The sequence below is a fragment of the Roseomonas sp. TF40 genome, assembly GCF_057219975.1.
On the sequence record NZ_JBXVVR010000001.1, the window covers coordinates 112,970 to 170,640 of the forward strand.

Below are 57,671 nucleotides of genomic sequence, written 5' to 3' on the forward strand. Positions count from 1 at the left end.
TGCGGTCCGCGACCACCACCGGCGGCAGGTCCGGGGCCAGTTCGAGCCGCCAGCCGACCCCCTTGCGCAGCGCCGCAGCGGCCAGCGGCGCCAGCGGCTCCTCGATCATCCGGCGGGTCGGGACGGGCAGGGGCTCGATGTCGATGCGGCCCGATTCCAGCCGCGAGATGTCCAGGATGTCGCTGATCACGGCCAGCAGCAGCCGCCCGCTCTCCAGGATCACCTGCACGGCCTCCCGGTCCGTGGGGGAGAGTCGGGAGTCGGAGAGAACCTGCGCCATGCCCAGGATGCCGTTCAGCGGCGTGCGGACCTCGTGGCTGATATTGGCCAGGAACTCGCTCTTCGCGCGGGTGGCGACCTCGGCCTGGTCCTTGGCGTCGCGCAGCTGCACCTCGCGCGCCTGCGCCTCGGCCAGCAGGCGCCGCTGTGCGGCCTCGCTGGCCTCGAGCGCCAGCAGGCGCGCGCGCATCGCCTCGGCCATGTCGAGGAAGGTGGCGGTCAGCCGCGCCACGTCATCGGTGCCGCGCGGGGTGAGGCGGGCGTCGTAATGCCCGGCGCGAATGGCCCCCGCCGCCTGCTCCAGCCGGCGCAGCGGGCGGAACAGCCAGCGCGAGCCCATCTCCACCGCCGGCACCAGCAGCGCGAGGCAGAGCAGCGCCGCCGCCATGCCGCGCAGCAGCAGCGCCTCATGCGCCGCGTCGATCGGCGTGCGCGACAGGCCGAAGAGCAGCGTGCCCAGCGGCTGGCCGGCGATCTCGATGGGCACGCTGTAGAGCTGCCGATAGCTGCCATCGGACATGCGCAGGATGCCGCTGTGCGGGTCGGGCAGCGGGTCGCCGCCGATGCGCCACCCCTCGGCCGCCACCGCCTGGCCGCGCATGTCGAGCAGCACCATGTGGGTGAAGGCCTCATCCGCCACCGCCTCGACGAAGACGGCGCGGATGGTGGCGAAGTCGCGCTCGGCGAGCGGGGCGGTGAGTGCTGCCTGCAGGATGGGCTTGGTTGCCTCGGCGCGGGATTCGAGCTGCGCGTCCAGCGCCTGCAGCAGCATCCGGTCCTGCACCAGGGTCAGGGCCAGGGCCAGGGTCACCATGGCGGCGGCGGCCAGGCCGAACAGCTTCAGACGGAAGGAGAGGCGACCCAACATGCGATGGTCGGGTTCCCGTCCTTCAGGCGTTGGACAGGAGGCGCCGTGTCTCCGCCACCACGGGGTCGAGCTCCGCCAGGTCCTCGGGCGTGACGCGGCGGATGGTCTGGAAGCCGGTGCCGGCGAAGAAGCGCTGGCCTTCCTCGGTCCGCGGCATGATGGCGAGGCAATTGCCGATCCGGCGAGACTCCGCCTCACCGATATGGTTGCCCAGCAGCACCAGGAAGCCGGGCACGCGGGTGAATTCCTGCCAGACCACCAGCGCGTCGCGCACATCGGCGCGGATGGCGTTGAACTCACCCCGGCTCATCACCGCAAGCGGCGTGTCCGGCCCGGTGAGCAGCTGCGCCAGGCTGTCCTCGTTGCGCGCATGCACGGCGGTCACGTCGCGCCCGATCTCGAGCCCCTGGGCGCGCAGCCAATGGGTGAAGGTCAGCGCGACGAGGGATTGCGGGTTGGTCATCGCCACGGCGCGCCCGCGCAGCATCGCGATGTCGTTCACGGGGCGGCCGCGATGGCAGACCAGAAGGCCCGGGATGCGCGGCTCGTAGATCGCCACTGGCCTCAGCCCGCCATCGATCTGCGCCACGCGGCCGAGATTTGCTGCGGTCACCACCAGGCCGAAAGCGCCGGCCATGGTGCGTTCATGGAAGGCCTGCAGGCTGGGCGCGGTGACGATCTCCACCGGCCGGGACAATTCGCGTTCGAGGAAGGTGCGGAAGGGCTGGTACTGCGCCAGCAGGACGCGGGCGCTGACATTGGGCATGACGCCGAATTGCAGCGCGCCAGCCTCCTGGCCGCGGGCGCCGCCGTCGAGGAAGGGCAGGGCGGCCGCGCCCAGCACGCTGCGCCGCGCGATGGCGGAGGGCGCGCGCGGACCCGCCTGGGTGCCACGGCGGGCACCCGCCAGGGGTGCGCCCTGCGGCGCGGGGGGACGGGGATGCATCGACTCGGCCTTACCGCTTCCCGGAGTTCATCGAAGGGTCAAAGCCCTTTATGCCACAAATGCGCGAGCGATGCAGCCTTCGATTGGAATATCGCGCGCCCCCCCGGCCGGGCGCCCCCGCCGGCCTTGATGCGGGGGGGGCGAGGGGCGATGTGTTACCCATCATGGCCAAGATCGACCGCACGCTGCTGCCCTCCCTGCCCCTGGCTTTCCGCCGGCTTGCCGGTGTCTGGGTGCTCGGCCTGACCTTCTGGCTGGCCGCGGCGATCGCGCTGTTCCGGTGATGAGCCGCCCCGAGGATCTGCGCCGGCGGCATGTCGAGCCGCTGCGCCAGGTGGTGGAGGAGCGATTCAGTCGCTTCCGTGCCGGCACGCGCGGCCTGCTGCTGCCGCTCTTCGCCTGGCCGCTCGGCCTCGACCTGATCGTGGAGGTGGTGCAGGGCGACAGCCGCGGCGTGGCGGCGGCCGCGCTCGGCATCGGCCTGCCCCTGCTGGCCGTGCGCAAGCTCCGGCGCGGGCGGATCGGCGATACGGCGCGCGCGGCGATCCTGATGGCGGTGGCCACCGGCCTCGTCGCCGGGCTCGGCGCCAAGCTGCCGCCCCTGATCGCCGTCATGCTCGCCTTCGGGGCGTGGTTCGGCACGCGCCTGCTCTATGACGGCGCGGTGCAGGAGGTCGCCCCCCCCGCCGAGCCTGCCCCGCCGTCCCCGCCCGGCCCGCTGGCCGAGGCCGAGGCGCGGCTCGCGCGGCTGCGGGCGCTGGACGATGCGCGCCTTGCCCCCGTGCTCGGCAGCATGGCCGCGGTGCTGGAGGACCTGGCCGCCCGGCCCGAGCGCCTGCCGCTGGCCCGGCGCTTCCTGACCGTGCACCTCGACGGGCTGGAGCGCATCGCCGATCGCCTCCAGGCCGGCGCCGAGCCGCCCGCGGGGCTCGACCCGCTGCTGCGGGACCTCCAGGGCGCGGCGGAGGGGCTGATCGCCCGGCTCCGCGCCGAGGAGAGTGCCGCCCTCGACATCCAGGTGAAGGTGCTGGCCGACCGCCTGCGCCAGGAAGGCTATGCATGAGCACGACCCAACCGACCGTTCCGGAACCCGCGGTGATCGCCGAACTTGCCCGGCAGATCGACCTCAAGGATCCGGGCTCGATCCTGCGCTTCGGCCAGCAGACCCAGACCCAGGCCCAGGCCGCCGCCGACGCGATGCTGGAAGGCGCGCGCAACCAGGAGACGGGGGAGGCGGGGCGCACGCTTTCCTCGCTGCTCTCCACCCTGCGCGGCTTCGACGTGACCAAGCTGGACGAGAAGCCCGGCCTCTTCGCGCGGCTGTTCACCAAGGCGGGGGCCGAGGTCACCGGCATCATCCAGAAGTATGAGACGGTGAAGGACCAGATCGAGGCGATCGGCGACCGGCTCGACACGCACCGCACCCGCCTGCTCGAGGATGTCGAGCGGCTGGAACGGCTCTACCAGGCCACGCTCGACTGGTTCCACGCGCTCGGCGAGCACATCGCCGCCGGGGAGAGCGTGCTGGCGCGCACCGATGCCGAGGCGATCCCGGCGCTGGAGGCGGCGCTGCGCGACAATCCGGGCGACGACCTCGGCCCGCAGCGGCTGCGCGACCTGCGCGGCGCGCGCGACGAGCTGGAGCGGCGTGTGCACGATCTGCGCCTGACGCGGCAGGTGGCGATGCAGGCACTGCCCTCGATCCGCCTGATCCAGGAGAACGACAAGGCGCTGGCGAGCAAGATCCACTCGGTGCTGGCCAACACCGTGCCGCTGTGGCGCCAGCAGCTGGCGCAGGCACTCGCCATCCATCGGATGCGCGAGGCCGGCGCGGCGGTGAAGGAGGCCACCGACCTCACCAACAAGCTGCTCACCGCCAATGCCGAGACGCTGCGCCGCGGCAATGCCGAGGCCCGCGCCGAGCTGGAACGCGGGGTCTTCGACCTGGACGCCGTGCAGAAGGCAAATGCCGCGCTGGTCGCCACCATCGAGGACAGCCTTCGCATCGCAGATGAGGCACGCGGCCAGCGGGCGCGGGCCACCGAGGAACTCGCGAAGCTCGAGGCCGATGTGCGCCGCGCGCTGAGCCAGGCCAAGGCCTCTCCGACCAGGACGTGACTGCCAGTACCAAGGGAGAAACAACAATGCTGAACCGCCGTAGCCTGTTGGGAGCCAGCGCCGGCCTGCTCGCCGCACCCGCCCTGGCGCAGCCCGCCTGGCCGGGCGGGGCCATCCGCATCGTGGCCCCCTTCCCGCCGGGCGGCTCCACCGATGCGCTGGCGCGTCTGCTGCAGCCGCAACTCACCCAGATCCTGGGCGTGCCGGTGATCGTGGAGAACCGGGCCGGGGCCTCGGGCGCGCTCGGGACGGCGGCCGTCGCGCGTGCCCCGGCGGATGGCAATACCTGGGTGCTGGTCTTCGACACCCATGCGGTGAATCCGGCGCTGATCGCCAATATGGGCTTCGACACGGAGCGCGACCTCACGCCGCTGCTGCTCTTCGGCACGGCGCCGATGATGCTGACGAAGCACCGGACCCGCCCCTGGGCGGATTTCGCGGCGATGGCGGCGGCGGCCAAGGCGCGGCCCGATACGCTCACCTACGGCACGATCGGCAATGGCTCGCTCGCGCATCTCACCATGGCCCTGCTGAGCAAGGCGGCCGGGCTGCAGCTGGTGCATGTGCCCTATCGGGGCGGTGGGCCGCTGGCGGTCGCGGCCGTGGCCGGCGAGGTGGACATGCCCATCGCGACCCGCCCGGCCATCGGGGCGCATATCGACAGCGGGGCGCTGGTGCCGCTCGCCCAGACCGGGGCCACGCGCTCGCCCTCCGTGCCGGATGTGCCGACGCTGGCGGAGGTCGGCGTGCCGGGGATCGATGCGCGCGCCTTCTGGGGCTTCCTCGGCCCCGCCAACCTGCCCGCCGCGGTGAAGACGCGCATGGAGGCCGCGCTGCGCCAGGCCCTGGCCGTGCCGGAGACCAATGCCCGCGTGCGGGCCTTGGGCATCGATCTCGACCCGCAGGGCGAGGCCGCCTTCGCGAGCTTCCTCTCGGCCCAGATCGCCACCTGGGGCCGCGTGGTGCGGGAGAACAACATCCGACCCGATTGAGGGAAGCTGGCGCCGCGCGGCGGGGCGGGGTAGTGAGCGCGCCCCGCACCCGGCGCGCGGTGCGGCTTTGATTCGGGGATCAGCTTCAGCGCATGACGATCGCGATCGAGATGGGCCGCGCGCCGGGCGGCGAGCCGGCCTGCCTCGACCTCGAGGAACTGCTCTCCACCCGCCTGCTGGTGCAGGGCAATTCGGGCTCGGGCAAGTCGCATCTGCTGCGCCGGCTGCTGGAACAATCGGCGCCCTGGGTGCAGCAGGTGGTGATCGACCCCGAGGGCGATTTCGTCACCCTGGCCGAGCGCCACGGCCATCTCGTGATCGACGTGGCCGAGCACACCGAGGCGATGCTCGCGCGCATCGCCGACCGGGTGCGGCGCCACCGCGTCTCGGTGGTGCTGAACCTCGATTCCGTGGAGCTTGAGGCGCAGCTGCGCTGTGCCGCGGCCTTCCTCGCCGGCCTCTTCGACGCCGACCGCGAGGCCTGGAGCCCGGTGATGGTGGTGGTGGACGAGGCCCAGCTCTTCGCCCCCGCCATGGCGGGCGAGGCCTCGGACGAAGCGCGCCGCGCCGCGCTCAACGCCATGACCAACCTGATGTGCCGCGGGCGCAAGCGCGGCCTTGCCGGCGTCATCGCGACCCAGCGCCTGGCCAAGCTGGCGAAGAACGTGGCGGCCGAGGCCTCGAACTTCATGATGGGCCGCACCTTCCTCGACATCGACATGGCGCGCGCGGCCGACCTGCTTGGCATGGAGCGCCGCCAGGCGGAGATGTTCCGCGACCTCGCGCGCGGGCATTTCGTGGCCCTCGGCCCGGCCCTGTCGCGCCGGCCGCTGCCCATCCGCATCGGCGCGGTGGAGACCGCGACGCGCAGCGCTGGCCCCTTGCTGGTGCCCCCGCCGAGCGCCGCCGAGGTGGAGACGGCGCGCGAATTGGTGCTCGCCACGCCCGAGGCCGCGCCCGCGCCGCCGCCCCGCCGAGCGCCGCGCCCGCCCGCCCCGGACATCCTGGCCCAGCTTGCCCAGTATCGCCCGGCCGCGCCCGACGAAGCCCCGGCCGCGCCGCCGAGCGCGGAGGCCCTGGCCGAGCGCGAGCGCAAGCTCGACCTGCTGCTGCGCCAGGTGGTGGAGGATCCGGACTCGGCGCTCCGCCCGGCGAGCCTGCTCTACCAGGATTTCCTGGTGCGGCTGCGCATCCATGAGGTGCCCGACCCGCCTTCCATCGGCGTCTTCCGCCGGATGCTGGCGACCGCGCGCGCCGGCATCTCGGCCGAGGCGGCGGAGGGTGAGGATTGGGCGGCCGCCGTGGCCCGCGCCGAGGCGCTGCCCGAGGACGCGCAGGGGGTCTATCTGCTGCTGGCGCGCCACGCCCTGGAACGCCTGCCCTGTCCGTCGGACGCGGCGATCGCGCGCGCCTATGGCACGCATTCCCCTGGCCGCGCGCGCCGCCTGCTGGCGTGGATGGAGGAACGCAACGCCATCGTCTGCCGCAGCGAGCGCGGCGGACGGCGCGTGGTGGCGATGGTCGGGCTGGGCTGGGAAACGGGGCCGGGCGAGCCGGAAGCGCTGGCCTGAAGGCCGGCGCTTCTCAGCGGTATTGCGCGACGATGTAGTTCGACCAGCCGATGGACGACCACAGCCCCATCTGGCGGCAGGTCAGGTCATCGCTGTCGCGGCCCCGAGCAATCATCTCCTCCGCCAACTGGCCGAGCCATGTCTCGGCGCTCTCCTGCACATGGAAGCCGTGTTGCGTCAGCAGTGCGGAGACCTCGTCGCGAGAGGGAGTTTCGAGATGCGTGTTGTCGTCGAAGAAGTTGAAGGTCTGAATGGTGTACTGGCACTCCGCCGCCAGATCGGCTGCGCGCGGCAGCGTCTTGGTCATGGGGTTGGGCCACTCGAAATACAGCCGCGCCCCCGGGTTCGCCGCGGCGGCGATGGCGGCGATGAGGCGAGCAGGGTCTGCCACATGCTCGATAAGGTGGGAGGCCATGAACCCATCGAATTTGGTGCCGCCGAACGTCGGCAAGCCTTCATCCAGGTTCGCCACCTGCCAGTCCTTGTAGAGATGGGCGTGGTCGCCGCGCTGCAGATCCACGCCATACATCTCGATATCCAGACGCCGCGGGGGCTGCCATTCACGCCAGATGGCAAGCCCGCCGCTGCCTGCGCCGATGTCGAGCAGCCGCGCCTGCCATCCCAGGGTCTTTACGAAGCGATGCCGCGGATACGCGGTCCAGAACGCGACCTGCGCGGCCTCATTCGAGCAATCGAGCCGCGCCGGCACCGCCAGAAGGCGGCGCAGCTCACGGGAGATGGCCTTGCCAGTCAGGTCGAGCGTCTCATCGGCGAAATCCAGGCGCGGGGCAATTGCCGGGACATGCGTCGGTGTCGCTGCCGTCTGCTTCGCCTCGCGTCCTGATGAAACCAGGAGGCGCTTGAGTTTCTGCGTGATGTTCATGGCGCTCTCCTTGCGAGCAGTCGACATTCGGTGAGCTTGGGGCCGCGGGGCATCACAGACCGCCGCGGGCGCGGGCGAAGACGTCGTTCAACGCGTGCTGCATCGCCGCGACCGAGAAATGCGCCGCGACATAGCCGGTCTGCGCCCGAGCGCGCGCCATCCAGGTCGCGTCATCGCGCAGCAGGTGCAACGTGGCCTCGGCCAGGGCTTCGGCCGTATCGGCGATGTCGCAGACCTGCTCCAGGCCCGGCAGGCCCTGCGCGCCCACCGAGGTCGTCACCACCGGCACGCCGGCGTGCATGGCCTCCACCACCTTCAGCTTCACGCCCGCTCCGACCCGCAATGCACACACTGCCACGCGCGCCCCGGCATAGAGGCGCGCGAGTTCTTCATCGGAAAGGAAGCCTGTCACCTCCACTGCGTCGCCGGCCAGTGCCAGGACTTCGGGCGGCGGGTTGGAGCCGGCGAGCACGAGCCGCGTGCCCGGCCGGTCGCGTCGCAGCAGCGGCAGGATCTCCCGCGCCAGCCAGAGCGCGGCATCGACATTGGGCAGGTGGCGGTAGCCGCCCACGAAGATCACGCGGGGCTCGCCGGAGGGCGGTGCCACGGGCACGCTGGGCGGGGGCAGGGCATAGGCGGCAATGGCCTCTGCCCGCACGCTTGGCTCCAGTGCGCGGACCTGGGCGGTCTCCTCGGCGGAGGGATAGAGCACCACGTCGGACATGCGCCAGACCCGGCGTTCGAGCGCCTGCATCTGCTCGATCGCATCCTGGCTGACCACGCCACCCAGGGTCGCATGCTCAAGCTGCATCCGCGCGAAATGCAGGTCATGACCGTAGAAGACGATGGGGGCGAGGCTGTGCCGGCGCAGCGCGCCGATCAGGTCCGCCGCCACGCCAGGACGCGCGACCAGCACCTCATCCAGCTCGGCACCGTTGGCGGCGAGCCAGGTCTCCGCATCCTTGACCCAGGGCTGGTAGAGCACCTCGATCCCCCGGGCCTGAAGCGCCTCCAGGTAGCCCGGCGTCGGATAGAGGTTCGCCGGCAGGAACTTCACCACCCGCCCGGTGGCGAGCAGAGCCTCCATGAAGGCGAGCATGGTGCGCGAACCTGCATCGCGATCTGGCTCGGGGATGTTGTTGTCGATGACGAGCGTCACCTTGCGGCCCATCGCGCGGTCACGCGCGCGCAGCACACGCTGGCCGGGCGGCAGCCCGTCACGCTCCAGCGTTGCGCGCCAGCGCTCGAGCAGCTTGCGCCCGTTGGTCACCTGATGCGCCTTGATGCCCGCCTTCGTGTCGGTGCCGTGCGAGGCGCCCTCATGGTGGATGATCATCGCCCGGGGCTGGTAGAGTACCTTCCACCCCGCGGCGCGCAGGCGGAAAGCAAGGTCGCTGTCCTCGCAATAGGCGGGCAGGTAGTGCTCGTCGAAGCCGCCCATCTCCTCCCAGCGCGTGCGGGGCAGCATGATGGCGGCGCCCGAGATGTAGTCGGCCTCTCGCACGTAGTTGTATTCGGGTTTGCGCGGGTCGTCGCGGCGGCCGTAATTCCAGCCGGTCCCGTCGCGCCAGATGATGCCGCCGGCCTCCTGCTGCACGCCATCAGGGTAGAGCAGGCGCGCGCCGACCATGCCGGCATCGGGGCGTGATTCGAGGAGTGCGAGCAGCGCATCGATGGCGCCGGGCATCACCTCGGTATCGTCATTCAGGAAGAACAGGAACTCGCCGCGCGCCTCGGTCGCGGCCGCATTACAGGAGCGCAGGAAGCCAAGGTTCTGTTCGCGCAGGATCAGGCGCAGGCCCTGCACCGCAGCCAGGCCTGGCACGCGCGGATCGCCCGAGGCGTCATCGACCAGCAGCACCTCGAAGGACGCCGCCGGTGGGGCGGCGGCCAGAGAGGCGAGGCAGCGCAGCACATGCTCCACCTGGCCGTAGCTCGGAATGATGACGGAGACGCGCGGCGCCTGCGCTGTCGTCGGCAGCATGATCGCGCCGGGCTCGGGCAGGGTGGCGAGCGGCGGGGGCAGCTTCAGCGTACCGCGCAGATCCCGCGTCTCGGCATCGAGGCGCGCCATCATGCGCCTAAAGGCGCTGCGTTCGCGCAGCCGGGCCGGCAGTTGCAGCGTCACGGTCCAGTAGAGGACGCGCACGAGGCGCTCGCCAGCCCAGGCCAGGGCAGGGAAGCGCCGGCCAATTACACGGAAGGGACCGGTAAGTCGCCAGAGCGTGCTGGTGCGGATCTTCTCGATGTGGGCACCAAGATCGGCGGCGAGCCGACGGGATTCGGCCAGTTCCGCCATCACCTCGCCATGGCGCTGGCGCAACCGCGCCAGCTTCGCGCTGGCATTGAAGAGATCATCGATCGAGATCTGCTGCGCATAGACGCTGCCCGTGATGGCGGGCAAAGGCGCGGCGCTGGCCATGGCGATGAGGTAGGGCGCCTGGGTCAGGCCGGGCCCGGCCTCGATCACCTGCTCGACACGCCGGTCATAGCTGCGCCAGCCCTCGGTCGCGCCCTCGAGCGGGGCCATCACCGAGCCGACGATGCAACGTTGGGCGAGGATGCGGTGATGGACGAAATAGCGGCCGAGCAAAGTGGCGAATTCCGCCGGCGTCAGTTCCAGCACGTGATGCGGGTTGATGGGCTGGCCTGGCGCCGAATACACGAGCCGATCCGGGGTGGAGACCAGCAGCATCCCGCCCGGCCGCAGCACGCGCCGCACCTCGCGCAGAAAGGCCTCCTGGTCGTGCAGATGCTCCAGCGTCTCGAAACTGACCACGACATCCACGCAGGAATTGCCAAGGGGCAGGGCCGTGGCATCGCCGGCGGCGAAGCGGAGGTTCTCGGTGCGATAGGCGCGGGCGGCATGCGCCACTGTGGCCGGGTCGATCTCCACCCCCACCACCGAGCGCGCCACACCGGCCAGCAGAGCCGCGCCATAACCTTCGCCCGAGGCCACATCCAGCACGTCGAGCCCCGCGCAATAGTCGCGTGCCAGGCAGTAGCGATGGAAGTGTTCGAAGGCGACCTGGCCTTCCATCTCGGTGGTCATTCGCTCACCGGTGAAGGCCAGAGGCACCTCGGCGCGCGGCACGGGGAAGGGGCCGTCCGGGCGCGGTCCGCTTTCCGTCATGCCGGCCGCGCCCCGATCGCTCGCTGAAGTCATCCCGATGCCTTGTCCCGCACAACCGGGGGTGTCCCTAACGGAAACGCCCCCCCTGCACAACGCCGGCCCTTATGGACCTTCCAGCGCCAGCAGGGCGAAGCTCGCGAGCCAGTGGCCGCCCATGTAGTGGTCGTCCAGATGCGGCAGTGCGGCGGCGATATGTGCCTCGGCCGTCGCGGCGAGCAGGGGCGAACGCGGGTCCCCCACCGGCAGCCTGCTGGCCAGTTGGCGCCAGCACCAGGCGCGCGAGAGGTTCAGCCCATCCAGGTGCACGATCCGCCCATCGGTGCGGTCCGCCACCTCCGCCGGGGTGAAGAGGCTGGCGGGCAGGCGCGCCTCCAGGCGCGGCAGATAGGCCGAGAGCCAGGGCAGGAACTCGTCATGCGGCAACAGCCGCGCGAGGCAGACCGCTGTGCAGAGCGTGGGGGACAGGAAATCCTCCCCCGATGGCTCCCAGGCCTGGGCATCTGTGTCCGCGGCATGCCAGCGCCGCGCGGTCCCGGCGAAGAGATCGAGAAGGCCCTTGTCGTGGCGCGCCGCCCAATCCGCAGCGAGCGTCAGGGCGAAGGCGCTGTTGCTGTGCATGCCCGGTCGCAGCGGATAGGTGGCGCGCGGCAGCCAGACATGGAAGCGCGCCGCGAAATCGCCTGCCAGCGGTGCCAGGGCGGCGGCCCAGCGCGGTTCATCCAGCGCCTCCAAGGCGGTCTGCAGGGCCAGCAGCCAGGCCCAGCCATAGGGGCGCTCGAAGCCGCCGGTCCCGGGGCGGGCAAGGTAGGCGCGCTCCCCGGCCACCGCTTCCGGGGTGAAGGCGGCGTCGAAGCGCGCGCGGATGGCGGCCGCCCGATCGGGCAGATGCGGCAGCAGCCGCGCCAGCAGCCAATGCGTGTGCACCGAGGAATGCCAGTCGAAGCTGCCGAAGAAGACAGGGTGCAGATCGCGCGGGCGGCGCAGATCGTCAGGGCCGGTCAGCAGGTGGTCGAGCTTGGTCGGCCACTCCTGCGTCACATGGCCAAGGGCAATGCCGGCCAGGCGCTCGGCGAGGCTGGGTGTGAGGCGCATGCGGGGCTCCGGACCGGTCCGGCAGCCAGCACAGCACTGGCCCGGCCCCTCGACAACTGTCGGGGAATCATGGATTTTGCCGCCATGGAGGCCCCGGTCGCGGCTGGCCGCCCCCCCGATCCAGGAGACCTGCATGAGCGCCGACAAATCCGGTGATCGCGCTGCCATCGTCGCAGCCAAGCGCGCTGAAGCGCGGGCCGCCCGCCAGCAGGCCGCGGCGGCCGCGCGTCCCGCCCGGGCGACCCCTGCGCCCAAGGTCGAGACCCCGAAGGCCGTGACGCCGAAGCTGCCCGCGCCGGCCAAGACCGCGCCCGCCGGCCCTTCGGCCGCTGCGCCCGACAAGGCCGCCCGCGCCGAAGCCGTGGCTGCCCGGAGGGCACTGGCCGCGCAGCGTGCCGAGGCCCTCGCCGCGCGGAACGCCGCCATTGCCCAGCGCAAGGCGGAAGTCGAAGCCCGCCGGGCGCAGCGCGAGGCCGCCCGGGCCGCGCGGGAACAGCGCGCCGCGGCCCTGGCCGAGCGCCGCCGCGCGCGGGAGGCGCGCGCGGCCGCCAAGGCGGCGAAGGGCTGAGGCTCAGCCGCGCCGCGGGCCGCGCCCTGGCGGATAGGGCCAGCGCGGCTCGTTGAACTCCTGGATCTCCAGCCAGTAGCCCTCGGGATCCTTGAAGAAGGCCGAATAGACGGTGCGCCCGCCGAGCATGTTCGGCGGGCCGTCGAACTCGACGCCGCGCGCCTTGAAGTGTTCGTAGGCGGCCTCGACGTCTTCGACCAGGAAGGTGAACATCATCCCCTTGGTCCCGCGCGGGCGGCCTGCCTTGTTGCAGACGCCAAGGAAGCCCGTGGGGCTCACCTGGAACACCCGGCACACGCCCTGGTCCAGCACCTGCGGCAATTCGAGCACGTCGCGATAGAAGGCGGCCAGTCGCTCGAGGTCGTCGGTGTAGAGCCAGACAACATTTTGTTCGATGAAGATCTTTTTCCCGGCCCCGGCTTCGGCAGTCATGTTGCTCTCCGCTTTGCGCTGCGCATGGAAGGGATGTGTCGTTGCCATGCGAAGCGAGCATGCATGATGCGCGCACCGGCGTGAACCGCGCGCGTCGGCCGCTTGGCGCGCGTGGCCGAGATGCCTTTATGGAGGACAAAGCAGGAGCCTCCGCATGTCGCTTCCCCTTCGCCAGGCGCTGACGCCGCAGCCCGATGCCCCGCCGCGCATCGCCGAGGGCTTCTGGGGCGCGGTCGGCCACACGCCGCTGATCCGCCTCCGGCGCGCCTCCGAGGCCACGGGTTGCGAGATCCTGGGCAAGGCGGAGTTCATGAATCCCGGCGGCAGCGTGAAGGACCGCGCGGCGCTGGGCATTCTCCAGGATGCGGTGGCGCGCGGGCTGCTCACGCCCGGCCAGCCCGGCACCATCGTCGAGGGCACGGCGGGCAATACCGGCATCGGCATCGCCCTGGCCGCCAATGCGAGGGGCTGGCGCAGCGTGATCGTGATGCCCGAGACGCAGAGCCGCGAGAAGATCGACTACCTGCGCATGATCGGCGCCGATCTGCGCCTGGTGCCGGCCAAGCCATTCGCCGATCCGGGCAACTACGTGCATGTCTCGCGCCGCCTCGCGGAGGAGATGGGCGCGGTCTGGGCCAACCAGTTCGACAATCAGGCCAATGCGGCCGCGCATGAAGCCACGACCGGGCCCGAGATCTGGGCGCAGACGGGGGGCGCGATCGATGCCTTCACCTGCGCCTGCGGCACGGGCGGCACCCTGGCGGGCGTCGCCCGCGCGCTCAAGGCGCGCAAGCCCGGCCTGCGCATCGTGCTCGCCGATCCGCTCGGCAGCGGGCTCCACAGCTGGATCAAGACCGGCGAGGTGAAGGGCGAGGGCAATTCCATCACCGAGGGCATCGGCCAGGCCGCCCGCGCGCCGGGCAACCTCGCCGCCGCGCGCGGCTTCATCGACGATGCGGTGCGCATCCCCGATGCGCTGGCGCTCGAGCAGGTCTTCGACCTGCAGATGCACGAAGGCATCTCGGTGGGCGGCAGTGCGGGGCTCAACGTGGCCGCCGCCATTGCCGTGGCGCGCGACCTCGGCCCCGGCCATACGGTGGTGACGATCCTGTGCGACGGCGCGGCGCGCTACCAGTCGAAGCTGTTCAACACGGCCTTCCTGCGCGAGCGCGGCCTGCCCACGCCGCCCTGGCTGGATTGAGCGCCATGGAGATCCTGGAACTCGCCCGCACCATCCGCGCGCGCGACCCGGCGCGGCCAAGCTGGGCGGAGGCGATCTTCTGCTATGCCGGGCTGCATGCCGTGCTGTGGCACCGGCTTTCCCATGCGCTGTGGCGCGCGGGGCTCGGCACGCTCGCGCGCTGTTCCTCGCATCTCGCGCGCTGGCTGACGGGGATCGAGATCCATCCCGGCGCGCGCATCGGCCGGCGGCTGTTCATCGACCACGGCATGGGCGTGGTGATCGGCGAGACGGCGGAGATCGGCGACGACGTGCTGATCTATCACGGCGTCACGCTGGGCGGGCTCTCGGGCCAGCCGGGCAAGCGGCACCCGACCATCGAATCCAACGTCACGATTGGTGCCGGCGCACAGGTGCTCGGGCCGATCCGTGTGGGCCGTGGTGCGCGTGTGGGGGCGAATGCGGTGGTGGTGGCGGAGGTCGGCGCGGGCTGCACCGTGGTGGGCATCCCCGCCCGCCCACCGGCCGGCCAGCCCTGCGGCGATCCCTCCATCGGCTACGGCCTGACCCATCCGGGCGAGGACCCGGTCGCTGAGCAATTCGCCCAGCTCCGCGCCGAGCTCTTCGCGCTGCGGGCCGAGGTCGCGACCCTGAAGGCGGCGCAGCGCGAGGGCGTTTGACAGCGGCCCCGTCGCGGGCCAAGCCTTCGCCAGCAGGCGGCGTTCTCACGAACGCAGCCTGCTAGAGTCGTCTAGTCTAGCGCAAGAAATGCGTTCAGCGTCGCGGCAGCGCCGCAACCCAACTGAACGCATATTGCTCTAGCCAGAGGGAACGCCGCATGCGCGAAGAACCGCCCGTCCTCATCACCCGCGAGGGACCGGTGGTGCGCGCCACGCTGAACCGCCCGGCGCGGCGCAACGCCATGAACCAGGCGCTCGTCGATGCGCTGGATGCGCTGATCGCGGACCTTGCCCAGGACAGCAGCGCGCGCGTGCTGGTGCTCACCGGCGCGGGCGGGCATTTCTGCGCCGGGCTCGACCTCACGGAAGTGGGCGCGGTGGAGACGCCCGAGGAGAAGCTGCGCAACCAGCAGGCGCGCAACGCGCGCACCGGGGCGCGCTTCACGGCCATCAGCCAGTTGCCGCAGGTGGTGATCGCCGCGGTGCAGGGCTCGGCCTTCGCCGGCGGGCTCGGCTTCGTCACCTGCGCCGACATCGCGCTCGCTTCCGCCGATGCGCGCTTCTGCGCGCCCGAGGTGCGCCGCGGGCTGGTCCCCGCGCAGATCCTGCCCTGGCTGGTGCGCCGCATGGGCCGCAGCGAGGCCACGCGGCTCGTGCTGCAGGGCCAGGTGATGGACGCGACTGAGGCCGCGCGCGTCGGCCTGGTGCACCAGACCCTGGCCGATGCCGCGGCGCTCGAGGCCGCGCTGGCCGCCACCATCGCCGACATCCTGCAGGGCGCGCCCGGCGCCCTGGCCGAGACCAAGGCGCTGCTCGCCGCCCTCGGCCCCGTCGCCACGGCCGAGTATGCGGCCGCGGGCGCGCAGAGCTTCGCCCGCCGCGCGGCCAGCGCCGAGGCGGCCGAGGGCATCGCCAGCTTCAAGGCCCGCCGCCCGCCATCCTGGGCGCCCTGAGGGAGGATCGACCATGAACGCCTGCATCGTGGGCTGGGCGCATACGCCCTTCGGCAAGCTCGATGACGCGCCGGATATCGAGACACTGTTCGGCCGCGTCGCGCGCGCGGCCATCGCCGATGCCGGGATCGAGGCCGGCGAGGTCGATGCCGCCTTCGTCGGCGTCTTCAATGGCGGCTTCACGAAGCAGGATTTCTTTTCCTCCCTGCTGCTGCAGACCGTGCCCGAACTGCGCTTCAAGCCGACCACGCGCTACGAGAATGCCTGCGCCACCGGCACCGCCGCGATCCATGGCGCGCTGGATTTCCTCGCCGCCAAACGCGGCCGCTTCGCCCTGGTGGTCGGTGCGGAGAAGATGACATCGACCCCCGGCCCGCAGATCGGCGATATCCTGCTCAGCGCCTCCTACCGCAAGGATGAGGGCGAGATCCCGGCCGGCTTCGCCGGCGTCTTCGGCCGCATCGCCGAGGCCTATTTCCAGCGCCATGGCGACCAGTCCGACGCGCTGGCCGCCATCGCCGCCAAGAACCACCGCAACGGCGTGCACAACCCCTATGCGCAGATGCGCAAGGATCTCGGCTTCGCCTTCTGCCGCACCGAGAGCGAGAAGAACCCCTATGTCGCCCGGCCGCTCAAGCGCACTGACTGCTCGCTGGTCTCGGATGGCGCGGCGGCGCTGATCCTGACCGATGAGGAGACGGCGCGCAGCATGGCAGCGAATGGCGGGCGGGCGGTGCGCTTCCGCGCCGCGGTACAGGCCACCGACGTGATGCCCATCGCCGCGCGCGACATCATCCGCTTCGAGGGCGCGCGCGCCGCCTGGGGCCGGGCGCTGGCGGAATCGGGCCTCGCGCTCAAGGACCTCGACTTCGTCGAGACGCATGACTGCTTCACGGTCGCCGAGCTGATCGAATACGAGGCGATGGGCCTGACGCCGGAAGGGCAGGGCGCCCGCGCCGCGTTGGAAGGCTGGACCGCGAAGGATGGCCGCCTGCCAGTGAATCCCTCGGGCGGGTTGAAGTCGAAGGGCCACCCGATCGGCGCCACGGGTGTGTCCATGCATGTGCTGACGGCCATGCAACTCACCGGCAGCGCGGGTGAGATGCAACTGCCCAAGGCCGATCGCGCCGGCGTCTTCAACATGGGTGGCGCGGCGGTGGCGAATTACTGCTCGGTGCTGGAGCGATTGGGCTGAGCGGCGCCGCGCCGCGCAATCGGCATTAAGGGATCGGAGCTGCTCAGGTCAGGCAGGGGCCGCCGCCGCCTGCCCCGGCATCGAGGGTGGGGCCAGCCTGGTAAGATGGCTGCCCTTGGTCGCGGCATTCCAATAGCGCGCGGTCTGCTTGTAGGGCAGCGGTATGTGGCACTGGACGTGGCGTGCCGCCTCGTGGAAGGGGAGTATGGTCACGCCCTGCGCGCCCTGGCCGGGGCTGGCTTCGCGGCAGGCACGCGCCACCGCGCGTGTCAGAAGGCCCGGCCCGGTCTTGGCCCAGATGCTCTCATTGTCCCGCCTCATGATCGCCTGGCGCGCCTCTACCGCGGCATAGGCAAGGACCGGATGTGCGGGCGCCGCCAGGATCAGGTTGTTGGCAATCGCGCCCATGGGTTCCTGGAACACCACGAGCCCGCGATGCCTGGCGAGCAGGGCGTCCAGCGGGCTGATCAGGCGATCGTCGCTGTCGGCGTAGATGCCGCCCTTCGCCGCGAGGAAGCAGAGCCGAAAAAAGTCGCTCTCCTCGGCGGCGTGGCGGGTCATCAGCAGGGCGGCGGCCCATTCGGCCCCGAACTCCGCGCGCAGGAACTCTGCGGCCGTCCGGCGGTTGAACATCACGTAGGCCGCATCCGGCACGGCGCGCCAGCTCTGCATGATCGCCTGGAGCGACGCCGGGGGCTCGCCCAGGCTCCAGTACTGCAGCACGACCCGCGGGATCGGCCGCGCCGCGGGGGAATCCGCCAGGGAGGGAGATGCCCGCCTTGCCAGGAACTGGTCGATCGTCTGGATGCTCGGGCCGACGAAACGCATCGCGTCGGCGGAAACATCATCGGCCTTGTCGCCAAGGCGGGACTCGGTCTGGGCCACTTCCAGGTCGGTCATGAGCAAGCCGTGCAGCGAGGATCGGAAATGCATGCTGCGCCGGGCGTTGCCGAAGGTGGCTGCTGTCGCCAGAAGGGCGCGTGCCTGATCCGCCCGGCCGAAGCGCACCAACAGATTCTGGTGCCGCCCCGCCATCAATTTCCGTAACCTGTGATCCTGCGACGCTTCGATGAACGCGAGCGCCCTGGCGGCCTCGCCGATGGAAATCAGGGCGTTGATGGCGGCAACACGATCCTCGACGACGCCGGTGTCGGGGTTGGCGAGGTAGCGCTCCGCCTCAAGTCGGGCGGCCTCGCTGCGTCCGGCCGCGGCCAGCCAGTCCATGTGACGGCGCCTGAGCAGGGGCTCCGCCGGCCAGAAGCGGCGCGCGAAGCCGAGATAGCGAAGCGCGAGGTCGCGCTGCCCCAGTTGCAGCAGCAGATGGCCGATCTCGACGATCTCCTGGGGCGTTCGCGGCTTGCCGCGTTGGCGTCCGCGCAGGGCGCAGGCCGGTCCCTCGGTGAGGGCCGCGTATTCAAGGTCGAAGACCGGCAGGACGGCGCTGGCGAGGCGACGCCGCAGAAGGGGTGCGAAATGCAGCCCTTGATCCGACGGGAGCGCCAGGGACCAGCGCAGGATCTGCTTGGCGAGCGCGAGACTCAGCACAGGCTTGTCGAGAATTGCCGTCAGCAACCGGTCGCAGGTTTCGCGCCGACCGAGCAGCTCGGCGAGGTCATAGAGTTTCCAGAGACTCGACGACTTCAGATGCGTGGCCTGCGCCGCGCAGGCCTCGACCCATGATGCCGCTTCCGGACGCCACCCGGTGATGTCAAGGCGGGGCAGGAGGCTGGCAAGCCCGGCGGCCAGCCGGCCGTCGCCGGTTCGGTTCAATCGTGCATGAAGCTCGCATGCCGCCTGCCGCAGGGCAGCGGCGTCGCCGTGCTCCATCAACACCTCGATCCGCGCAAGCCAAGCCTCGGCATCGTCAGGTGCCGCCGCGAGAAGCCGGTCGAGCAGGGCGTCGCCTGCCGCCTCCTGCCCCGCGAGGCGCAGGGCCCTTGCGAGTTCGACGCTGACGTCGCGATCCTCCGGCGCGGCCTCCTGGAGCGGCGCGAGCAGGGCCACGGCCTCACCCGGGCGACCAAGTTCCAGGAGGTAGCCGGCCTGCCGAACCGCCAGGCTGCGCTCGGCGGGGCAGAGCCTGCGCGCGGTGTCGCAAGCCTCAAGCGCTTCGGCCTGCTGCCCGGCGCTCCACAGGGTCTTGATCAGCGCGGTGTGGGCTTCGCGATAGCTCGGCTTGGCCGCGATGGCCGCGGCGTAGGCAACGAGCGCTCCGGCGCTGTCTTCAAGCGCAGCGAGGGTATGACCCAGTTCCAGCGCGGCCCCTGCATCCTTCGGGTGATCGCGATGCAGGGGGGCCAGGAGAGCAAGAGCCTGTGCGGCAAGCCCGTGCCGACGGAGCAGAACAGCAGCCTCGCGCAGCAGGCGGCGATCGGCCGGTGCTCCGCACCAAACAGGCGCCAACATGGGCGCCAGCGCGTCCAGCGCCTCGGCCTTGCGCCCTGCCCGCAACAGATCAACCGCATCCGCCAGGATAACGTTTGGCGAGGGGCAGGACGTTCCTGCTACCGCGGCTCCCGGCAGTACGGACACGGTCGGCTGGCCGCCTCAGGCAGCCCTGAGGCGCTGCAGCAGGGCGTTGGCCTCGGCCACGATCTCGGCGTCATAGGCCGGCAGGCCGAGCTGCGTGCGCAGCGCCGCGGGCAGCATGCGCTGGGTCGAGATGCGCGGGCGCTTCATTTCGGGAATGATGCGTTCGGCGCCGTAGAGGTCCAGGTATTCCTGGTGGTTGTCGAAAAGGCTGCGGCGGACATAATCCACGAAGGTTTCAGCCGGGGCCCCGTTGGCGAGGATTTCCTCATGCGCTTCGGTCTCGACGTGATACCAGGTGTAGCGCTCAGGGATCTCTGCAGCCGGGACGAAGCGGATGGTGGTGCCGTTCACGAGCGCACCTGCGTTCACCGCGAGGTCGCCAAGGATCAGCGCATGATCGGCCGTGAGGACCAGGTCGGCATGCGGCAACCCGCCGCCAAGCGCGCCTTGGGCGACGCGCACGGCGCGGTCGCGCGGGCTGGCGAAGGCCTTGCGGATGCTCTTGCGGCCGATCCACTTGACCGGTACGGCGCGGCCATCGGCGGTGAACACCAGATCACCGATGCGCAGCGCCTCGACCGTGGTGGCGCCGTCCGGGGTGGAGATCAGGGTGCCGGCGGCGAAACAGGCCGGGTCGCTGCCGAATGACATCGTTTCAGGATAACTCAAAATGGTCCGCAACTCCAGGCCAGCACCGTCCGGAAGCGTGGCGCTGTCGAAGAGAGCCAGCAGCGCGGTGTTGTCGGTTGGCACCGCTTGTGTCCCGAAGATGTAGGCCGTCTGGCCGATGAGCGTCGCCGTGCCGAGGTAGTAGGCTTCGCCACCGGAAAAGATGTACGATCCGTTTATCGTGTCGGGCGAGAAGCCGAACACGGTCACTCGATCGCCGACGGAAACGGTGCCGTCATCGACGCGGGCTCGAATGAAGCCACTGTTGTTGTCCTCGGCGTAACCGGTCGTGTCGGAGCTTGCGGAGGAGCCGAAACTGAAAACCGTCGCCATCACCGGAATCCCTGGACAAAGCAGAAGCAGAAACTAGCGCGGAATACAGGCGCGCTCTACTGACTTCTGATTAACGCACTCCATTAGTTTCGCATCCGGCGGGACATGCCCGAAACCCGTTGCGGGTCGAGGACGCCGGTCTGGGTCGGGCCTGTCACGCCGCGGCGCCGGCTTCCCAGGCCCCCCCGTCAAGCGAAGCAATTCTTGCCCACGCGCAGGCACGATCTGTCTGCCGGCCCAATTGCATGCTCTTCGAATTTCACATCGCCGGCAGGTGACCAGCACCGCGCGGCGCGGACGCCGCCGCGCGCGCCGCGTTGCGGTCGAAGCGCCACAGTCGAAGCGAATGCCAAACGGCCAGCGCCTCCATATCGTCGGGAGGCGCTGGCAGCAGGAGAATCAGGTTGGTCGCCTCAGGCCGCCTTGAGGCGCTGCAACAGGGCGTTGGCCTCGGCCACGATCCCGGCGTCATGGGCCGGCAGGCCGAGCTGCGCGCGCAGCGCCGCGGGCAGCATGCGCTGGGTCGAGATGCGCGGGCGCTTCATTTCGGGAATGATGCGCTCGGCGCCGTAGAGGTCGAGGTATTCCTGGTGGTTGTCGAAGGCGCTGCGGCCGACATAGTCCACGAAGGTTTCGGCGGGCGCACCATGGGCGAGGATCTCCTCATGGCCTTCCGTTTCGATGTGATACCAGGTGAAGACGGGCGGCATCTGCGCGAGAGGCACGAAGCGGATCGTGGTGCCGTTCACCATCGCACCCGCATTCACCACCATGCCGTGCCAGATCATGCCATGCGCGGCGGTGACGTAGAGGTCGCTGTGCGGCAGGCCATTGCCGAGCGCCCCGGCCGAGATGCAGACCGGTTCCATCTTTGGGGAAGCGAAGATGTTGTTGCGGATCTGCTGGCGGCCGATCCACTTCACCGGCACGGTGCGGCCGTCGGCGGTGAGGATGAGGTCGCCGATGGTGAGCGTTTCGATGGCGCGCTCGCCCTCGGGCGTCGCGATCAAGCTGCCTTCGAGGTAGCAGACGAGGAAGGGGGCCGTGTTCAGCACGTCCGGCAGAATAGCGGGAGGAAGGTGGGTGTGCGGATCTGGTACATTCACGAAGACAACGTTGTAGGTCTCCCCTGGGTAGAGGAAATTGACTTCATACCGCATCACAACGTGTTCGACACCTGCTTGGGTGAAGGTGCCGATGAAGGTTCCAGTCGCCGGTGGGGCGCTAAGCGTATCTCCGAACTGGAAGGAAGTCCCGCTCGGGGCTGTAAGGTTAGAAACGGTGCCCGAGAATGCACCACCGTCACGAAAGTCAGCGACCGAGAAAAAGTCCCCCTTATGATTATAGGTTGCCATGTAGTTGTAATCATAGGTCGCCATCAACAGCCTCCAGCTTGTCCCTGCATCGTTTCTTGTTCAAGGCCGCATGGCTTGGAGCAAACACGCCTCGATGCCGCTTGGGTATCGGATCGACAATCGCAAATCAAGTTCTTGTGACTGGACCTTTGCGGCTGCGCTCAGGGAAGCGGGAGAACGGCATGCGGTGCCGGGCGGGCTCGTGCCTCACGGCGCCTGGGTCGTGCTCAGGCAGCCCTGAGGCGTTGCAGCACGGCAGTGGCCTCCGCCACGATCTCGGCGTCATAGGCCGGCAGGCCGAGCTGCGTGCGCAGCGCCGCAGGCAGCATGCGCTGGGTCGAGATGCGCGGGCGCTTCATTTCGGGAATGATGCGTTCGGCGCCGTAGAGGTCCAGGTATTCCTGGTGGTTGTCGAAAAGGCTGCGGCGGACATAATCCACGAAGGTTTCAGCCGGGGCCCCGTTGGCGAGGATTTCCTCATGCGCTTCGGTCTCGACGTGATACCAGGTGTAGCGCTCAGGGATCTCTGCAGCCGGGACGAAGCGGATGGTGGTGCCGTTCACGAGCGCACCTGCGTTCACCGCGAGGTCGCCAAGGATCAGCGCATGATCGGCCGTGAGGACCAGGTCGGCATGCGGCAACCCGCCGCCAAGCGCGCCTTGGGCGACGCGCACGGCGCGGTCGCGCGGGCTGGCGAAGGCCTTGCGGATGCTCTTGCGGCCGATCCACTTGACCGGTACGGCGCGGCCATCGGCGGTGAACACCAGATCACCGATGCGCAGCGCCTCGACCGTGGTGGCGCCGTCCGGGGTGGAGATCAGGGTGCCGGCGGCGAAACAGGCCGGGTCGCTGCCGAATGACATCGTTTCAGGATAACTCAAAATGGTCCGCAACTCCAGGCCAGCACCGTCCGGAAGCGTGGCGCTGTCGAAGAGAGCCAGCAGCGCGGTGTTGTCGGTTGGCACCGCTTGTGTCCCGAAGATGTAGGCCGTCTGGCCGATGAGCGTCGCCGTGCCGAGGTAGTAGGCTTCGCCACCGGAAAAGATGTACGATCCGTTTATCGTGTCGGGCGAGAAGCCGAACACGGTCACTCGATCGCCGACGGAAACGGTGCCGTCATCGACGCGGGCTCGAATGAAGCCACTGTTGTTGTCCTCGGCGTAACCGGTCGTGTCGGAGCTTGCGGAGGAGCCGAAACTGAAAACCGTCGCCATCACCGGAATCCCTGGACAAAGCAGAAGCAGAAACTAGCGCGGAATACAGGCGCGCTCTACTGACTTCTGATTAACGCACTCCATTAGTTTCGCATCCGGCGGGACATGCCCGAAACCCGTTGCGGGTCGAGGACGCCGGTCTGGGTCGGGCCTGTCACGCCGCGGCGCCGGCTTCCCAGGCCCCCCCGTCAAGCGAAGCAATTCTTGCCCACGCGCAGGCACGATCTGTCTGCCGGCCCAATTGCATGCTCTTCGAATTTCACATCGCCGGCAGGTGACCAGCACCGCGCGGCGCGGACGCCGCCGCGCGCGCCGCGTTGCGGTCGAAGCGCCACAGTCGAAGCGAATGCCAAACGGCCAGCGCCTCCATATCGTCGGGAGGCGCTGGCAGCAGGAGAATCAGGTTGGTCGCCTCAGGCCGCCTTGAGGCGCTGCAACAGGGCGTTGGCCTCGGCCACGATCCCGGCGTCATGGGCCGGCAGGCCGAGCTGCGCGCGCAGCGCCGCGGGCAGCATGCGCTGGGTCGAGATGCGCGGGCGCTTCATTTCGGGAATGATGCGCTCGGCGCCGTAGAGGTCGAGGTATTCCTGGTGGTTGTCGAAGGCGCTGCGGCCGACATAGTCCACGAAGGTTTCGGCGGGCGCACCATGGGCGAGGATCTCCTCATGGCCTTCCGTTTCGATGTGATACCAGGTGAAGACGGGCGGCATCTGCGCGAGAGGCACGAAGCGGATCGTGGTGCCGTTCACCATCGCACCCGCATTCACCACCATGCCGTGCCAGATCATGCCATGCGCGGCGGTGACGTAGAGGTCGCTGTGCGGCAGGCCATTGCCGAGCGCCCCGGCCGAGATGCAGACCGGTTCCATCTTTGGGGAAGCGAAGATGTTGTTGCGGATCTGCTGGCGGCCGATCCACTTCACCGGCACGGTGCGGCCGTCGGCGGTGAGGATCAGGTCGCCGATGGTGAGCGTTTCGATGGCGCGCTCGCCCTCGGGCGTCGCGATCAAGCTGCCTTCGAGGTAGCAGACCGTGAAGGGGGCGGTATTCATCGTGGGCATGACAGACGGCGGGGTGTAGGTGGCAGGATCGGGCACGGTGGCATATATATTGATGTATTGTTGGCCCGTATCGACATCAAAATCGCCATAGGTGGCTGGAAATTGTCCCTCCGGAAAGGTCACGGAACCCGCGATGTTCGTCAGTGTACCGAAATTTCCATTGACAATGACGCTCTGGAACTGTGACCAGGTAGAATCTGATGCATCCAGATTTGTAAGAGTGCCGTCGAATGGCCCCCAGCTGAAGAGGCCGCCGCTGGGATAGTAGACCATTACATGGTTGAAGGCGTAGTCGGACATCATGATTCTCCAGTCGTTACATTAAAAATTTTTTGTTCACCGCGGCGTGCCGCTTGGCCTGCCCGACCACTTAACGTGGCGGATAGCTGTTTCCCACGCGTAACTCAAGCGATCGTGATTTGATTTTTGAGAATCTGCGAAACCGAGAAGCGGGGCGGCGTGCGTTGCGAGGTAGGGTCGCCAACGACGCCCATGAGCGAGCTCGGGGTCGGGCTCAGCCCTCGGTAAGTAGCAGCTGGGCCCGCACGGCCGCCGCGCGCGCCGCGTTGCGGTCGAAACGCCAGAGCCGCAGCGCATGCCAGGCGGCCAGCGCCTCCACCGCGGCGGGCAGGACCTCGATGCGCCGCCCGCCCTGGCCGTGCTGGGCGATCAGCCCCGCCCCCTCGATCACCTCCAGCGCGCGCCGCAATTGGGTGCGCGGCAGGTCGAGCCGCGCGGCGGATTCGGCATGGGGGAAGGCGACCTCGCCGGGCGTGTAGCCATCCGGCAGCGCGTGGATCAGCGCCACCAGGGTGAGGTAGCCGCCCTCGATATCCGTCACATCCGCCAAGGCCGGCAGGTGCACCCGCATCGCCGGCTGCCCCGCAAGATGCGCGCCGCGCTCGCGCTCGATCGCCCAGTAGTACTCAGGGTCTCGCTCCAGCAGGCGCAGATAGGGGCGGCCAGGCTGGACCATCTCCAGCGCCTCCAGATGCAGGCGCACGCGGGCGCGATACTCGGCTTCCAGCAGCGGGCCGGGCACCAGGCGGCGGAAGCGCCGATCCGGCCCCGGCGGGGCGTCCATCAGCCGCCCGCTCCGGCGCAGCAGCGCCACCGTGGCCTCCACGCGACCGTGAGACATGACGCCAAAATTGAGACAAGCCCGCAACAGGTTGGCGAGGGTCAGTCCCGAGGCCGGGTCCTCCGGCCGCCATCCGGCATGGAGCGAGAGCGCGAACTGGCTCACCAGGGTGCGGCCCTCATCGGCCACGGTCTTGTTGGCCATGTAGTCGCCCTGCAGCGCCAGGAAGCGCGCGCCGATATGGCGAAAGGCGTCGGGGAAGGCCGGATGGGTGCGAATCCGGGCGATGGCAGCGGCACGCGCCGCCGAGTCCGCGGTTGCATCCTGCGCCGTCATGCCGCCTGGCGACCTCCCTGGCCCGGCGCGCGGTGTCGCCGGCCTTGGGAAGGATAGGGGCAGCCGCCCGGAAGGGCCATGGGGGCTGACCCTCCCGATTTTGGCCGCAGATTCCGCATGGCATTTGCCCAAGGAATAGGTATGGATTACCACTGATTTAAAATTTGGACGCCCTATCCGACCCGCCGGGGAAATTCCGTTGCGGGCAGGCCTTGTGGCGGCCCCGTGGACACCAGGGAGCGCAGCCATGGCCAACATCACCGGTGATAGCGGTTCGAACAGCATCCCCGGCACCGCTTTGGCAGACGTTATTCGCGGCCTCGGCGGCGATGACACGATCGACGGCCTTGGGGGGTCTGACAGCATCGTGGGCGGGCCCGGCGCGGACAGCATGGCCGGTGGCTCGGGTATCGATACGCTGTCCTACGATTCGGATACGGTTGGCGTCTCGGTCAACCTCGCGACCGGCGCGACCTCCGGCGGTGATGCGGAGGGCGATATCCTGGCCGGCGGCTTCGAGGATATGGACGGCGGCTTCGGCAACGACACGCTCACGGGCAGTTCCGTGACCAACTTCATCTACGGTGGCGAAGGCAACGACCTGCTGGATGGCCACTCGAACAACGACCTCCTCGCGGGGGAGGGCGGTGACGACACCCTGATCGGCGGCGTCGGCACCGACCTTCTGCAGGGTGGGGTGGGCACGGGTGACATCCTGGATTACGGCACCTCCTCCGGCGCGGTGACCGTCGATCTCACGGCGCAGACGGTCCGCGGCGGACATGCGGAAAATGACACGGTGAGCGGCATCGAGGGCGCGTTCGGCAGTGCCCTGGATGACAGCCTGATCGGCTCCGCCGTCGCGAACGAACTCTCCGGCGGTGGCGGGAGTGACACGCTTCTGGGCCAAGGCAGCGCCGATACGCTGGAGGGCGGGGCCGGCGATGACTCGATCGACGGCGGTGAGGGAACCGATGAGGTCGTCTTCAGCGGCGACCGGGTGGATTACGCCATCAGCGTCATCGCGGGCGGTTTCCGGATCGTGGATCTGCGCGCATTGAGCCCCGATGGCACGGATAGCGTGCTGGGCGTGGAGAGCTTCGCCTTCGCCGATGTCACCCAGACGGCCGAGGGCCTTTTCGCCCCCCCGACCACGCCGACCAGCGGCGCCGACAGCCTGACCGGCACGCCCGACGCCGACATGCTCGACGGCCTGGCCGGCGACGACACGATCCGCGGCCTCGCAGGCAATGACACGCTCCTGGGCGGGACGCAGAACGATCTCATCGAGGGCGGCGCAGGGGCGGACAGCCTTTCGGGCGGGGCGGGCGACAACACGCTCTCCTACGAGTCCGACACGGCGGGCGTCGTGGTCGATCTGGGTGCCGACACCGCCGCGGGCGGCGATGCCGAGGGCGATGTCCTCGCCAACGACTTCCGCCACGTCATCGGGGGGGCGGGCGACGATCTGCTGATCGCCGGTGACGCCGGCCATGAGATGTCCGGCGGCGCGGGCGCCGACACGCTGCGCAGCGGGGCCGGGGATGACGGGCTGTTGGGCGGCGACGGGATCGACCTCGCGCTCTTCAGCGGCGCGCGCAGCGACTACAATGTGCAGTTCATCGCCGGCCTGACCTTCGTGATCGACCAGCGCAGCGGGGCGAATGACGGTGGCGACGCGCTCGATGGCATCGAGTTCCTGAGCTTCGCCGGCGATGTGATGAGCCGCGCCGCCGCGCTCTCCACCTCGCGCGATGGCAATGACAGCCTGGTCGGCACGGCGAATCCCGACTTGCTGGAAGGCCTGGCCGGCGACGACACGCTGCGCGGCGGCGATGGCGATGACACCCTGGCCGGTGGCGTCGGCAACGACCTGATCGAGGGCGGCATCGGCGCCGACAGCCTCGTCGGCGGTGCCGGCAATGACACGCTCGACTATTCCAACACCGGCAATTCCGTCCATCTCGATCTCGGCCTCGGCATCATGTCGGGCGGCTTCGAGCCCGCCGACATCATCGACACCAGCTTCGAAGCCGTGTTCGGCAGCGTCAGTGCGGACAGCCTGGTCGGCGGCGCGGGCAATGAGACGCTCGATGGCGGCTTCGGGGCGGATACGCTGCGCGGTGGCGCGGGCGATGACGTGCTCCTTGGTGGTGACAACGACGACCTCCTGGAGGGCGGTGCGGGCGCCGACCGGCTCGATGGCGGGGGGAACACGGACACCGCCGACTACAGCGAATCGGCGACCGCCGTGCAGGTGGACCTCGGTACCGGACTCGGCACGGGCGGCGATGCCGAGGGCGACACGCTCATCGGCATCGAGTGGGTACTGGGCAGCGCGCATGCCGATACGCTGACCGGCGGTGCCGATAACGCCACGGTGCTGGGCGGCGATGGCGATGACGTGCTCACCACCAGCGGGGAGCAGACATCGCTGAGCGGCGGCGCGGGCAATGACCTGGTCGAAGCCGGCGCGGGATTTGACGTCCTCACGGGCGATGCCGGCGCGGACACGCTGCGCGGCGGCGAAGGCTCGGACCAGCTTGTTGGCGGTGCCGGCGCCGACCTGATCGATGGTGGCGAAGGTCTTGACGTGGCCGGATACGCCGACAGCACCGAGGCTATCGAGGTCGATCTCGAAGCCGGGCGTGGCTTCGGCGGAGAGGCCGAGGGCGATACGCTGATCGGCATCGAAGTGCTGTCCGGTGGCCTGGGCAGCGATACGCTGCGCGGCGATGGCGCCGACAACATGTTGTTCGGCAGCCTTGGCGACAATCTGCTGATCGGCGGCGGCGGCGCGGACATCCTGGTCAGCGGCGGTTTGGCCGACACGCTCGAAGGCGGCGGCGGCAATGACCTGGTCTATGTCGAGAACGCCGGTGTGGAGGCTGTCTCGGCTGTGGTTCGCTTCAGCGGCAATCGCGCCGATTATGGCATCACCACCATCGTCGGCGCCGGCTCGACAGAATCCTTCCTGCGCGCCTACGTCATCACGGACCTGCGCGAGGGCAGCCCCGATGGCGTGGATACGGTCGCCGGCATCGGCTCGATCGCGTTCGCCGATGGCGTCGTCGCCTTCAGCGAGGTTGGCCTGCTGCTGACCGGCACGCCCGACGCCGACAGCCTGACGGGGCTCGATGGCGGCGACACCATCCGTGGCCTCGCCGCGGCGGATACGATCGATGGCGGCGCGGGCGATGACCTCGTCTCGGGCGGTGCGGGCGCCGACAGCATGACCGGCGGCGAGGGCAGCGATACGCTCGACTATTCCGGTGGCGCCTTCCCCGTGATCATCGATCTTGCGGGCGGCGTGCAGGGCACGGGGCTCGGCGAGAACGACATCATCGATGGCAGCTTCGAGGCGCTGATCGGCAGCGCGGCCGGCGACCAGCTGCGCGGCAATGACGGCGCCAACACGATCGATGGCTTCGCCGGCGGCGACCACATCGATGGCGGTGCGGGCGACGACGTGCTGATCGGCCGCTCCGGCAACAACACCCTCGTCGGGGGCGCGGGCGCCGACCGGCTGGAGGGGTCGGGGCGCGATCTCGCGAGCTATGCGGGCTCCGCGCTCGGCGTGCGGGTGGATTTCAACACGGGCCTGGGATCGGGCGGCGATGCGGAGGGCGACACGCTCTCGGGCATCGACAGCATCCTCGGCAGCGCCCAGTCCGACACCGTGATCGCGGCCAATGCCGGGATCGAGGCGCTGGGCGAAGGCGGGGCGGATTCGCTGATCGGCGGGGCGGGCGAGGATACGTTCGAGGGCGGCGATGGCGACGACCTGATCGAGGGCGGCGCGCGCGGGGACTACATGGTCGCCGGCGCCGGCGCCGACACGCTGCTGGGCGGGGCGGATGACGACATCCTGGTCGCCGGCACGGGCGCGGGTGCCGACTTCTTCGACGGCGGCGCGGGCCGCGACCAGCTTCTCTATTTCGACGCGGTGGCGGCCATCGAGGTGGACCTGGCGCTCGGCCGCGGCTTCGGGGGCGATGCGGAGGGCGACACGCTCATCGGCATCGAGGTCCTGGGCGGCGGCGCGGGCGACGACACGCTGCGTGGCGATGACGCCGACAACTACATCGGTGGCGGTCTCGGTGCGAATCTGCTGATCGGGGGAGCAGGCGCGGATACGCTGTTCTCCGAAGCGGGCGCCGATACGCTCGAAGGCGGGGCGGGCGACGACCTGCTGGGCAATACCGGCGCCTTCCTGACGCCGCCGGTCATCAACGACGTGGCGTGCTATTCCGGCAATCGGGCCGACTACAGCATCACGTCCGTGCCCGGCGCCTATGTGGTCAGGGATCTGCGCGAGGGCAGCCCCGACGGGGCGGATACGCTCATCGGCATCGGGCAGATCGCCTTCGCCGACGGGGTGGCGGCGATCGACACGCTGGGCCTGCTGCTGACCGGCACGCCCGACGCCGACAGCCTGGTGGGCGGGACTGGCGGCGACACCATCCGCGGCCTTGCGGACTCCGACACGCTGGTCGGCGGCGCGGGCGATGACCTGATCGCGGGCGGCGACGGCGGCGACAGCATGCTCGGCGGCGAGGGCAGCGACACGCTCGACTACAGCGAAGCCGTTGACCGGGTGGATTTGAACCTTGCCGGCGGCGTGCAGTCCAGCGGGCCCGCCTTCGGCGACACCATCGATGGCAGCTTCGAAGCGGTGATCGGCGGCAGTGACGACGACCGGCTGCGCGGCAATGACGGCGCCAACACGCTCGAGGGCGGCGATGGCGACGACCTGATTGAGGGCAATGCGGGCGATGACGTGATCATCGGCGGGGAGGGCAACAACACGATCGCTGGTGGTGCGGGTGCGGACCGGCTCGAGGGCGGTGGGCGGAGCCATGCCGACTACCAGGGATCGACGCTGGGCGTGCAGGTGAACCTCGCCACCGGCCGCGGCACGGGCGGCGACGCGGAGGGCGACACGCTCAGCGGAATCTTCGTCGTCTATGGCAGCGAGCAGGGCGATACCCTCACCGCCGGCAACAGCGGCGTGGTGTTCGATGGCGAGGGCGGCGACGATTCGCTCATCGGCGGCACGGGCGAGGACTCGCTCTCGGGCGACGACGGCGACGATGTGATCGAGGGCGGCGACGGCGGCGACCTGCTCGAGGACGGCGAAGGCGACGATACGGTGCGCGGGGGCGAAGGCGATGATCAGATCGTCGCCGCGGCCGGGGCCGACCTGCTCGATGGCGGCGCGGGCATCGACGAGCTCTCCTACCTCGTGGCCACGGCGGACATGCACATCGACCTCACCACCGGCCGCGGCACGGGTGGCGAGGCCGAGGGCGATACGCTGATCGGCATCGAGATCCTGTACGCCGGCGCGGGCAACGACACGGTGCGCGGCGATGCCGCCGACAATGAGCTCGGTGGGGCTCAGGGCGACAATCTGCTGATCGGTGAGGCGGGCAGCGACACGCTGATTGCCTCGACCGGCGCCGATACGCTGGAAGGCGGTGCGGGCAACGATGTGCTGGTCGACCTGACCGGATTCGGCGGGCCGCCGGTGGGCGAGGATGTCGCCCGCTACAGCGGCAACCGGGCCGATTACAGTGTCTCGGCGTTGGATTTGGACGGCGGGCGCGCCTATGTGATCGCCGATCTGCGCGTCGGCAGCCCCGACGGCGCCGACACGCTTGCGGGCATCGAACACCTCCTCTTCGCCGATGGCCTGGTGGCGATGGCCGAGGTGGGCCTGCTGCTCACCGGCACGCCCGATGCCGACAGCCTGCTGGGCGAGGCGGGCGCCGACACCATCCTCGGCCTCGCGGAGTCCGACACGCTGGTGGGCGCGGGCGGCGATGACCTGATCGCCGGCGGCGCGGGCGGCGACAGCCTTTCGGGCGGGGCGGGCAACGATACGCTCGACTACGGCGCCGATACGGTGGGGGTGAACGTCGACCTGGTCGAGGCGCTGCAATTCGGCGGCCTGGCCCAGGGCGATACGATCGATGGCAGCTTCGAGGCGATCATCGGCGGCAGCGGCAATGACAGCCTTACCGGCGATGCGGGGGCCAACACCCTCGCGGGTGGGCCGGGCGACGATGTGCTGATCAGCGGCCTCGGCGCCGACCGTCTCGATGGCGGTGAGGGCGCGCGCGACCTCGCGGACTACAGCGAATCCGGCCCCGGCAATGTGGTGAACCTCACCACCGGACTCGGTTCGGGCGGCGAGGCGGAAGGCGACACGCTGGTCGGCATCGAGGATGTGAGCAGCAGCTTCGGCGACGACCACCTCATCGGCTCGGATGCCGCCAACCATCTGCGCGGCAATGCGGGCGACGACACGCTCTCCGGCGGCGATGGCAACGACATCCTCATCGGTGGGCACGGCGACGACGAGATCAACGGCGATGCCGGCGATGACACCATCAACGCGAATTTCGGCACCGATACGGTGCAGGGGGGCGCGGGCGACGACCTGGTCATCATGGGTGCCGATCCGACCCTCGCCGATGGCGGCGCCGGTCGCGACCTCGCCTACTACCTGACCAGCATCGGCGACCTGCTGGTGGATCTGGCCGCTGGCACGAGCTCGGGCGGCGATGCCGAGGGCGACACGCTGATCGGCTTCGAGGACGTCTCGGGTGGGTCCGGGGCGGATACGCTGCGCGGCAACGAGGCAGACAACTCTTTCATCACCCACCTCGGCGCCGACCTGCTGGAGGGCCGCGCCGGTGATGACTACCTGGACGGGCGGGCGGATAACGACACGCTGATCGGCGGCGCCGGGAACGACATCCTCTACGGCGGTGACGGCACCGACACTGCGGTCTTCGCCGGCAACCGCCGCGACTTCTCCTTCACCACCGCCGATGGGGCCGTCTACGTCGCCGACCTTCGTGGGGGCACGCCCGAGGGCCGGGATGGGCTCGTCGATATCGAGCAGATCGCCTTCGATGACGGGACCTTCGCGCTGGCGGACATGCTGGGAAGGCGCCTCGACGGCACGGCGGATGCCGACAGCCTGACCGGCGCCTATGGCGATGATTCCCTCTTCGGCCTGGGGGGCGCGGATACGCTTACCGGCAGTGGCGGCGCGGATTCCCTCGAGGGCGGGGAGGGCGAGGATGTCGCCCGCTTCAGCGGCAACCGGGCGGACTACGCCATCACCACCATCCCCGGCGGCTACCTGGTCGAGGATCTGCGCGATGGCAGCCCCGATGGCGGGGATACGCTCTCGGGTATCGAGATCTTCGCCTTCGCCGACATCACGCAGAATGAGGCGGCGCTCTTCCTGCCGCCGACCACGCCGACCTCCGGGGCGGACAGCCTGACCGGCACGCCCGACCCGGATGTGCTGGATGGCCTCGGCGGCAATGACACCATTCGCGGCCTCGCCGCCGACGACACCCTGGTCGGCGGTGACGGCAATGACCTGATCGCCGGTGGCGCGGGCGCCGACAGCCTGGTGGGCGGTGCGGGCACGGATACGCTCGACTATGGCGAAGAGACCCTTGCCGTCACCGTCGGGCTGGATGGCACGACCGGCGGCGCGGCCGCGGGTGATACGATCACGGGTTTCGAGGCGATCATCGGCGGTTCGGGGGGCGACAACCTCACCGGCGATGCCGGCGCCAACCACCTGCAGGGCCAGGGCGGGCTGGACCAGCTGCGCGGCATTGCCGGCGATGACACGCTCGAGGGTGGGGCGGACAGCGATGCCCTCTTCGGCGGCGCCGATGACGACCATCTGCTCGGCGGTGCGGGCTTCGACCAGATGCATGGCGATGCCGGCAGCGACACGCTGGAGGGCGGGGCCGATGGCGCCAACCTCTTCGGCGGCGCGGGGGGCGACCTGCTGATCGCCAGCTCGGCCGGCACCGTGGCCAACTACGCCTTCAGCGCCGAGGCGGTGCAGGTCGATCTCGAAACCGGGGTGACCGCCGGCGGGGATGCCGAGGGCGATACGCTCGTCGGTGCCTTCGACGGGCTGACCGGCTCGGACCGTGCGGATTCGCTGCGCGGGTCCGAGGCGCTGGCCGAGCGGATCGCCGGCCAGGGTGGCGACGACACGCTGGAAGGCCTGGGTGGCGCCGATACGCTCGATGGCGGCGCGGGCGATGACCTGCTGCGCGGCGGCGAAGGCAATGACTACCTCTACAGCCTCGCCTTCGGCGGCCCCTCCGATGCCGACAGCCTTTATGGCGAGGGCGGCGACGACCTGCTGCTCGGCCTCAATGGCCACGACCTGCTCGAGGGTGGGGCGGGCAATGACACGCTCGGCATCGACGCGGTCGAGGTGCAGGAGCTTGGCGACGACACGCTGAGCGGCGGCGAGGGCGACGACAGCATCTCGGCCAGCGCCGGCGCGGACAGCCTGGATGGCGGGACGGGCGCCGACACGCTGGTCGGTGGCGCGGGCAATGACTGGATCGAGGGCGGGGAGGGCGAGGATCTGGCGCGCTTTTCCGGCAACTTCGCCGATTATGCGCGGGTGCGGATCGATGGCGGCGTGATCGTCACCGACCTGCGCCTGGGAAGCCCCGATGGCGCGGATACGCTGCTGGGCGTGGAGGCCCTGGCCTTCGCGGATGCGACGGTGCGGTACCTGAACCTGGTCGGCACGGCGGAGGCGGACAGCCTCACCGGCGGGATCGGCGACGACACCCTCTCGGGCCTGGACGGCGACGACACGCTGGAGGGGCTGGACGGCGCGGATTCGCTCCTCGGCGGCCTCGGCAGCGACCGGATGTTCGGCGGTGCCGGCGACGACACGATCGAGGCGCTCGGCGGCGATTCCGTGGTCGAAGGCGGTGCGGGAGCGGACAGCCTGCACAGCGCGGCGGGCACCGTCATCCTCAGCTATGCGGGCGACACCATCGGCGTCGTCGTGAACCTCAGCACGCGTGAGGTGGGTGGCGGCGATGCCGAAGGCGACACCATCACCGGCTTCCGGTCGGTGCAGGGCGGTTCCGGCGCGGATCACCTGGCCGGCGATGTCGAGGCGAACACCCTGCGCGGTGGCGAGGGCGCGGATACGCTGGCCGCCAGCGCGGGCGACGACCTGCTGGAAGGCGAGGACGGCGATGACCGGCTGGAAGGGGCGGATGGCGCCGACACGCTGCGCGGCGGCGCGGGCGACGACATCCTGATCGCCGGTGGCAATGAGGGGGATGCCAACCTCCTCGAAGGTGGCACCGGCGCGGACAGCCTGCTCGGCAATGGCGGGGCGGACACGCTCAACGGCGACGACGGCGCGGATACGCTCGAAGGCGGTGTCGGCGACGACCTGCTGCGGGGCGGGGAGGGCGACGATCTGCTCCAGGGCACGGTCGGCGCCGATACGCTCGAAGGTGGCGCGGGCGATGACACGCTCGCCGCGGTGATCCTGGTCGGCGGCACCGAGACGGATGCCAACCTGCTGCGCGGGGAGGCCGGCGATGACAGCCTGATCGGCAACAACGGCGCCGATACGCTCGATGGCGGCGCGGGGGCGGATACGCTGCGCGGCGGCGTCGGCGCGGACAGCCTGCTCGGCGGCACCGAGGATGATGTCCTCGAAGGCGAGATGGGCGCCGACACGCTGGAGGGCGGCGAGGGCGATGACGAGCTCTGGGCCATGCGCCAGAGCGGCGGCTTCGACGAGACGGCCAATGCGCTCGATGGCGGGGCGGGCGCCGATACCCTCATCGGCGATGCGGGCGCGGATACCCTCATCGGCGGTGCCGGCAATGACGTGCTTGAGGGCGCTGTCGGCGCGGATGTTGCGGTCTACACCGGCAACCGCAGCGACTACCTGATCAGCGCGATCACCGGCGGCTACACCCTGCGCGACCTGCGCGGGGGCGCGCCCGATGGCGCGGATACGGTGCGCGGGGTGGAGCGCTTCGTCTTCGCCGACATCGAGCAGGAAGGCGAGGCCGTGCTGCTCGCGCCCTCGACCGAGGGCCCGGACACGCTGACCGGCACCTCGGGCGATGACCTGATCGATGGCCTCGGCGGCGATGACATCATCGATGGCGCGGCCGGCGACGACACGCTGATCGGCGGCGCGGGTGGTGACAGCCTCAATGGCGGGGCGGGGACCGATGCGGCCGATTACAGGGATGAGACCGCGGATCTGCACATCGATCTCGGCGCCGGCATCGCCTCGGGCGGCGCGGCGAGTGGCGATACGCTGGTGGGCATCGAGATCCTGATCGGCGGCGCGGGTGCGGACACGCTGACCGGCGATGCCGGCGGCAACCGCATCGAAGGCGGGGCGGGGGCCGACCGGCTCGACGGCGGGGCGGGTTTCGACCAGCTCTCCTATGCCGGTGCGCTGAACGCCGTGGTCATCGACCTGCGCCTCACGGTGCAGGCGGATGGCGACACGGTCGCCGGTTTCGAGGCCGCGCAGGGCGGCGCCCAGGATGACCTGCTGACCGGCGACGACGCCGCGAACATGCTGGATGGCGGGGCCGGGGCGGATACGCTGGATGGCGGCCTCGGCATCGACACGCTGATCGGCGGGCTGGGGGATGACGTCTACATCCTCGGCCTCGAGGCGGACATCTTCGTGGAAAGCCCCGGCGGCGGGCGGGACCGCGTGATCGCCGCGCGCGACCACACGCTGGCGGCGCAGATCGAGGACCTCGTGCTGCTCGACGGCGCCAGCGCCGGCACCGGCAACGCCCAGGGCAACCTGCTGATCGGCAACGCCGCGGCCAATGTGCTGAGCGGGCTCGGCGGGCATGACACGCTGAACGGCGCGGCGGGCGATACGCTGGTGGGCGGCGACGGCCACGACCTCTATCGCGTGCAGGCCGCCGGGGTGAACATCGTCGAGGCCGCAGGGGCGGGGCGCGACACCATCTACAGCATCATCACCCTGACCCTGCCGGCGCAGGTCGAGGTGCTGTTCCTGCGCGGTACCGAGGCCCTGGACGCCACCGGCAATGGCGGCAACAACTGGCTCATCGGCAATGCCGGCGACAACCGGCTCGAGGGCCTGGGCGGGCGCGACATCCTGCATGGCGGGGAGGGCGCGGATACGCTGGTTGGCGGCGCCCTGCGCGACCAGATGATCGGCGGCGCGGGGGCGGACAGCTTCGTCTTCGCCGGCCGCGGTCCGGATGGTGACATCGTGCGCGACTTCGAGGCGGGGGTGGACGAGGTGCTGCTGCTCGGCAGCGCCTTCGGCGGCCTGGCGCCGGGCGCCCTGGCCGGTCAGACCACCGCGCTCGGCGCGCCGCGCCTGCTGGTCTCCGACACCGGCACCACGGCCGAGGCGGGCGAGTGGCAGTTCATCCTGGCCAGCGACGGGCGCCTCTTCTTCGATGTCGATGGCCGGGGCGGGGCGGCGCGCGAATTCGTCGCGCTGTTCCAGAACGGGCTGCTGCCGTCCGCGGGCGACATCTTCCTCATCTAAGGGGGAAGGATGCCCTGGGCCGCGTTCGGCGGAACGCGGCCCGCCTCAGGCCGCCGCGGGCTTGCGGCGGCGCAGCCGGGTCAGGCCGAAGATGCCAAGGCCTGTCAGGCACAGCGCGGCGAGGCCGATCAGCGGGCGGTAGAACAGCCAGGCCACGCCGATCACCGCCGGCGCGATCACCAGCGTCAGCAGGAAGGCGACCAGCCCCGTGCCGGCGCCCACGATGCTGCCGAACAGCGGCACGACATCAGCCAGCACCTTCATCGGGTTGAACAGCAGGCTCCAGCCGAACAGGATGGCGAGCGTGCCGACCAGGCGCAGGATCCAGGTGAGCACCACATTGCCCTCCTCCGCCGCCTGGAACATGGCACTCGCGGGCTGGGCTTCCGGCACCAGCATGAACAGCCGGTCCCCCGCCCGCGTGGCGAAGGGGGCGAAGCCCTGGCCCTGCTGGGCCGCGATCACCGAGACCGCCTCGGGCCGCGCCACGGTCCAGGTGATCCGCAGATCGCCCACGCGCGGGGTCTCGGGATCCGCGCCGAGATACAAGGTGTTGCCGCCTCCGCGCGGGGCGGGGAGGGATTCGCTCGCCGGAATATCCGCGAGTTGCGCCGGCGTCAGGCGGAAGGCGCCCAGCGTCACCCCCTCCGCGGCCCAGTCCCGGCTCTCATGGCGCGGCATGGGGTTGGCGCGCCCCTCGGGCTGGCGGAAACGCGAACTGTCCACCCGCCCCTCCACCCAGGCGCGGGAATAGGTGTAGGTGGTCACCGTCTCCGTCCCCCCGCCGAGGCGGTTGCGCGTCTCGCTCTCCTGCTTCTCCTGCCATTGATACATCTCGACCCTGCGCTGCAGGCGCAGCGTGCCGGCGGGGATGGCGAGGGTGAAATCCGGGTCGCGTGGCAGCGTCGCGACGCGCAGCGGCCCGCTGACATGCACCAGCCGCCCGGCATTGGCCGGGTCGATCCGCTCGGCGGCGATACTGGTGACCAGCCCCGCGCCCTCGGCGAGGGAGCGCGCGGTCTGCACGGCGCGGCCCTCGTTCCAGAACAGCAGCACACAGCCGATCGGGATCAGCGCGAGCCCGAAGAGCATCCCCCCGAGCGCGCCGCCGAGGCGCGAAAGCCAGCCCTGGCGGGTGGTCTCGGTGAAACTGTCATGCTGGTCGCTGGGCATTGGCGGCGCTTCCCTGTGATGCGCCGCAGACAATCACGGAATGGTGACCAATCCAATCACTCGCCGGCGAGGCGCGCCGCCATGGCGGGCGAGCCCAGCCGCAGCAGCCCCGCCACGCCGGGCGCCTGGTGCAGCGTCAGCACCGCCTCGGCGAGGCGCGCGGCGCGTTCCGCCCCCAGCACGGCATCCGCCAGGCCGTGATACTTGGCCATCAGCTCGGCCTCGGTGAGGAAGTTGGAGGGCTCGCCCTTCGGCACCACGACCTTGCGGGTGAAGACCTGCCCGCGCGCGCGCAGCGTCAGCTTGCCGGACATGTTGGCGGGGAATTCGGCCTCGATCTCCGGGTCGAAGACGCAGTCGGTCAGGCCCATCAGCCGCACCAGGTCCGGCGCCGCGAGGTCATTGTAGCTGTCCCAGCCGAAGGCGCCGCGGGCGAGCGCGCAGGCGACCACGAAGGGGCCGCTGAACTGCCCGTCCACGATGTTCTGCGGGCGGCGGCGGCGCTCGATGTCGTCGCCGATCAGGATCATGCCCGAGCGCGGCAGGCCCATCGTCACGGCCTCGATCTCCTCGGGCTTGAGGCCGAGTTCCGCACGCAGCGCCAGCGCCGCATCGACCGAGGCATGGCCATAGCGGCAGGAGGGATAGGGCTTCACCGCCGTCGCCATCAGCTCCCACTCGGTGCCGAGGTCCTGCAGCACGCGGGCGGGGTTGGGCTCCGGCGCATAGGCGCGCAGGAAGCCGGCCTTGCCCTCGATCGGCTCGGCAGCGCCCTTGAAGCCCTCGCGGGCGAGGCAGGCAGCGGAGAGCCCCGCCATCGCCGCCCAGCCGACCTGGAAGCGCTTGGTCCAGGCGCCGTTCGAGAGGAATTGCAGGCTGCCCGCGGATTGGGAGAGCGCGATGCCGAGCGCATCCTCCACCCCCTTGGCGTCCATGCCGAAGACCCGCGCGGCGGCGGCGGCCGCGCCGAAGGCGCCGCAGGTGGCGGTGGGGTGGAAGCCGCGCGCGTAATGCGCCCCGGCCGGCAAAGCGAGGCCGAGCCGGTTCGTCACCTCATAGCCCGCGACGATGGCGGCCAGCACATCCGCGCCCTTCGCGCCGCACATCTCGGCGGCGGCCAGGGCGGCGGGGATCACCGGCGCGCCGGGATGCAGGCTCGAGGCCGCATGGGTGTCGTCGAAATCCAGCGAATGGGCGAGCGCGCCGTTCACCAGCGCCGCGCCGGCGGGGGTGAAGCGCGCACTGTCGCCGAACACGGCCGAGGCCCCCGCGCCCAGGCCCAGCGCGCGGGCGGCGGCGAGCAGCGGCGCCGTGCTCTCCGCCGCGTGGCGCCCGCGCAGCATGTTGCCCACCAGATCCAGCAGCAGGAAGCGCGTGCGGATCCGCACCGGCTCCGGCAGGCGGTCATGGCTGATGCCGGCGACGAAGGCGGCGAGGGGGGTGGTGATGGCGGCCATGCGGCTCCGCTCCCGGGACGGTTTCCTCCGATCCGTGTAGCGAAGCGGGGCGCGCAGCGGGAGGGGGCCTCCCGCCGCTTGACCCTGCAATCGGTTGCGGTCACATCGCGCGGGGCGGCGCCCGATCCGGGCGCGCCAGGGATGAAACGGAACACCGCCATGACCAGCCAGACCGAGGAAACCGGCCTCGCCCGCCGCACGCTCTTCGCCGCCGCCGTTGGGGGCGCCGTTGGGGGCACCGCCCTCGCCAGCCTGCCGGCCGCCGCGCAGACGCCGGCGGTGCAGGATCCGGCGCGGCCGATCATCATCCGCGGCGCGCATATCCTGTCCATGGACGCGCAGATCGGCGAGCTGCCGCTCGGCGACATCCTGGTGCAGCAGGGCACCATCCGCGCCATCGCCCCCTCCATCGACGCCCCCGCCGGCGCGCTGGCGGTGGACGGTGCCGGGCGCATCGCCATGCCGGGCATGGTCAACGGCCATATCCACCTCGCGCAGACCATGCAGCGCGGCCTGTCCACCGAGCATTCCTTCGGCGGCTATTTCCAGACCATCGTGCTGCGCCACTCCAACCGCATGACGCCGGCAGATGTGAAGCTCGCCGACCAGGCCGGGGCGCTGGAGCAGATCTTCGCCGGCGTCACCACGGTGATGGACTGGTCGCGGGAGACCATGTCGCCCGACCATGCCGATGCGGCGGTCGAGGGGCTTTCGGCGGCGGGCATCCGCGCCATCCTGGCCTATACCGCCCCGCCCATCCCGCAGGGGGCCGATGCCCCGGCGCTCCATGCGCGCATGATCGACCACGCCCGCGCGCTGCACGGGCGGCTCGGCACCTCGGGCATGATCCGGCTCTGGACCTGCCTGCAGGGGCCTGACTTCACGCCGCTCGAGCCTGCGCTGGTCGATATGCGCCGGCTCGCCACGCTCGGCATCCCCATCGCCATCCATACCGGAGCGGCGATCTACCCGAACCGGAAGGCGAGGCTGCTGGCGCAGCTCGACGCCGCGGGGCTGCTGAATGAGCGGCTGCAGATCGTCCACGCGAACCACCACGAGGCCGATGAATACAAGCTCGCCGCCGACAAGGGTGCGATGCTGTGCTCGACGCCCGAGGTCGAGCTGCGCATGGGCCATGGCCATCCGAGCCTGTTCGCGGCGGCGGCGGCGGGGATGAAGGTCTCGGTCGGCACCGACATCCCCTCCATGGTCGGCGGCGGGCTGCTGCCGCAGCTGCGCGTGGCCATGGCGGCGGAGCTGCACCGGCTGAACGTGGCCGCCATCGCCGCCACGCGCACCGTGGCCGCCACGCCGCCGGTCACGGCGCGGCAGATGCTGGAATTCGCCACCATCGGCGGCGCGCGCGGGCTGGGGCTCGATGCCGTGACGGGCAGCCTGACGCCGGGCAAGCGCGCGGATTTGCTGCTGGTGCGCGCCGATGCGCCGCTCACCACGCCGCTGAGTGACGCGGCCGGCGCGGTGCTGCTGCAGGCAAGCGCGGGCGATATCGAGACGGTGCTGGTCGATGGCCGGATCGTGAAGCAGGGCGGGCGCCTCACCGATCCCGGCGCGCCCGCGCTCTTCGCGCGCCTCCAGGCCCGCGCCGAGGAAATGGCCGAGGCCGCGCGGCGCGGCTGAAGGAACGGGCCGGCAGGCGGCGCAATGCCGCCTGCCGCCTGCGCCTATCGCCGCGGCATCAGCCGGTCGAGCGAATACTGCCCGCCGCCGCGGATGGCGATGAACAGCAGCAGCGCGGCCCACATCGCCGGATATTCCCAGCCGCCGCCACCCGGCCGCGTCCAGGGGAAACCGTTCGGCCAGACCACGAAGAAGGTGATGAAGGCGAGGTGCCCAGCCGCGATGAAGGCAGAGAGGCGCGTCAGCAGCCCGAGCGTGATCAGCAGCCCGAGCACCAGCTCGATCCCCACCACCATCCAGGCCAGTGGCAGGGCCGGTTCGAAGCCGCGCCGCGCAAGGCTGTTCGTGGCGAAGGTCGCCACCCCCATCTGCCATTTCGGCCAGCCATGCGCGATCAGCCAGATGCCGCAAAGCGCGCGCAGCCCGGCATAGCCCAGCGGCTCGCCGATCGAGTCCAGCTTCTGTCGGAGCTTGTCCAGCATCATTGCACCTTGATGTTGCGGGCGCGCACGACGTCGCGCCACTTGTCGGATTCACGGCGGAAGAAGGCGGGCCAGGCCTCGATCGGCTGGGCCTCGACCGTGACGCCCATGGCCTGCCAGCGCGGCTGCATGTCGGGCGCGCGCAGCGCCGCGGCCGCCACGGCGTTGAGCCGGCGCAGGATCGGCTCGGGCGTGCCGGCGGGGGCGAGCATGCCGATCTGCTCCACCACCTCGAAGCCCGCGAAGCCGAGTTCCTGGAAGGTCGGCACGTCGGGCGCGTAACGGCTGCGCTCGCGCGTCGTGGCCGCCAGGGCGCGCAGGTCGCCCGAGGCGATCAGCGGCATGGCGGCGGCGGTGGGCAGCACCAGCATCCCCGTCTCGCCCGCCAGCACCGCCTGCAGCGCCGGCCCGCCGCCGCGATAGCCGATCTCCTCGATGGTGATCCCGGCCTCCTGCATGAACAGCTCGACTGCGAGGTGCGAGGTCGCCCCCACGCCGCTGTTCGCATAGGTCATGCGGTGGTTCGGCTGCTTCGCGGCGGCGATGTATTCCGCCAGCGTGCGATAGGGCGCGCGCGCCGGCACCATGATGAAGAGCGGCGAGGAGGCCAGCAGCGAGATGCCGACGAAGTCGCGCTCCTGGTTGTATTGCACCGGGTAGATATGCGGGGCGATGGCGAAGCTGCTGTTGGGCGTGATGACGATGGTCGTGCCATCCGGCCGGGCGCGGGAGGCGGCGAGCATGCCGATGGTCCCGGCCGCGCCGCCGCGATTGTCCACCACGAAGCTGCGCCCCGTATCGGCCGACATGCGCTGCGAAAGCACGCGGGCGAAGGTGTCGGTCGGCCCGCCGGGCGGCCAGGGGACGATCACGTTGATGGGTCGGGTCGGCAGGTCTTCCTGCGCGAGGGCTGGGCGCGCAAGGCCAAGCGCGAGCGCGCCCAGCCCGGCCTGTCGGCGGGTCAGCATTGTCATTCTCCCTCAGGGATGGATCGGTTCAGTCGTCGCCGGGCAGCGGGGGCGTGCCGTGGGTGTGGAAGCTCTCGATGGTCTTGAGGCCCCAGGCCTGGCCCTTCTTCCGCTCCGTCTCGGTCCAGGTGATGGTCTTCCAGTCGGGCGCGAGCACCAGCCGCGCGCCCGCATGGGCCACCTCCACGCGGTTGCCGCCGGGCTCATAGACGTAGAGGAAGAAAGTCTGCTGCACGGCGTGCTTGTGCGGCCCCGTCTCGATGAAGACGCCCGCTTCCAGGAAGGTGTCGGCGGCCTGCAGCACGGCCTCGCGCGAGTCGAGGGCGAAGGTGACGTGGTGGAAGCGGCCCGGCACGCCATGTGCCTCCTTCGTGAAGGCGAAGTCGTAGGATTTGTTGGTCGCCGTCAGCCACATCCCGGCCTCGACGCCGCTGTCGAGCTCGATCCGCTCGGTGCAGCGCAGGCCGAGATTGCGCTGGAAGAATTCGCGGCAGCCACGCACATCGACGGCGAGGCAGTTGAAGTGGTCGAGCCGGCGGACATTCACCCCGCGCGCCGGGTAGCGTTCGGGCTGGTTCTTCAGCGCCGGGCGGCGATCGGGCGGCGCCTCATACCATTCGGTCTCCCAGTAGAGCTCGAAGGGGTGGCCATCGGGGTCGCGGAAGCGCCAGCCGGTACCATGGCCGAAACTGTTCTCCTGCGGCGTCACCTCGACGCCATCGGCGCGCAGCGCCGCGAGGCGGCGCTCGAGCGCCTGGCGGCTGCGCGTGCGCAGCGCGGCATGGCCCATGCCGGAGGTCTTCGCGGCGGTGAGTTGCAGGGAATAGCGCTCGTAATCGTCCCAGCCGCGCAGATAGACGCTGTCGACCTGGCGCCCGGCCTCGGTCATGCCCATCACCTCGGTGAAGAAGCGCAGCGACTCATCGGGCTTGGGGGTCAGCAACTCGACATGGCCGAGATGGGCCACGTCCATCACGGGCTCCGGCGCTTCCATTCCTGGTCGTCCTCCTCACCCGCAAGGCGGCGGGCGAGCGGAGGTTAGGCGCGCTGCCGGCCGCGCGTCCTATCGCTTCTTCGGCGAGAGGTATCAGCTTTTGTCATATCTCCGAGGCCATGCGCGCTGATCTCCGCCACATGGTCCTGCAAGGAGGCGATGAAGGCCGCGACAGCCGGGGAGGGGGGCGGCTCGGCCGGGCGGATGATGCCGGCCGGACGCGGCGGCGCGGGCACCGGCAGGGGCACCACCTTCAGCGCCCCGCGCAGCAGGTCGCCCACCATCATCGAGCGCGGCATGATGGAAAGCCCGTCGCTCGCCAGCAGCGTCTCGCGGATGAAGCCGTAGGAGGAGGAGCGCAGCGCCACATCGGCGGTGAGGCCGAGCAGCGTCAGCAGCTGGTCGATCTCCTGCCCCACGCGCTGGCTGACCGTCGGCAGCACGAGTTCGTAGCGCGCCAGCATCGCCGCCGTGACCGGCCCGTCGACCGCCAGCAGGGGATGCCCGGCGCGGGCGAGCACCGAGATCGGCTCCTCCCACATCGCCGCGCGCGTGAAGCCATCGGGCACCGCCGGGGCGTAGAGGCGGCCCACCACGAGATCGAGTTCCCGCGCCGCCAGCAGCGGCAGCAATTCCTCGGTGCGGCCTTGTTGCAGGCGCACGCGCAGCCGCGGATGGCTGGCGCGCAGCCGGATCAGCGCGCCGGGCAGCACGCCCACCGCCGCCACCGGCAGCACGCCGATCGCCACCGCCCCGCCATCGGCCGCGCCCACCGCATCCAGCGCCTCTTCCGCGCGACGCAATTCGCCGAGCAGCCGGCGCGCGAGGCGGATGACCACCACGCCCGCCTCGGTCGGGCGCAGCCCGCGGGCATGGCGTTCGAAGAGCGGCGCGCCGACGATCTCCTCCATCTCGCGCAGGCTGCGCGACAGGGCCGGCTGGCCGAGGCCGAGCGCCATGCCCGCCTTGAGCAGGCTGCCATGCGTGTCCAGCGCGTCGGCCAGCCGCAGCAGGGAGAGTTTCAGCCTCTGGTCGAGGTAACGCCGGGGCATGGGGGAAGTATCGCGCCGCCGCAGCCCGGCCGCCACCCCCGGCCTGCAGCCACGCGTTGCAGGAGGCGCGTCGCCTGTGGCAGGGAAGGCGCATGGTGTGCTCCAGGCGACTCGTTTTCTCGGCCCTCGGCGCTGCGGCGCTGCCGGGTTCGGCCGCCCTGGCGGCGACCCAGAGCTTCGAGGCCTTCCTGGAGGGTGTGCGCAGCGAGGCGCGCCGCCAGGGCGTCTCCCAGGCCACGCTCAGCCGGGCGCTGACCGGCATCCGCCCCAATGACCGGGTGCTGGAACTCGACCGCCGGCAGCCGGAATTCACCCAGACATGGGAACAATATCGTGATGCGCGGCTGTCCACCGCGCGCATCGATGCCGGACGGCGCGCCTTCATCGAGAACCGCCCGACGCTGGAAGCCGTGCAGGCGCGCTTCCGCGTCTCGCCCCGCGTGGTGGTGGCGATCTGGGGGCTGGAGACCAACTACGGCGGCTTCACCGGCAATTTCAACGTGATCGAGAGCCTTGCCACCCTGGCCTGGGATGGAAGGCGCTCCGCCTATTTCCGGGCTGAATTGCTGGCCGCGCTGAAGATCCTGGATGGCGGGCATGTGAGCCCCGACCGGATGCGCGGCAGCTGGGCCGGCGCCATGGGCCATCCGCAATTCATGCCGAGCAATTTTGAGCGCCTGGCCGTGGACATGGATGGCGATGGGCGGCGCAACATCTGGGACAGCCGGGCCGATGCGCTGGGCTCCATCGCCAACTACCTCGCCCGCTCCGGCTGGCGGGAGGAAGAGCTCTGGGGGCGGGAGGTCGTGCTGCCGCCCGGCTTCAACCCCGAGGAGGCGCGGCGCGAGAACACCAAGCCGCTGCGCGAATGGGTGCGGCTGGGCGTGCGCCGGCCGGATGGCACCTCCCTGCCGGCGCTCGACCTCGAGGCGGCGATCCTGCTGCCGGGCGGGGCCTCGGGCCAGGCCTTCGCGGTCTATCCGAACTTCAACGTGATCCGCCGCTACAACCCCTCGAACTTCTACGCGCTGGCGGTCGGCCTGCTGTCGGACCGCGTGGCGTGAAGCCCGCCGCCGCCTGGGTCTGCGGGGGGCTTGCCCTGCTGCTGCTGGCCGGCTGCGCCCGCCCGCCGCCCGCCACCCCCGCCCGCTATGTAGTGGGGGAGGGCTATCAGCTCGGTGGCGTCTGGTCCTACCCGCGCGAGGATTTTCAACTGGTCCAGACGGGGCTGGCGAGTGTTGCCGCCGATACCCGCGCCGGGCGCCGCACGGCGAATGGCGAGACACATGACCCTGGCTTGCTGATGGCCGCGCACCGCACCCTGCAGCTGCCCGCAATCGTGCAGGTGACCAATCTGGAGAACGGGCTGCAGCTCGATGTGCGGGTGAATGACCGCGGGCCGGTGCGGCCGGGGCGCGTGCTGGAACTCTCCCGCCGCGCCGCCACGCTGCTCGGCATTCCGCCGGGCGGCGCGGCGCAGATCCGACTCTCGGTCCAAGCTGGGCCGAGCCGCGCCCTGGCCGAGGGACTGCCCCAGCCCGAGGCGCCGCGCCTCGCCATCGCCGCCGCTCCGGTCGCCGGGGTGCAGCGCGAGGACCTAGCCCCCCCGCCCGGCGCCGTGCAGGCCGCGCGGGTGCGCGAGGCCCGGCCCCTGCCGGGCCAGCAACTCGCCGCCGCCGCGCCCACCGGCGCCAGCCCCGCCGGTCCGCCGGCCCGCCTGCCGGAGACGCTGACGCGCGTCGCTGCCCAGCCGGGGCAGCTCCATGTCGAGGCCGCGACCTTCGGCCGGCGCGACCTCGCCCAGCGCCAGGCGGCGCGCCTTGCCGGGCTGGGCGCGCGGGTGGAGCAGGTGGGCGGGGTGGGCCGGGGCGCCGGCGCGCCGAGCTTCCGCGTGCGCATCGGCCCGCTGCCTTCCGTGGCCGCCGCCGACAGGGCGCTTGAGGAAACCCTGCGCCTCGGCGTATCGGAGGCGCGGATCCTCGTGGATTGACCGCGAGTCCGGGATCGAGGGCAGACAGCGCCATGCGCCGCCGGGATTTGATGGGTGCCGCCGCCGGCATCGCCACCGCCATGGGCGGTACCGAAGCCTGGGCGCAGAACCGCCCGGCCCAGCAGCCGCAGCGCCCCGCGCGCCCGCCCGCGCCGCCGCCCTCCACCCCGGCGATGAGCCCGCTCGGCCCGGTGGACACCCAGGCGCGCCAGGCGCTGCTGGTGGATTTCGACACCGGCGCCGTTCTGCTCGAGAAGAACCCGGATGAGCGCATGCCGCCCTCTTCCATGTCGAAGCTGATGACGATGTACGTCGTCTTCGACATGCTGAAGGCGGGCCGGCTGCGCATGGACCAGCTGCTGCCGGTCAGCGAGCGCGCCTGGCGGATGGGCGGGTCGAAGATGTTCGTCCAACTCGGCAGCCAGGTCTCGGTGGAGAACCTGACCCGCGGCGTGATCGTGCAATCGGGCAACGACGCCTGCATCGTGCTGGCGGAGGGCATCTCGGGCAGCGAGACCCAGTTCGCCGAGCTGATGAATGAGACGGGGCGGCGGATCGGCCTGCGCAGCTCCACCTTCCGCAACGCGACCGGCTGGCCCGATCCCGAGCAGCGCATGACGGCGCGCGACCTCGCCACCCTGGCGCGGCGGATCATCCTCGACCACCCCGAATACTACCGCTTCTACAGCGAGCGCAGCTTCCGCTGGAACGAGATCAGCCAGGAGAACCGCAACCCGGCCCTCGCACGGGTCGCCGGCGCCGATGGGCTCAAGACCGGGCACACCGAGGAAGCGGGCTATGGCCTGACGGCCAGCGCGCTGCGCGGCGGGCGGCGGCTGATCCTGGTGGTGAACGGCCTTGCCTCCATGCGCGCCCGGGCGGAGGAGAGCGAGCGGCTGCTGGAATGGGGCTTCCGCGAGTTCGACAACGTCGTGCTCTTCCGCGCCGCCGACACGGTGGAGGAAGTGCCCGTCTATCTCGGTGAGCGCCCGACCGTGCCGCTGGTCGCCGGGCGGGACCTGGTGGTGACGCTGCCGCGCCAGTGGCGGCGCAACATCCAGGCGCGCGTGCGCTTCGACGCGCCGGTGCCCGCGCCGGTCAGCAAGGGGCAAGCCATCGGCACGCTGCTCGTCAGCGGCCAGGGCGTGCCGGAGATGAACGTGCCGCTCATCGCCGGCGCCGATGTGGACCGGCTCGGCCTGCTGCCCCGGATTCCGGCGGTGATCGGGCGCTGGTTCGGCTCGTGAGGCCAGAAGGCCGCTTCATCACCTTCGAAGGGGGTGAGGGCGCGGGGAAATCCACCCAGGCGCGGCGCCTCGCCGCTTGGCTCTGCGACCTCGGCCACCCCGTGCTGCTGACGCGCGAGCCCGGCGGCGCGCCGGGGGCGGAGGCGATCCGCAGCGTGGTGCTCGGCGGCTGGGGGCTCGATGCGGTGGCGGAGGCGATGATGATGTTCGCCGCCCGGCGCGAGCATGTGGTGGCCACCATCCGCCCCGCGCTCGCCGCGGGGATCTGGGTGATCTGCGACCGCTTCGCGGATTCCACCCGTGCCTACCAGGTGCATGCCCAGGGCGTGCCGGGCGAGGTGTATGGCGCGCTGGCGGGGATGGCGCTGGAGGGGCTGAAGCCCGACCTGACCCTGATCCTCGACCTGCCGCCCGAGACCGGCATGGCGCGCGCCGCCGGGCGCGGCGTGGCGGCGGACCGGTTCGAGCGGCTGGGCCTCGATTTCCATGGCCGCGTGCGCACCGGCTTCCTGACCATCGCCGCGGCCGAGCCCGATCGCTGCGCAGTGATCGACGCCACCGCCGCGCCCGAGGCGGTCTTCGCCGGCGTGCTGGCGGCGACCGAGGCGCGGCTCCGCCCATGAGCCGGGCGCCAAGGGCGATCAAGGTCCAGGAGTTCGAGGAGGACCCCGACCAGGGCGTGCGCGGCACGGCGCGCCTTGTCGGCCACGTGGCGCAGGCGGCGCTGCTGGAGCGTGCGGCCCTGTCCGGCCGGCTGCCCCATGCCTGGCTGCTGGCCGGCCCGCCGGGGATCGGCAAGGCGACGCTGGGCTACCGCTTAGGCCGCTGGCTGCTCGCCGGGGGGGCGGAGGGCGCGATCCCGCCCGGCGAGCCCGCTTTGCATGTGCCGCCCGACCACACCACCTTCCGCCGCATCGCCGCCGGCGCCCATGCCGATCTGCGCGCGCTGCGCCCCAACACGGGCGAGGGCGGGGTGAAGCGCGTGATCCGGGTGGAGGAGGTGCGCGCCGCCATCCGCTTCCTCGCCATGACCCCGGCCGAGGGCGGCTGGCGCTTCCTGCTGGTGGATGGCGCCGAGGCGCTGCGCCCCGAAGCCGCCAATGCCCTGCTCAAGACGCTGGAGGAACCGCCACCGCGCGCCGTGCTGGTGCTGACCACCCCCGCGCCGGACCGGCTGCTGCCGACCATCCTCAGCCGCGTGCGGCGGCTGGACCTTTCCCCGCTGGAACTGCCCGTGCTGGAGGCGCTGCTGGCGGGGCTGCTGCCGGGGCTGGACCCGGCGGCGCGCGCCACGCTGGCCCGCATCGCCGAGGGCTCGGCGGGCGGCGCGCTGGCGCTGGCGGAAGGCGAGGGGCTGGCGATGCAGGCGCTGGTCGAACAGGCCCTGGCGCTGCCCGCGCGCGGCGAGTGGCACGCCTTGGCCGAGCAGGTGGCGGCCAAGCGCGACGGCTCCGCCTTCGCCACCTTCCTCGCGCTGCTGCGCCGGGCGATCTCGGCCGCCGTGCGGCAGGCCGCGCGGGGCGGCGCCGCCCCCGCCTGGCTGGCGGCGCGGCCGCTTGCCGAGTGGTCCACCCTGTGGGACACAATCGGCAAGTTGGCAGCCGAAACCGACGCGCTGAGCCTCGACCGCAAGCAGGCGGTGCTCACCGTGCTGGGCTGGCTCGCGGCCCCGAGGCGCTAGCGCCCCGCTTCAGCGATCGGATCAAGAATACCGTGAAGTCAACGTATTACATCACGACGCCCATCTATTACGTGAATGACCGCCCGCATATCGGGCACGCCTACACCTCGCTCGCCGCCGATGTGCTGGCGCGCTGGCGGCGGCTGGAGGGCAGGGAGGTCTTCTTCCTCACCGGCACGGACGAACACGGCCAGAAGGTGGAGAAGGCGGCGGCTGATGCGGGCATGGACCCGCAGGCCTTCACCGACCAGGTGTCCCAGCATTTCCGCGACCTTGCGGTGACGATGGGCTTCTCCAACGACGCCTTCATCCGCACCACCGAAGCCCGCCACAAGGCCGCCTGCCAGGCGCTGTGGAAGGAGTTGGAGTCGCGCGGCGAGATCTATCTCGGGCATTACGAGGGCTGGTACGCGGTGCGCGACGAGGCCTTCTATGGCCCGGACGAACTGACGGAGCGGGAGGGCGTGAAATACGCCCCCTCCGGCGCGCCGGTGGAGTGGGTGCGCGAGCCCTCCTATTTCTTCCGCCTCTCCGCCTGGGCGGAGCGTCTGCTGGCCTATTACGAGGCCAATCCCGATTTCATCCTGCCTGCGAGCCGCCGCAACGAAGTCATTGCTTTCATTAAGTCCGGCCTGTCGGATCTCTCCATCTCCCGCACCTCCTTCCGCTGGGGCGTGAAGGTACCGGGGGATGAGGCGCATGTGATGTATGTCTGGCTGGATGCGCTGACAAACTACATCACGGCCGCCGGTTATCCCGATGACATTGAAGGAAAATGGCGCTTCTGGCCGGCCGATATCCACTTCGTCGGCAAGGATATCCTGCGCTTCCACACCATCTACTGGCCGGCCTTCCTGATGGCCGCCGGCCTGCCGGCCCCGAAGCGCGTCTTCGCGCATGGCTGGTGGACCAATGAGGGGCAGAAGATCTCGAAGTCCCTCGGCAATGTCATTGATCCTGTGGCTCTTGTCGAAGAGTTCGGGCTCGACCCGGTGCGCTATTTCCTGCTGCGCGAGGTGCCCTTCGGCCAGGATGGCGACTTCTCCCGCGCCGCCCTGGTGAACCGGCTGAATGGCGAGCTGGCGAATGCGCTGGGCAATCTCGCCAACCGCACGCTCTCCCTCATCCAGCGCAATTGCGAGGGGCTTCTGCCCGCCCCGGCGCCGCGCGCGCCGGGCGACGCGACGCTCACGGCCCAGACCGAGGCCCTGGTCACCACCGTCGGCCAGCACCTCGATCGCCAGGAGTTCCATCTGGCGCTGGAGGCCATCATGGCCGCGGTGCGTGAGGCCAATGGCTACATCACCCTCGAGGCGCCCTGGGCGCTGAAGAAGACCGACCCGGTGCGAATGGCGCATGTGCTGCGCCATTTGCATGACGCGCTCCGGGCCCAGGCGACGGTGCTGCAACCCTTCATGCCCACCACCATGGCGCAGCTGCTCGACCAGCTCGGCGTGCCGCAGGCGGCGCGCGGCCTCGCCGACCTGGCCACCCCCTTGCCGGGGGGGCTGGCGCTGCCGCCGCCCGGGCCGCTGTTCCGGAAAATCGAGGCGTGATCATCGATTCCCATTGCCACCTCGACCATTTCGAGGGGGAGGACCAGGCGGCCGCCGTGGCCCGCGCCAAGGCCGCCGGGGTGAGCGAGATGGTCACCATCGGCACGCGCCTCGGCGCCCAGGCGGCCACGGTGCGCGACATCGCCACCCGCCACGAGGGCGTCTGGGGCACGGTCGGCATCCACCCGCACAATGCCGGCGAGCGGGACATCCCCAGCGTCGAGGAATTGCTGCGCGAGGCCGACCATCCGCGCATCATCGGCCTGGGCGAAAGCGGGCTCGACTATTTCTACGACAAGGCGCCAAGGCCGCAGCAGCAGGCGGGGTTCCGCGCCCATATCGCCGCTGCGCGGGCCTCCGGCCTGCCGCTGGTGGTCCATGCCCGGGACGCCGATGCGGACATCGCCGCGATCCTGGAAGACGAGCACGCGAAGGGGGCCTTCCCCTTCCTGCTGCACTGCTTCTCCTCCGGGGCGGAGCTGGCGCGCCGCGCGGTGGCGCTGGGCGGCTATCTCAGCTTCTCGGGCATGCTGACCTTCCCGAAGTCGGACCTGATCCGCGCCATCGCCGCCGAGGCCCCGGCCGATCGGCTGCTGGTGGAGACCGACAGCCCCTACCTCGCCCCCGTGCCGCATCGCGGCAAGCGCTGCGAGCCCGCCTACACCGCCTTCACCGCGGCAAGGCTGGCGGAGGTGAGGGGGCTGCCCCTCGCCGAGCTGGCGGCGCTGACCACCGGCAATTTCCGCCGGCTGTTTCCGCGCGCGGCAGGCTGAGCGGTGCTGCGGGTCACGCTGCTCGGGGTCGGCAGCTCGGGGGGTGTGCCGCTGCTGGGCGGGCCGGATGGGCATGGCGATTGGGGGCAGTGCGACCCCGCCGAGCCGCGCAACCGGCGCAGCCGGACCTCCGCCGTGGTCGAGAGCAGCGCCGGCCGCCGTCTGCTGATCGATGCCGGACCGGATCTGCGGAGCCAGTTGCTCGCCACCGGCCTTGCCGCGCTGGAGGCCGTGGTGTTCAGCCATTCCCATGCCGACCACATCATGGGCCTCGATGAGTTGCGCATCGTGAACCGGCTGCGCGGCGGCTCGGTGGACGCCTTCGGCACCTACCAGACGCTTTCCGAGCTCAAGACTCGCTTCGACTATGCCTTCCGCCCCCCCACGCCCCCCACCTTCTTCCGCCCGGCGCTGACACCGCGTGCGGTGGCGCCGGGCGAGACTGTGGCCATGGCCGGCATGCCGGTGCGCGTCTTCCGCCAGGACCACAGAGTGATGGAGACGCTTGGCTTCCGGATCGGCCGCTTCGCCTATTCCACCGATGTGGTCACCCTGCCGGAGGAGAGCCTGGAGGCGCTGGAAGGGCTCGATACCTGGGTGGTGGGCTGCCTGCAGCGCGCCTATCACCCGGTGCACGCCAATGTGGCGCGGGTGCAGGAATGGGTGGCGCGGCTGCGCCCGCGGCGCTGCGTGCTGACGCATATGAGCACCGACCTCGACTGGGCCTGGCTACGCGCCAACCTGCCGGCGGGCATCGAGCCCGGCCATGACGGCATGGTGCTGGAGGTGCCGGAGGCGTGAAGCGCATCGCGCTGCTGGTGGGGCTGCTGGCGGCCAGCGGGGCGGTGGCGCAGCCTTCGCCGCGCTGCCCGCGCTATGCCGCCGATTGGGCCGCGGCGCAGCGGCATTTCGACCTCGGCGCGATCTCCCCCGGCTTCCTGGCCGCGCACCAGGCCTTCCTCGATTCCGGCTGCCGCTCCCGTGCGCCGATCTGCCCGGCCAGCGCGGCCGAGACGGCCCTGGCCGATGCCATGACCATTGCCGCGATGAATGCCGGTGCCGCGAGCAGCTTCCTGCCCTTCCGCTGCCCTGGCTAGAGCACGCTGCGTTCTGATGAACGCAGCTCGTGCTCTAGAATCAACATGAGAGCCGATCAGCGGCCGGGCAGAGCCTCAGCTGTCCTGGTGGAGAGCGAAGCGCTCGGCCAGTTCCGCCCAGCCGCGCTGGGCAAGGGTAAGGCTGGCGGCAAAGGTCGCGGGGTCTTCATAGCCCAGCACGGTGTCGATCCCGCGCAGCACGCGCCGCGTGGCCTCGGCGGTGGCGAAGGCCCGGAAGGCCTCGGCCAGCAGCGCGGCCACAGGGGCCGGCAGGCCGGCGGGGGCGAAAAGGCCCGAGAAGCCGCGGTAGTTGAAGTCCCGCAGATAGCCGTGCTCAGCCAGCGTCGGCACCTGCGCCGCCAGGCTCGGCACGCGGTCAGGCCCGGCGGTGACCAGCGGGCGCACCCGCCCTGCACGGATCAGTTCGCCGAAGGTCAGTGTGGTGACGAAGCCGCCATGGAAGCGCCCGCCGAGCAGGTCGTTGATCATCGGCGGCTCGCCGCGGAAGCCGATATGCGTCACGTCCAGCCTGGCCTCGGCAGCCAGCATCAGGCTGACCACATGCCCCGTCCCGCCCATGCCCCAATTGCCCATCAGCACGGTGCGCCCCCGCGCCCAGGCCAGGAAATCGGGGAAATCCCGCACCGGGGCGGGCACGCCATCGCCCACCGTGAGCGTGACGGGCGTGCTGCCGAGACGGCCGATCGGCAGGAAGTCGCGCACCGGATCATAGGGCGCGCGGCGGAGGATGATCGGCGCCTGGATCAGCGCATCGATGGTGAAGAGCAGCGTATGGCCGTCCGGGGTGGCGCGGGCGACCGCCTCGGCCCCCAGCATTCCCGCCGCGCCGGCGCGGTTCTCCACCACACAGGGCTGGCCGAGCCGTTGGGCAAGCCCCTCGGCCACCAGCCGCCCCCAGGTATCGACCGCACCGCCGGCGGGGAAGGGCACGATGAGGCGGATCGGGCGGCTCGGATATCCTTGTGCCAGGGCCGGGGCCGGCAAGGCAGCAAGGCTCAGCAGGCTACGCCGGCGCAGCCTAGCCATGGGACATCGGCGGGAACGGGAAGCCATCGCGCGCCGCGGCCGCGCGCGCGCCATTGCGGTCGAAGCGCAGAAGGCGGATGGCATGCCAGATCGCCATGGTCTCGACCGCCAGCGGCAGCACCCGCATCGCGCGCCCGGCCGCGGCCAGGGGCTGCACCAGCCCTGCCGCCTCCAGCCCCTCCAGCACGCGCCGCAATTGGGTGCGCGGCAGGCGCAACCGCTCGGCCATCTCCAGATGCGGGAAGGCGATGTCGCCCGGGCCGATCGGGTCGGGCAGCGCATCGATCAGGGCCGTCAGGACCAGGTAGCCGCCCTCGATGTCGGAGACGGCGGCGAGTGCGGGCAGGCGGATGCGCAGGCTGGGCTGCTCGGCCACATAGGCGCCGCGTTCGCGCTCCAGCGCCCAGTAGTAGTCCGGATCGGACTCCAGCCGGCGCAGATAGGGCCGGCCGGGCATGACGAGGTCGAGCGCCTGCAGGTGGAAGCGCACGCGCTCGCGGAACTCGTTTTCCAGCGGCGGGCCAGGCAGAAGGCGGCGGATGCGCCGGTCCGGCCCTGGGGGCGCATCCACCAGCCGCCCGGTGCGGCGCAGCACCGCCACCATCGCCTCGATCCGTCCGCGCGACATCACCTGGAAGGCAAGGCACTGCTTCATCAGGCGCGACAGCGTCAGGCCCGAACCCGGATCTTCCGGCCGATGATCGGCATGGAGCGAGATGGCGAACTGGCAGACCAGGTAGCGCCCTTCATCGGCGATGAGCTTGCTGACAATGTAGTTCTCATGCAGGGCCAGGAAGCGCCGGCCGATATGGCGCATCGCCTGGGGAAAGGCCGGGTGACGCAAGATCTGGCCGATCATCACGGCGTCGTTCGGATCGGCCGAGCCGGGGGCGGGGCCTGGGAGCGTCATCGGGGGGCGTTCTCTCCTGATCTGCAGGCTAGCAGGTGTGACCGGCGGCGCAACCATCCCAAAAATGGTCAAGCAGGCTTTGCAGGAAGTGGTCACAAAAGCGGCAGGACTTCACGCCTGCTTGAGGAATGCCGCCATGTCGATCTCTCTCACGCCGACCGAAGGCGCAGACAGCCTGACGGGCACGCTCGGTGCGGACATCATCGATGGCCTGGGCGGCAACGACACCATCGTGGGGCTCGGAGGCTCTGATTCGATCCAGGGCGGCGCGGGGGATGACCGGGTCGTCGTCACCGCCCTGGCCGGGGCCGCGACGCTGTTCGGGGGCAGCGGCTTCGACGTGCTCGACTTCAGGTCCTTCGACCTGGGCTTCAACCTTACCATCGCCGAGGGGAACGTGTTCGCCAGCTTCGGCGCCAACTCCCTGACCCATGACGGCTTCGAAGCCTTGTTCGGCGGCAGCGGCAATGACCTTCTGTACGTTCATGTCGGCACGACCAAGAGCATCTGGCTCGCCGGCGGCGATGGCAATGACTACCTCGTCGGAGGCTCTGGGGGGGCCGACACCCTCGAGGGCGGCGCCGGCGATGACAGCCTTGCGCCGGTTGGCGCCGCCGCGGTGGATGGCGGTGCCGGGACCGATACTCTGCTCTACATCGCGGCCAATGGCCTGGTGATCGACCTGGAGGCTGGCACGCTCGCCAGCCAGGCCGAGGCACTGGGAAGCGTCACGGGAGTCGAGCTGATCAGCCCTTCTCTCGCCATGCAGCAGATCAGCGTCACCCTGGCGGGCGATGCCGGCGCCAACACCTTGGTGGGAGCCAGCGGCAATGACCTGATCTCGGGGCGTGGCGGCGAGGACAGCCTCGAGGGCGGCTCTGGCAATGACACGCTCATCGGGGGCGCCGCAGCCGACCGGGTGCTCGGCGGGGTGGGGACGGATACCGCGCGCTTCAGCGGCAATCGCGCCGATTATCTTGCCGAGGTCGCGGTCGGCTTTCCTAGCCCCAACGCTTTCCTGATCACCGATCTTCGCCCCGGCAGCCCCGAGGGCACGGATACGGTTCTGGCCACCGAATTCTTCGACTTCGCGGATGGCGTGGTGGCCGCGGCGCAGATGCTCGCGACCAATCCGGCCGGCGATGGCGATGACAGCCTGACCGGCACGCCCGAGGCCGACACCATCGATGGCCTGGGAGGGAACGACACCATCGCGGGGCTCGCAGGGGCTGATTCGCTGGATGGCGGCGCCGGAAATGACCTGTTCGTATTGCCCTCCCGGGCCTCGGGCGTGCTGAACGCGACGATCCAGGGTGGGGCAGGCTTCGACACGCTCGATTTCTCGGCCGTCACCGAAAATGTCGTCCTGCACCTCGCAGCGAGCGATTACGCCCTCACGCAGATGGCATCCGGCTTCGCCGTGAGTGTGGCCGGCATCGAGGCCCTGCAGGGCGGGGCGGGAAATGACCTTCTGCTCGGCGCCTCCGATTCCGGTTCGTTTCTCCGGGCCGAGCTTTTGGCCGGCGGCGAAGGTGCTGACACACTCTCGGGCAATGGCGGCGCGGACACGGTTCTGGGCGAGGGCGGGGACGATCTGCTGACGCTCGATGTCGGCGACAATCTCGATGGCGGCGCGGGCTACGATACGGCCAGGTATTCCCTCAGCGCCGGCGCGGTGGTCGATCTGGAGAGCGGCTTGGTCCAAAGCTCCGCCGGCTCATCGACCCTGGTGGGGGTCGAAGCCGTCATCGCAGTGTCTTCCTCGTACCCCGGTGCCGTCACCCTACGCGGCGATGCGGCCGACAACCGCCTGGTCGCCGCCGCGGGTGCCGATCTTCTGCAAGGGCAGGACGGCGCTGATACGCTGGTGGGGCAGGGCGGGGTCGATACGCTCGAGGGCGGTCTGGGCGATGATCTGCTGATCGGCGGTGCGGGCGTCGATTCCCTCGACGGCGGCGAGGGCGACGATACGGTCCTGGGCGGCGCACCTGGCGAGGTTTTCCGCGGCGGCACGGGCTTCGACCTGCTGGATCTCTCGGGTGAGACTGCTGATCTTGCTGTCTATCTCTCGAGCAGCTTTATCGTCGCGGTGTCGGGCGGGGTGACGGCTGTCGCGGTCGAGCAGGTGCAGGGCGGCAGCGGCGATGACACGATCTCCGCCGATCGATTCATTGGCGGGCCTGGCACTCCCGCCCGCCAGGTCCTGGCCGGCGGCGAAGGAGATGACTGGCTGCTGGGCAATGCCCTTCAGACCGTGGAGCTTTTCGGCGAGGCCGGCGCCGATACGCTCGACGGTGGCGCCAGCAATGACAGCCTCGATGGCGGTGCGGGCGATGACCTGCTGCTGGGCGGGTTTGGGGGCGACACGCTGATCGGCGGCGAGGGCGCAGACACGGTCAGCTACGCCACGGATACCGCCGGCGTGACTGTGCTCCTGCAGAACCCGCTCTTTCCCCAATGGGGGCAGGCCGATGGCGACAAGCTCTATGGCATCGAGGCGCTGGCAGGCGGCCAAGGGGACGACGTTCTCGGCGGCGATGAAGGCGACAATACGCTCGCCGGTGGTGCCGGCGCTGACTACCTCCAGGGTTTCGAGGGCAATGACTCGCTGGTCGGTGACGATGGGGCAGACGACCTTTATGGCGCAGCCGGGCGGGACACGCTCGTTGGCGGCGCGGATCGCGACCTCCTCTATGGCGGCGACGACCGCGACGAACTGTTCGGCGGCGACGGCAATGACACTCTCTATGGTCAAGGC

The 57,671-nt window shown here is 70.6% G+C and carries 41 protein-coding genes (2 of these 41 running past the window's edge); 21 read left to right on the plus strand and 20 right to left on the minus strand.

Annotation, left to right across the window (positions count from 1 at the left end; translation table 11 throughout):
- A protein-coding gene (locus AC2D9U_RS00500) for an ATP-binding protein (RefSeq protein WP_484745313.1) crosses the window boundary here: on the minus strand, positions 1–1,147 show its 5' portion. It extends 764 nt beyond the left edge of the window; the window shows 1,147 of its 1,911 coding nt (coding positions 1–1,147); its start codon is at positions 1,145–1,147; its stop codon lies off the left edge, out of view.
- A gap of 22 nt (positions 1,148–1,169) precedes the next feature.
- A complete protein-coding gene (locus AC2D9U_RS00505; protein WP_484745316.1) occupies positions 1,170–2,093 on the minus strand; it encodes a phosphate/phosphite/phosphonate ABC transporter substrate-binding protein in 924 nt (307 codons plus the stop codon).
- A gap of 283 nt (positions 2,094–2,376) precedes the next feature.
- On the opposite strand from AC2D9U_RS00505, the gene AC2D9U_RS00510 reads away from it, so the two are divergent.
- From AC2D9U_RS00510 to AC2D9U_RS00525, 4 genes are all read left to right on the plus strand, one after another.
- Positions 2,377–3,156, plus strand: a complete 780-nt coding sequence (locus AC2D9U_RS00510) for a hypothetical protein (protein WP_484745319.1) — start codon at positions 2,377–2,379, stop codon at positions 3,154–3,156.
- On the plus strand, positions 3,153–4,211 hold the full coding sequence (locus AC2D9U_RS00515; RefSeq protein WP_484745322.1) for a toxic anion resistance protein: 1,059 nt from the start codon (positions 3,153–3,155) through the stop codon (positions 4,209–4,211). The genes AC2D9U_RS00510 and AC2D9U_RS00515 overlap by 4 nt, the downstream gene beginning before the upstream one ends.
- Before the next feature lie 26 nt (positions 4,212–4,237).
- Positions 4,238–5,203, plus strand: a complete 966-nt coding sequence (locus AC2D9U_RS00520; RefSeq protein ID WP_484745325.1) for a tripartite tricarboxylate transporter substrate-binding protein — start codon at positions 4,238–4,240, stop codon at positions 5,201–5,203.
- Positions 5,204–5,295: 92 nt separating this feature from the next.
- Positions 5,296–6,774 (plus strand): helicase HerA domain-containing protein, encoded by a 1,479-nt coding sequence (locus tag AC2D9U_RS00525; protein WP_484745330.1) that lies wholly within the window; start codon positions 5,296–5,298, stop codon positions 6,772–6,774.
- A gap of 13 nt (positions 6,775–6,787) precedes the next feature.
- Here the strand turns inward: AC2D9U_RS00525 and AC2D9U_RS00530 are convergent, their stop codons facing one another.
- The 3 genes from AC2D9U_RS00530 to AC2D9U_RS00540 form a co-directional block, all read right to left on the minus strand.
- Entirely contained in the window at positions 6,788–7,657 is an 870-nt protein-coding gene (locus tag AC2D9U_RS00530; protein ID WP_484745334.1) for a class I SAM-dependent methyltransferase, read from the minus strand.
- Positions 7,658–7,709: 52 nt separating this feature from the next.
- Positions 7,710–10,790 carry a glycosyltransferase gene (locus AC2D9U_RS00535; RefSeq protein ID WP_484745338.1) on the minus strand — a complete coding sequence of 1,027 codons (3,081 nt, stop codon included), beginning with the start codon at positions 10,788–10,790 and terminating at the stop codon, positions 7,710–7,712.
- A 102-nt stretch (positions 10,791–10,892) separates the two neighbouring features.
- Positions 10,893–11,882, minus strand: coding sequence for a DUF2891 domain-containing protein (locus tag AC2D9U_RS00540; RefSeq protein WP_484745340.1), 990 nt, complete (start codon positions 11,880–11,882; stop codon positions 10,893–10,895).
- 133 nt (positions 11,883–12,015) lie between these two features.
- Here AC2D9U_RS00540 and AC2D9U_RS00545 point away from each other — a divergent pair, with 133 nt between their 5' ends.
- Positions 12,016–12,450, plus strand: a complete 435-nt coding sequence (locus AC2D9U_RS00545) for a hypothetical protein (RefSeq protein WP_484745343.1) — start codon at positions 12,016–12,018, stop codon at positions 12,448–12,450.
- 3 nt (positions 12,451–12,453) lie between these two features.
- On the opposite strand, the gene AC2D9U_RS00550 is transcribed toward AC2D9U_RS00545, so the two are convergent.
- Positions 12,454–12,882: a VOC family protein gene (locus AC2D9U_RS00550; RefSeq protein WP_484745344.1), complete on the minus strand. Its 429-nt coding sequence runs from the start codon at positions 12,880–12,882 to the stop codon at positions 12,454–12,456.
- 154 nt (positions 12,883–13,036) lie between these two features.
- Here AC2D9U_RS00550 and AC2D9U_RS00555 point away from each other — a divergent pair, with 154 nt between their 5' ends.
- From AC2D9U_RS00555 to AC2D9U_RS00570, 4 genes are all read left to right on the plus strand, one after another.
- On the plus strand, positions 13,037–14,083 hold the full coding sequence (locus AC2D9U_RS00555; RefSeq protein ID WP_484745345.1) for a cysteine synthase A: 1,047 nt from the start codon (positions 13,037–13,039) through the stop codon (positions 14,081–14,083).
- A 5-nt stretch (positions 14,084–14,088) separates the two neighbouring features.
- A complete protein-coding gene (gene cysE, locus AC2D9U_RS00560; RefSeq protein ID WP_484745347.1) occupies positions 14,089–14,742 on the plus strand; it encodes a serine O-acetyltransferase in 654 nt (217 codons plus the stop codon).
- Between the two features lie 158 nt (positions 14,743–14,900).
- Positions 14,901–15,695 carry an enoyl-CoA hydratase/isomerase family protein gene (locus AC2D9U_RS00565; RefSeq protein WP_484745349.1) on the plus strand — a complete coding sequence of 265 codons (795 nt, stop codon included), beginning with the start codon at positions 14,901–14,903 and terminating at the stop codon, positions 15,693–15,695.
- 13 nt (positions 15,696–15,708) lie between these two features.
- Complete coding sequence (locus tag AC2D9U_RS00570) at positions 15,709–16,890, plus strand: acetyl-CoA acetyltransferase (RefSeq protein ID WP_484745350.1); 1,182 nt, start codon at positions 15,709–15,711, stop codon at positions 16,888–16,890.
- 48 nt (positions 16,891–16,938) lie between these two features.
- Here the strand turns inward: AC2D9U_RS00570 and AC2D9U_RS00575 are convergent, their stop codons facing one another.
- The 6 genes from AC2D9U_RS00575 to AC2D9U_RS00600 form a co-directional block, all read right to left on the minus strand.
- Entirely contained in the window at positions 16,939–19,422 is a 2,484-nt protein-coding gene (locus AC2D9U_RS00575; protein ID WP_484745352.1) for a glycosyltransferase, read from the minus strand.
- A gap of 15 nt (positions 19,423–19,437) precedes the next feature.
- Entirely contained in the window at positions 19,438–20,424 is a 987-nt protein-coding gene (locus AC2D9U_RS00580) for a Hint domain-containing protein (protein WP_484745353.1), read from the minus strand.
- A 413-nt stretch (positions 20,425–20,837) separates the two neighbouring features.
- Positions 20,838–21,803, minus strand: a complete 966-nt coding sequence (locus AC2D9U_RS00585; protein ID WP_484745355.1) for a Hint domain-containing protein — start codon at positions 21,801–21,803, stop codon at positions 20,838–20,840.
- 203 nt (positions 21,804–22,006) lie between these two features.
- The gene (locus AC2D9U_RS00590) at positions 22,007–22,993 is read right to left on the minus strand and encodes a Hint domain-containing protein (protein WP_484745357.1); all 987 of its coding nucleotides are present in this window, start codon (positions 22,991–22,993) and stop codon (positions 22,007–22,009) included.
- A gap of 413 nt (positions 22,994–23,406) precedes the next feature.
- Complete coding sequence (locus tag AC2D9U_RS00595; protein WP_484745360.1) at positions 23,407–24,354, minus strand: Hint domain-containing protein; 948 nt, start codon at positions 24,352–24,354, stop codon at positions 23,407–23,409.
- A gap of 214 nt (positions 24,355–24,568) precedes the next feature.
- Entirely contained in the window at positions 24,569–25,471 is a 903-nt protein-coding gene (locus AC2D9U_RS00600) for a hypothetical protein (protein WP_484745363.1), read from the minus strand.
- A 247-nt stretch (positions 25,472–25,718) separates the two neighbouring features.
- On the opposite strand from AC2D9U_RS00600, the gene AC2D9U_RS00605 reads away from it, so the two are divergent.
- Positions 25,719–36,848, plus strand: a complete 11,130-nt coding sequence (locus AC2D9U_RS00605) for a beta strand repeat-containing protein (protein WP_484745364.1) — start codon at positions 25,719–25,721, stop codon at positions 36,846–36,848.
- Between the two features lie 45 nt (positions 36,849–36,893).
- Here AC2D9U_RS00605 and AC2D9U_RS00610 read toward each other — a convergent pair whose 3' ends face one another.
- Positions 36,894–38,021, minus strand: a complete 1,128-nt coding sequence (locus AC2D9U_RS00610) for a TMEM43 family protein (protein ID WP_484745366.1) — start codon at positions 38,019–38,021, stop codon at positions 36,894–36,896.
- A gap of 56 nt (positions 38,022–38,077) precedes the next feature.
- Positions 38,078–39,478: an MmgE/PrpD family protein gene (locus tag AC2D9U_RS00615; protein ID WP_484745368.1), complete on the minus strand. Its 1,401-nt coding sequence runs from the start codon at positions 39,476–39,478 to the stop codon at positions 38,078–38,080.
- Between the two features lie 159 nt (positions 39,479–39,637).
- Between AC2D9U_RS00615 and AC2D9U_RS00620 the strand changes: the two genes are divergently transcribed.
- On the plus strand, positions 39,638–41,116 hold the full coding sequence (locus AC2D9U_RS00620; protein ID WP_484745369.1) for an amidohydrolase family protein: 1,479 nt from the start codon (positions 39,638–39,640) through the stop codon (positions 41,114–41,116).
- Positions 41,117–41,160: 44 nt separating this feature from the next.
- Here the strand turns inward: AC2D9U_RS00620 and AC2D9U_RS00625 are convergent, their stop codons facing one another.
- Genes AC2D9U_RS00625 through AC2D9U_RS00640 form a run of 4 tightly spaced genes read right to left on the minus strand, consistent with a single transcriptional unit; the run spans position 41,161 to position 44,612 of the window.
- A complete protein-coding gene (locus tag AC2D9U_RS00625) occupies positions 41,161–41,598 on the minus strand; it encodes a DoxX family protein (RefSeq protein WP_484745370.1) in 438 nt (145 codons plus the stop codon).
- A complete protein-coding gene (locus AC2D9U_RS00630) occupies positions 41,598–42,566 on the minus strand; it encodes a Bug family tripartite tricarboxylate transporter substrate binding protein (RefSeq protein WP_484745371.1) in 969 nt (322 codons plus the stop codon). The genes AC2D9U_RS00625 and AC2D9U_RS00630 overlap by 1 nt, the downstream gene beginning before the upstream one ends.
- A 28-nt stretch (positions 42,567–42,594) precedes the next feature.
- A complete protein-coding gene (locus tag AC2D9U_RS00635; protein ID WP_484745373.1) occupies positions 42,595–43,560 on the minus strand; it encodes a catechol 2,3-dioxygenase in 966 nt (321 codons plus the stop codon).
- Positions 43,561–43,604: 44 nt separating this feature from the next.
- Positions 43,605–44,612, minus strand: coding sequence for a LysR substrate-binding domain-containing protein (locus AC2D9U_RS00640; RefSeq protein WP_484745375.1), 1,008 nt, complete (start codon positions 44,610–44,612; stop codon positions 43,605–43,607).
- 92 nt (positions 44,613–44,704) lie between these two features.
- On the opposite strand from AC2D9U_RS00640, the gene AC2D9U_RS00645 reads away from it, so the two are divergent.
- Genes AC2D9U_RS00645 through AC2D9U_RS00685 form a run of 9 tightly spaced genes read left to right on the plus strand, consistent with a single transcriptional unit; the run spans position 44,705 to position 52,956 of the window.
- Positions 44,705–45,676 (plus strand): lytic murein transglycosylase, encoded by a 972-nt coding sequence (locus tag AC2D9U_RS00645; protein ID WP_484745377.1) that lies wholly within the window; start codon positions 44,705–44,707, stop codon positions 45,674–45,676.
- Positions 45,673–46,602 (plus strand): RlpA-like double-psi beta-barrel domain-containing protein, encoded by a 930-nt coding sequence (locus AC2D9U_RS00650; protein WP_484745379.1) that lies wholly within the window; start codon positions 45,673–45,675, stop codon positions 46,600–46,602. Before AC2D9U_RS00645 ends, AC2D9U_RS00650 begins: the two co-directional genes overlap by 4 nt.
- A gap of 32 nt (positions 46,603–46,634) precedes the next feature.
- Positions 46,635–47,849: a D-alanyl-D-alanine carboxypeptidase family protein gene (locus AC2D9U_RS00655; RefSeq protein WP_484745381.1), complete on the plus strand. Its 1,215-nt coding sequence runs from the start codon at positions 46,635–46,637 to the stop codon at positions 47,847–47,849.
- Positions 47,846–48,472, plus strand: coding sequence for a dTMP kinase (tmk, locus tag AC2D9U_RS00660; RefSeq protein WP_484745383.1), 627 nt, complete (start codon positions 47,846–47,848; stop codon positions 48,470–48,472). Before AC2D9U_RS00655 ends, tmk begins: the two co-directional genes overlap by 4 nt.
- On the plus strand, positions 48,469–49,530 hold the full coding sequence (locus tag AC2D9U_RS00665) for a DNA polymerase III subunit delta' (protein WP_484745385.1): 1,062 nt from the start codon (positions 48,469–48,471) through the stop codon (positions 49,528–49,530). The genes tmk and AC2D9U_RS00665 overlap by 4 nt, the downstream gene beginning before the upstream one ends.
- Positions 49,531–49,562: 32 nt before the next feature.
- A complete protein-coding gene (gene metG / locus AC2D9U_RS00670) occupies positions 49,563–51,086 on the plus strand; it encodes a methionine--tRNA ligase (RefSeq protein WP_484745387.1) in 1,524 nt (507 codons plus the stop codon).
- The gene (locus AC2D9U_RS00675) at positions 51,083–51,859 is read left to right on the plus strand and encodes a TatD family hydrolase (RefSeq protein WP_484745388.1); all 777 of its coding nucleotides are present in this window, start codon (positions 51,083–51,085) and stop codon (positions 51,857–51,859) included. Before metG ends, AC2D9U_RS00675 begins: the two co-directional genes overlap by 4 nt.
- Before the next feature lie 6 nt (positions 51,860–51,865).
- Positions 51,866–52,660: an MBL fold metallo-hydrolase gene (locus AC2D9U_RS00680; protein ID WP_484747304.1), complete on the plus strand. Its 795-nt coding sequence runs from the start codon at positions 51,866–51,868 to the stop codon at positions 52,658–52,660.
- A complete protein-coding gene (locus AC2D9U_RS00685; protein ID WP_484745390.1) occupies positions 52,657–52,956 on the plus strand; it encodes a hypothetical protein in 300 nt (99 codons plus the stop codon). Before AC2D9U_RS00680 ends, AC2D9U_RS00685 begins: the two co-directional genes overlap by 4 nt.
- A gap of 75 nt (positions 52,957–53,031) precedes the next feature.
- Here the strand turns inward: AC2D9U_RS00685 and AC2D9U_RS00690 are convergent, their stop codons facing one another.
- Positions 53,032–54,003 (minus strand): tripartite tricarboxylate transporter substrate binding protein, encoded by a 972-nt coding sequence (locus tag AC2D9U_RS00690; protein ID WP_484745394.1) that lies wholly within the window; start codon positions 54,001–54,003, stop codon positions 53,032–53,034.
- The gene (locus AC2D9U_RS00695) at positions 53,996–54,913 is read right to left on the minus strand and encodes a hypothetical protein (protein ID WP_484745396.1); all 918 of its coding nucleotides are present in this window, start codon (positions 54,911–54,913) and stop codon (positions 53,996–53,998) included. Before AC2D9U_RS00695 ends, AC2D9U_RS00690 begins: the two co-directional genes overlap by 8 nt.
- A gap of 136 nt (positions 54,914–55,049) precedes the next feature.
- Between AC2D9U_RS00695 and AC2D9U_RS00700 the strand changes: the two genes are divergently transcribed.
- A protein-coding gene (locus tag AC2D9U_RS00700) for a hypothetical protein (protein ID WP_484745399.1) crosses the window boundary here: on the plus strand, positions 55,050–57,671 show its beginning. It continues 3,822 nt past the right edge of the window; 2,622 of the gene's 6,444 nt are visible here — the first part of the coding sequence; the start codon lies at positions 55,050–55,052; its stop codon lies off the right edge, out of view.

Coding starts and splice junctions, on each gene's coding strand:
- AC2D9U_RS00600 (WP_484745363.1), bottom strand. CDS start 25,471: ATGACGGCGCAGGATGCAACCGCGGACTCGGCGGCGCGTGCCGCTGCC.
- AC2D9U_RS00655 (WP_484745381.1), top strand. CDS start 46,635: ATGCGCCGCCGGGATTTGATGGGTGCCGCCGCCGGCATCGCCACCGCC.
- AC2D9U_RS00610 (WP_484745366.1), bottom strand. CDS start 38,021: ATGCCCAGCGACCAGCATGACAGTTTCACCGAGACCACCCGCCAGGGC.
- AC2D9U_RS00545 (WP_484745343.1), top strand. CDS start 12,016: ATGAGCGCCGACAAATCCGGTGATCGCGCTGCCATCGTCGCAGCCAAG.
- AC2D9U_RS00585 (WP_484745355.1), bottom strand. CDS start 21,803: ATGGCGACCTATGATTACAACTACATGGCAACCTATAATCATAAGGGG.
- AC2D9U_RS00555 (WP_484745345.1), top strand. CDS start 13,037: ATGTCGCTTCCCCTTCGCCAGGCGCTGACGCCGCAGCCCGATGCCCCG.
- AC2D9U_RS00515 (WP_484745322.1), top strand. CDS start 3,153: ATGAGCACGACCCAACCGACCGTTCCGGAACCCGCGGTGATCGCCGAA.
- AC2D9U_RS00665 (WP_484745385.1), top strand. CDS start 48,469: ATGAGCCGGGCGCCAAGGGCGATCAAGGTCCAGGAGTTCGAGGAGGAC.
- AC2D9U_RS00525 (WP_484745330.1), top strand. CDS start 5,296: ATGACGATCGCGATCGAGATGGGCCGCGCGCCGGGCGGCGAGCCGGCC.
- AC2D9U_RS00615 (WP_484745368.1), bottom strand. CDS start 39,478: ATGGCCGCCATCACCACCCCCCTCGCCGCCTTCGTCGCCGGCATCAGC.
- AC2D9U_RS00535 (WP_484745338.1), bottom strand. CDS start 10,790: ATGACGGAAAGCGGACCGCGCCCGGACGGCCCCTTCCCCGTGCCGCGC.
- AC2D9U_RS00510 (WP_484745319.1), top strand. CDS start 2,377: ATGAGCCGCCCCGAGGATCTGCGCCGGCGGCATGTCGAGCCGCTGCGC.
- AC2D9U_RS00695 (WP_484745396.1), bottom strand. CDS start 54,913: ATGACGCTCCCAGGCCCCGCCCCCGGCTCGGCCGATCCGAACGACGCC.
- AC2D9U_RS00540 (WP_484745340.1), bottom strand. CDS start 11,882: ATGCGCCTCACACCCAGCCTCGCCGAGCGCCTGGCCGGCATTGCCCTT.
- AC2D9U_RS00640 (WP_484745375.1), bottom strand. CDS start 44,612: ATGCCCCGGCGTTACCTCGACCAGAGGCTGAAACTCTCCCTGCTGCGG.
- AC2D9U_RS00505 (WP_484745316.1), bottom strand. CDS start 2,093: ATGCATCCCCGTCCCCCCGCGCCGCAGGGCGCACCCCTGGCGGGTGCC.
- AC2D9U_RS00570 (WP_484745350.1), top strand. CDS start 15,709: ATGAACGCCTGCATCGTGGGCTGGGCGCATACGCCCTTCGGCAAGCTC.
- AC2D9U_RS00630 (WP_484745371.1), bottom strand. CDS start 42,566: ATGCTGACCCGCCGACAGGCCGGGCTGGGCGCGCTCGCGCTTGGCCTT.
- AC2D9U_RS00530 (WP_484745334.1), bottom strand. CDS start 7,657: ATGAACATCACGCAGAAACTCAAGCGCCTCCTGGTTTCATCAGGACGC.
- AC2D9U_RS00520 (WP_484745325.1), top strand. CDS start 4,238: ATGCTGAACCGCCGTAGCCTGTTGGGAGCCAGCGCCGGCCTGCTCGCC.
- AC2D9U_RS00645 (WP_484745377.1), top strand. CDS start 44,705: ATGGTGTGCTCCAGGCGACTCGTTTTCTCGGCCCTCGGCGCTGCGGCG.
- AC2D9U_RS00565 (WP_484745349.1), top strand. CDS start 14,901: ATGCGCGAAGAACCGCCCGTCCTCATCACCCGCGAGGGACCGGTGGTG.
- AC2D9U_RS00620 (WP_484745369.1), top strand. CDS start 39,638: ATGACCAGCCAGACCGAGGAAACCGGCCTCGCCCGCCGCACGCTCTTC.
- AC2D9U_RS00635 (WP_484745373.1), bottom strand. CDS start 43,560: ATGGAAGCGCCGGAGCCCGTGATGGACGTGGCCCATCTCGGCCATGTC.
- AC2D9U_RS00550 (WP_484745344.1), bottom strand. CDS start 12,882: ATGACTGCCGAAGCCGGGGCCGGGAAAAAGATCTTCATCGAACAAAAT.
- AC2D9U_RS00580 (WP_484745353.1), bottom strand. CDS start 20,424: ATGGCGACGGTTTTCAGTTTCGGCTCCTCCGCAAGCTCCGACACGACC.
- cysE (WP_484745347.1), top strand. CDS start 14,089: ATGGAGATCCTGGAACTCGCCCGCACCATCCGCGCGCGCGACCCGGCG.
- AC2D9U_RS00690 (WP_484745394.1), bottom strand. CDS start 54,003: ATGGCTAGGCTGCGCCGGCGTAGCCTGCTGAGCCTTGCTGCCTTGCCG.
- AC2D9U_RS00605 (WP_484745364.1), top strand. CDS start 25,719: ATGGCCAACATCACCGGTGATAGCGGTTCGAACAGCATCCCCGGCACC.
- AC2D9U_RS00595 (WP_484745360.1), bottom strand. CDS start 24,354: ATGTCCGACTACGCCTTCAACCATGTAATGGTCTACTATCCCAGCGGC.
- AC2D9U_RS00590 (WP_484745357.1), bottom strand. CDS start 22,993: ATGGCGACGGTTTTCAGTTTCGGCTCCTCCGCAAGCTCCGACACGACC.
- AC2D9U_RS00625 (WP_484745370.1), bottom strand. CDS start 41,598: ATGCTGGACAAGCTCCGACAGAAGCTGGACTCGATCGGCGAGCCGCTG.